This is a genomic window from Pseudomonas sp. SWRI50, assembly GCF_014269095.1.
GTDB classification, from domain to species: domain Bacteria; phylum Pseudomonadota; class Gammaproteobacteria; order Pseudomonadales; family Pseudomonadaceae; genus Aquipseudomonas; species Aquipseudomonas kermanshahensis.
In genome coordinates this window covers 1-45,776 of the sequence record NZ_JABWRW010000036.1, presented here as the reverse complement: position 1 = coordinate 45,776, position 45,776 = coordinate 1, and the positions used below count along the sequence as shown (strand labels likewise).

Sequence of the window (45,776 nt, the reverse complement as noted above, 5' to 3'; positions counted from 1 at the left end):
CCTGATGAATGGCCTCAATGTAAACGGCACGCTGCGAGCTCACCACGATGTTGGCCAGAAGCAAAAAGCTTCCTCGAATAGGCCTGATACATAGATGCAACCGGGTTCCTATGTTCAAAAGCAGCTAGACAGTGTGGGCGAGTCCATACATAGGAGCAGCCTTGTGCTGCGAAGAGGCCCGTGATTACTGCGAAGATCTGCGGTTCTTTCACCGGCCTCTTCGCAGCGCAAGGCTGCTCCTACAAGGGGCGCGCGTCTGACGCGAGGCGATGAGGCCAGTACCCGCAGCACAGATTTTGGCATTTGTTCATAACAACAAAAACAACCCAAGCCAGATACCCGAGGAGGCAGCATGGCCACCTATCACACCGGTGCGACGGACCCAGGCACGGATACATCACTGGGCATCCCCCGGCGCTATGCCTGGATCGTCTTTGCCCTGACCTTCGGCCTGTTGATCTCCGACTACATGTCGCGGCAGGTGCTCAACGCCGTGTTCCCCCTGTTGAAGCAGGAATGGCAGCTCAGCGACAGCCAGCTCGGCCTGCTCAGCGGCATCGTCGCCCTGATGGTCGGGCTGCTGACCTTTCCGCTGTCATTGCTCGCCGACCGCATCGGTCGCATCAAGAGCCTGACCTTCATGGCGGTGATGTGGAGCCTGGCCACGCTGGGCTGCGCAGTCGCCGAAAACTACCAGCAGATGTTCATCGCGCGCTTTCTGGTCGGTGTCGGCGAAGCTGCCTATGGCAGCGTCGGTATTGCCGTGGTGGTGGCGGTGTTCCCGCGTGAGATGCGTGCCACCTTGGCCGGGTCGTTCATGGCCGGTGGCATGTTCGGCTCTGTGCTGGGCATGGCCCTGGGCGGGGTGATGGCCCAGCACCTGGGTTGGCGCTGGGCGTTCGCCGGCATGGCGTTTTTCGGCCTGGCCCTGGCGCTGCTCTACCCGTTGATCGTACGCGAGGCGCGCATTGCCCCGAAAAATCAGGCAAGCGCCAGCGACAAGGCCGCCTTGAAGGCTTTGCGCCCGCTGCGCACGCTCTATTCAAGCCGCTCGGTGATCAGCGCCTATGTCGGCAGCGGCTTGCAGCTGTTCGTCGGCGGCACGGTGATCGTCTGGATCCCCAGCTACCTGAACCGCTACTACGCCATGAGCACCGACCGGGCCGGCGCCGTGGCAGCAATCATCGTGCTGTGCAGCGGCGTCGGCATCGTGCTGTGCGGCATGTTGTGCGACCGCATGGGGCGCGATCGCCCTGATCGCAAGATCAGCCTGGCCATCGCCTACTGCCTGGGCAGCTGTGTGCTGCTGTCGGTGGCCTTCGCCATGCCGGCGGGCCTGCCGCAACTGGTCCTGATCTGCCTGGGCATGATGATTGCCGCAGGCTCCAATGGCCCGTCCAGTGCCATGGTCGCCAACCTGACCCACTACACGGTGCATGGCACGGCATTCGCCACCCTGACCCTGAGCAACAACCTGCTCGGCCTGGCCACAGGCCCGTTGATCACCGGCAAGGTGTCCGACCTGATCGGCCTGCAAGCCGCCTTTCAACTGGTGCCGTTGATCAGCATCGCCGCCGCCGCGGTGTTTTTCTACGCCAAGCGCCACTACCACCCTGACATGGCGCGCCTGGCCTGTGGCAATAGCCCGCAAGCGCCTGTCGAGCCCGTACTGGAGGCCCGTACGTGAAGCATTCGCTGTCGATTGACGTGTATTTCGATTTCATCTGCCCGTGGTGCCTGATCGGCAAGCGGCAACTGCAAACCGCGCTGGCTCAGTTGCGCGAAGTCCGGCCGGAGGGCGAGGTCACCCTGGCCTGGCACGGCGTGCAGCTGTTGCCCGACCTGCCCGCAGCCGGCCAGCCGTTCGCCGACTTCGACCGCCGCCGCCTGGGCAGCGACGAGGCGGTGCGGCAACGCCAAGGGCAAGTGCAGGAGGCTGCGCGTGCCGTGGGCGAGCTGATCGACTTCAGCCGGATCGCGCGCATGCCCAATACTGCCGACGCCCATCGCCTGCTGCTGCATGCGGTCGAGCTGGGCAGCGAGCAACAGGTCGAGGCGCTGCTGGAGCGGCTGTTTGCCGCGTATTTCCGCGAGGGCGAAGACTTGGGCGATCGCGACACCCTGTTGCGCATCGCCGAACAGTGCGGCTTTACGCCTGCCGCGCTGGCCGGGAGCCTGAGCGCTGATGGCCGGCCATTCATCAGTGCCAGCGCCGACATCGCCAGCAGGGGCGTGCCGTGTTTCGTCTTCGACGATCACCTGCGCGTGTTCGGTGCCCAGCCGGTAGAGCAACTGCTCGACGCCATGCACCTGGCGCTGTCGCGTTCGGCGGGGGTGCAGGCGTGAACGGGCGTATCGAGGTACCGGCCCAGCGTGTGCCAGGCGTCGGCGAGCGTGTGCTGTTCGAACACGGGGGCAAAAGCCTGGCGCTGTTCAATGTCGACGGGCGTTTGCTGGCCATCGACGACAGCTGCCCGCACCAGGGTTCATCGTTGTGCGCCGGGCAACTGGACGGCGCCGTGATCCAGTGCCGCGCCCATGGCCTGCGCTTTGACCTTGCCAGTGGCTACCTGCTCAATTCCAAGGCACTCAAAGTGGCCAGCTACCCGGTGGAGGTGGAGGGCGACCAGGTCTTTATCGTCATCGCCGGCCAGGAGGTGGTGTCATGAGCACCCTTGCGCTTGCCCAGGTCAACCACCGCGCGCGGGAGTTGGCGCCGGGGCTTAGCGTCAGCCTGATTGCCGCTGGGGCGGCGAGCTTTCTGGCGGAGCATTATGGCGCGCCGGTCATGCTGTTCGCCCTGCTACTAGGCCTGGCGCTGAACTTTCTGGCCAGCGATGGCAAATGCAAAGCCGGCATCGAATTCACCGCACGCACGGTATTGCGCCTGGGCGTGGCATTGCTGGGCATGCGCATCACCCTGGAGCAGATGGCAGGTCTGGGCTGGAAGGCCGTCGCACTGGTGGTGATCCTGGTGGTGGTGACCATCGGCGTGTCGATGGTGGCGGCCAAGGCCCTGGGGTTCCAGCGCCTGTTCGGCATGCTCACCGGTGGCGCCACGGCGATCTGCGGCGCCTCGGCGGCGTTGGCGCTGGCCGCTGCGCTGCCCAGCCACCCGCAAAAAGAGCGGGCGACACTGTTCACCGTCATCGGTGTGTCGGCGTTGTCGACCCTGGCGATGATCCTCTACCCAATGATCGCCAACGCGCTCGGCCTGTCGCCACAGGCTGCCGGGGTCTTTCTTGGCGCGACGATCCATGACGTCGCCCAGGTAGTGGGGGCGGGCTACAGCATGTCGCCCGAAACCGGCGACACCGCCACGGTGGTCAAGCTGATGCGCGTCGCCATGTTGGTGCCGGTGATTGTTGTCGCGGCCATGATCTCGCGCCGCCAGGGTACCGACACCGCAGGCAAGCGCCCGCCATTGTTGCCCTGGTTCGCGGTGGGGTTTCTGGCGCTGGCCTGCATCAACAGCACCGGGTGGGTGCCGTTGGCCGTGCAGGGTGGGGGCAACGAGCTGTCGCGCTGGTGCCTGGTGGTGTCGATCAGTGCCCTGGGCATGAAGACTCAGCTCAAGGAGCTGGCCGCCGTGGGCATCAAGCCGATTTTGCTGATGGTTGGCGAGACGGTGTTCTTGGTGGCGCTGGTGCTGGTGCTGTTGCACGTGGGGCTCTAGGTTTTGTACGAAGCAGTGCTGTAGGTTTCAGCTCCGCTTTTCGGCTTCAGAAAGAGTCATAACAGTTGCTGGTCGACCTATGTCGATACACAACGCTTTCCCGATGAACAGTGGGGTGAGCGGCCGATTGCCCTGGTGGTCCGCGCGCCCGGTGACAGCCTTGACCAGCCGATGCTCGAGGCGCACCTCAAGCAGTTCGTCGACCGGGGCCAGATCAACAAGTGGGCGATCCCCCGGCAGGTGCACTTCGTCACTGACATCCCCAAGACCAGCATCGGCAAGATCAACAAGAAGCTGATTCGCGAGATGCACATGGTGTAAGGACCAGTCATGGCACCGGCTTCGCCGGTGATCGCTGGCAAGCCAGCTCCCACAGGTCCCTGCTAAACCCATAAGTTATGTGCTGTCCTATGGAAGCCGGCTAAACCAATGAAGTCTATTTTTGTGTAGGGATTGGACTGCCCCTCCATAACCTGCACAATTGCCGGCTTTTTTCGCGACAGGAAGCCGCCATGCAACGGATTGTGATTCTGGGAAATGCCGGCAGTGGTAAATCCACCCTTGCTCGTGCCGTGGGCAAGCGGCTCGGCGTGCCGGTGGTTCACCTGGATACCCTGTTCTGGGAGCCCGGCTGGGTCGAACCGGACGCCGAGCTGTTCCGCCAGCGGGTCGGCGAGGCGACAGCAGGAGACAGCTGGGTGTGTGAAGGCAACTACGCCCGGCGCACATTCGACCTGCGCCTGCCCCGTGCCGACCTGGTCATCTGGCTCGATACGCCCCGGCTTACCTGTTTCACCCGGGTGATCCTGCGCAGCGTCATGAACCGGCCCCGTCCAGACCTACCCGCCGGTTGCACAGAGAAACTCGACCGGGCGTTTCTGACCTTCCTGAACTTCGTGTGGAACTTCGATCGCGGCTACCGCCCAGGCATCGAGGCGCAGCGCCTGGCGAAAGGGCCGCAGGTGCCTGTCGTGCACGTGCGTGGCAGCCAACAGATTGCCGCATTTCTCGACAGCTTGCCGGCTGCCGGCAAGCTGGCGTCAGCCGGGCAGTAGCGTACGCAGCGCAGCGGTCACGGCGAGGGCGAACAGCATCACTGGCAAGATTGAAAACCGTGAAGCGGCATAAGCGGTAAGTGCCAGGGCGATGAGGTCTGCGGGATGGCCAGAAACGAAGGCGGGCGTGATCACGGCAACCAGCACGCAGCCAGGGGCGGCGTTCAGCACCCGGCTGAATGGCTTTGCCCACAGGTACGCGCTGACCAGGCCGGCCAGCGTGCCCGCCAGCACGTACCCGCCACCGGGAATCAGCAGGTAGAACAGCCCTGCAGTCACCAGGCTGAACAGCCAGGGCAGGGCGGCGTGCACCCCTTTCCACAGGCCCTTGAGCAGCACCAGCAAGACGGCGGCAAATGCCATGTCCAAGCCGTAGGGGTGCAGGTCACCCAGCAGCGGCCCGATCAGCGCGCCGAGCGTGATGAAGCTGACCCAGGCCACCCACTGACACCCCCTCGAAGTGGAGCCGGTGCGCGGGCTCGATTGGGGTGGCGATTCGGTGGTCGCGGCAGCGGGGCATTCGCGGTCTGGCGTTGCAGGGGGATCTTCAACTACGGATTCAAGGGCATTCATGGTCACCTCCAGTGGGGGAAAATTATTCCAATGAATCGCTGAAATAGGGTTGCGTAGTGGCTCTACTGGCGTGAGTATTTGGCATCTGCTGCCGAAATATTCCAATCAAAGGTTTTCAATGCCAATCAAGCTCGACGCCATCGATCGACGTATCCTGCGGGCGCTGCAACGCGACGGCCGCCTACAGAACCAGGAGCTGGCCAAACAGGTGGGGTTATCGCCCTCACCGTGCCTGCGGCGGGTGCGCCTGCTGGAAGAAGCCGGCGTTATCGAGCGCTATGTGGCGCTGGTGGACCCGGCCAAGGTAGCGCTGGGCCTGACCTTGTTTGTGCGGGTGTGGCTCAAGCGCCAGGACCAGGACACCACCGATGAGTTCGTCGAAGCAGTGCGGCTTTTGCCCGAAGTGGTGGAGTGCCACGTCATGGCGGGTGACTGCGACTTGCTGTTGCGGGTGGTAGCCGCGGACCTTGAGGCCTATCGCCGCTTCCAGATCGCTCACTTGACCAGCCTGAGTGTGGTGCAAAACGTCAAAACCGAAGTGCCCATGGAGAAAATCAAGCTCACCACCGAGTTGCCGGTGTAGGCGGCTTCGATTCGCAACGCGCCAGGCAATCTTGGCCTAGAGTTAGCGGCACGTGCGATGGCGCAATGCAATTATCGGACCTTAAAAGCCGCTTCCTGTCCTACATGAGCCACGAGTTCCGCACGCCGCTGGGCTCGATCCTGAGCATCACTAGCCTGTTGGCCGACGAAGTGGACGGGCCGCTGAGCAAGGAGCAGCAATTGCAGGTGGCCTTCGTCAGCAACGCCACGCGCGAACTCAGCGACATGGTCGACGACTTGCTCGACCTGGCCAAGATCGAAGCCGGTCGCATCACCATCTCGCCGGCCTGGTTCGACATGCTCGACCTGTTCGCTGCCTTGCGCGGGATGTTCCGCCCGATCGTCGACATGGGTTCGGTGGACCTCATCTTTGAGGAGCCACACGGGCTGCCGAAGATGTATACCGATGACAAGAAGCTGGCGCAGATCCTGCGCAATTTCATCTCCAACGCGCTGAAGTTCACCACCCGTGGCGAAGTGCGGGTGTCGGCGCACTTGCAGGGCAACGACCAGATCCGCTTCGCGGTCAGCGACACAGGCATCGGTATCGCACCTGAACTGCTGGGCGGGCTGTTCGAAGACTTCGCCCAAATCGACTCGCCGCTACAGAAACGCCTGCGCGGCACCGGCCTCGGCTTGTCACTGTGCAAGCGCTTCGCGGCCTTGCTGGGCGGTGAAGTAGGGGTGGACAGTGTGCCGGGCGAAGGGTCGTCGTTCTTTGTCATCATCCCGCTGGCGCTGGCCCAGGAGAGCGCTGATGAACCCTGACATTCGCCTGCTGATCGTCGACGACAACGTCGCCACGCGTTATGCGCTGCGTCGCCGCCTGGCCCTGCATGGCTACCAGGTGCTGGAGGCGGGCACCGGTGGTGAGGGGCTGGCCATGATCGGCAGCGAGCAGATCGACGGGCTGATCCTCGACGTCAACCTGCCGGACATGAGCGGTTTCGATATCGTCCGGTTGCTGCGCGCGGACCCTGAGACTGCATTGTTGCCGGTGATTCACGTGTCGGCGGCGTCGATCCAGACCGGTGACATCATTACCGGGCTCGACGCCGGTGCCGACGCTTACTTGGTGCATCCAGTGGACCCGGATGTGTTGGTGGCGACCCTGCGGACCTTGATGCGGGTGCGCGATACCGAGCGGGCGCTGCGCGCAAGCGAGGCCAACTTTCGGGAAATCTTCACCAATGTCTCAGCACCCATCGCCGTGCTCGATGCCGAGCTCAAGGTGCATGAATGCAACCATGCATTCGCCCAGCTGACCCAAGACAACCGTAACCCCAAGGCGCTGCAGGAGTGTTTTGTCGACGGTCAGCAAACCGCCATCGCCGCCTTGCGCCAGCACCTGGCCGCTGGCCAGCGCTGGCGTGGCACGCTGGGCATGAGCGTGCACGGCCAGCCACGGGACACCGAGTGGCAGCTTTCGCCCTACCGAGCGCCAGGGTTCTGCCTGGTGTTCGTCGAGGACGTCACCGAACACCGCCACCGCGAACGCTCGCACCTGGCACGCCTGGATGACGCCAACACCCAGCTGGCGCGAGAAATGGCCCAGCGGGCGCAGACCGAGGCGCAACTGCTGCAGTTACAAAAGATGGACGCTTTGGGCAGCCTGACAGGGGGGATCGCCCACGATTTCAACAACCTGCTGACCGGCATCATCACCAGCCTGGAGCTGATCCGCAAACGGGTGGCGCAGAACCGTCTGGAAAAGATCCCGAGTTACGCAGACGCCGCGCTCAGTTCAGCCATGAGCGCCGCTTCGCTGACCCACCGGCTGCTGGCATTTGCCCGTCAGCAGCCGCTGGACACCCGCCCGGTGGACATCAACGAGCGCGTGCGCTCGCTGGAAGAGCTGATCACCCGCACCATCGGCGAACGGATCGTGCTGGTATTAGAGCTTTCCAGCGAGCCGACCATCGCCCTGGTCGACCCGATCCAGCTAGAGAGTGCGGTGCTCAACCTGGTGATCAACGCCCGCGATGCCCTGGCCAAAGGCGGGCATATCTGGATCAACACCGCGGCGAGCTGGTCGCATGGCAACCCTTACCTGCAGGACGGCCCCTATGTGGCGGTGAGCGTGCGCGATGATGGCGGCGGCATCGAACCGGAGGTGCTGGAGCGGGTGTTCGACCCGTTCTTCACCACCAAGCCGGTAGGCCAAGGGACCGGGCTTGGGCTATCGACCATCTATGGCTTCGCCCGCCAGTCGGGTGGGCATGTGTCGATCTGCAGCGTGCTAGGGCAGGGGACCGAGGTGACGTTGATGTTGCCGGCCAGCAGCCACCAGGTCACCTGTGAGGCACAGGTGCCACAATTGGACCAGCGCGGCGCTGGCGAGCATGTGCTGGTGGTCGAAGACATGGCCTCTGTGCGCCTGTCGGTGGCAGAAGTGCTTGCTGACGCGGGTTATCGCTGCACCCTGGCCGAAACCATCGAGCAAGCGCTGGACCACCTGCGCGAAGATGCCGACATCGAGTTGTTGCTGACCGATGTCGGGCTGCCGGGCATGAGTGGCCGCGAACTGGCCGACATGGCGCGTACTTACCGCCCAGGGCTGCCGGTTTTGTTCATGACCGGTTATGCCGAGACCGCGCTGGATCGGCAGGCGTTTCTGGACACTGGGATGGACCTGTTGATCAAACCGTTCCAGATCGGTGATCTGCTCGACAAGGTGCGGCTTAACCTTGGCTAGCACAAGTCGAACAACTCGATGCGCGGTCATGACATAAAGGGAATTTAAAGTTGGCATGAAAATCTCATGCTTAACCGTTATGCGACCCATCCTGTCGACCTGTAAACAACTTCCCACGCCAAAAAGAGCATAAGGGGGCTTCATGAGTTGTCTGATTTGCGCTGGACATGCTGATTCCGTCGAATGCCCGCTCGGGTGGGAAGAGCGACGCTGCTCGCAATGCGGGTGTTACAGAATGTCTCAATCACTCATTCTAGTGATGATGGAGGAGGGTCAGATTTTCGATACCGAGCGCATGCGGGCGTGGCTTGCCGCCCGGCGAGAGGAGGTATCCATACCCTCTATCGAACACCATCAGGCCATCTTGGTGAGTTGAACAGATGAACTGCCATGTGTTCGGCGTGCATGAGCGGCGGGGTTAGACTGATTTCGTTGTTGCATCAGGGCAATGCGCGGTGTAAACCACAGTGCTGACGCACTGGCGAAAGCGCTTCAGCGTGCATCTTTATCTCGTTTCTGGAAATAGTCCCCATGCAGCATCAATCTCCCGACGAAACCATTCGCGCCGCGCTGCAGAAGTCGCATGCCAGGCTGCGGCGGCAGCACGAACTGGTCGTCGAGTACGGCGTCATGTCACTGAAGTCGTCTAACCTGGATGCGCTGCTGACGCTGGCGTGCGATGTCGTGGCCAAGGGCATGGAGACGCCATTTGCCAAAGTGCTCACGCCCATAGCGGACAGCGACGAGTTTTTGCTGTCCCATGGTGTGGGTTGGGATGAAGCTGACATCGGGCATGCCACGGTGGGCGGGGACATCGCCAGCCCCGCAGGCTATGCCATTTCCACCTACCGGCCGGTGCTGTCCAACCACCTGGGCCAGGAGCAACGCTTCAGAACCCCCTCACTGCTTAAAAAATACGGCATCGAGCGTGCGATCAACGTACCCATTCGCGGGCCATCCGCCCCGTTCGGCGTGCTCGAAGCCGACAGCAGCAATGGCGAAGACTTCATCGAAAGCGACCTGGTGTTCCTGGAGGGCATCTCCAACGTCATCTCCATGGCGGTCGAGCGGATTTCTGCAAGCTCGGAGATGCATTCGTCCGACCCTTATTCGGAGAGCGTGCTCAACGCCAGCCCCGATTGCGTGAAGATCCTGTCCGCGAGCGGCGACATAGAATTCATGAACGATGCCGGCATGTGCCTGATGCACATCGGCGACCTGGCCCAGGTTCGCGGTGTGGCGTGGTCGCAGCTCTGGCCTGACGAATCCCGAAACCTGGTGCTGGAAGCGATCAGTAAAGTCACAGGCGGCGAGTCGACCCGGTTCGAGGCTTTTTGCCCAACCCAGCAACAGGAGCCTAAGTGGTGGGACGTGACGGTTGCGCCGATTTTTGGCGAGCAAGGGGACTTTCAAAAGATGATCGCTGTTTCACGCGACATCACCGAGCGACGTCATCATGAAGCCCAGTTGCTGTCGTTGATCGACGCGCAGAACATCAAGCTGAGCAAAAGCGACCTGTACCTAGAAGAAATCCATCACCGGGTCAAAAACAGCCTGCACCTGGTCAACACGTTGCTGTTGCTGCAGGCAAACATGGCCCAGGATGAAGCGGTAAAGCTGCAGCTTGAGACGGCGGCGACTCGGGTTTTGACTATCGCCAGCGTGCATGAACGCCTTTATCAGAACGCCGAGGCCCAAGCCGTGCGGGCCTGTGACTACCTTGCGGCGTTATTGGGGGATTTGGGCAAAGCTTTGGCCGAGCGCAGAATCTTGCTCAACGCGGACACGTTCGTCTTGCCCTCCGAACGGATGGCGCCTCTGGGTTTGGTGATTTCCGAACTCATCACCAACGCCTTGAAGTATGGCAAAGGCACGGTGGAAGTCAGCGTGAGTGGCCAAGGGGATCATGCGCTGATCACCGTAACCGACGAAGGCGATGGTTTTCCGGAGTCTTACCCAAAACCAACGGGTACCGGCCTGGGTATGCGTTTGGTCAAAAGCTATTCGGGTTATGGCAACCAGGCGATCACAGTTGACCGTGCGCAAGCAAAAAGCACGATCCATGTGCGTTTCAAACTTTAGCCCCAGGGCAGTAGTGCAACCCCGGGGCCAAAGGCATCAGCGGTCTTCATCCCGTTGCTGAGTATCCCCGTGGTCGGCCTGGCCACCCATACGGCCCTTGTCGGCGGGGTCTTGGCGGTTGGCTTGGTCAGTGCCGGGCTGCCCACCTTGGCGCCCTGTGTCAGTTGAGCGATCCCAGTCCTTGTTCATCTTGTCTTCAGGTTTCTGTCCTGGTTGCTGGCCGCCTTTCTGTTTGTCGGGCATGTCGCCCCCGGCACCCTGGCCGCCTTTCTGACCGGCATCGCCGGCACCGGTATTGGCGTTGCCGCCTTGGTTTGCACCCCAGTCTTGATTGTTCGCCATGACTGTATACCTCTGTTCACACACAGGAAGGTCTGTGTTCAGTTGTGACTTCGAGGCAATCTTGGCTGGTGCATTTATTGTTGGGGATTCTGACAAAACGCCTGAACAACCGCCGGCCCGGTATTTATGGCTCCAATAATCCTAAGCTTTTTGGGTTTAACCTCATTCTTTGCATGAGCCAGCTTGAGTCTTTCCCATATGCAGACTAATACTAAAGAACTGCCGGAGAGGGCTGATCATGCACATGCGCTTCGTTGTGGTTCCCGCGGTACCTCGCCATAAAGAGATCTTTCCTCGGCGCATTGGTTTTCCCAGTGCCTTGGGGGAGGGCTATGACCTTTACGATACGCAAGAAAAGGTGCGTCTCAGCCTGAGCTTTTCGACGCGCGCCGAAGCCGAGTTTGAATGTGCGGCGCGTAATAGCTGCCAAGGTCCCCAGCAAGCAAATTTCGCCTGAACAAGGTGCTTGAGCAGATTGCCGACCCGTTGTCTACGCTATCTGCCAGGTAAGCGCCAATTCGGGGGGCATGCATGGCCCAGGCGGATGATGTGATCATTTGCGAGTACTGCGACGCCGTGTACCGGCGCACGCCATTGCACCGTCATCAAAGTGCCTGCTGCCAGCGCTGCGGCGGCGTGCTTTATCGCCACAACCCACTGAATGTGCAGCAGCGTCTGGCGTTGTGCATCACCGGCGGGGTACTGCTGGTCTTCGCCAACGCCTACCCGGTAATGACGATCAGCATGAGCGGCTTGAGCAATTCGGCCACCTTGTGGGATTCGGTGCAGATCCTCAGCCACGGCAGCATCACCTTCATCGCCCTGGTATTGGCGTTGGCGATCATCTTCGCCCCGGTGCTACAGATCGCCCTGTTGTGCTGGGTGCTAGGGTTTGCCCTAGGCAACCGCCGCGCGCCGGGGTTTGCCGCTTGCATGCGGGCGCTGGAGGGGTTGCGGCCCTGGAGCATGCTGGAGGTGTGCTTGCTGGGCGCCATGGTGGCGGTGATCAAGCTGGCAGGGTTACTTGAGGTGATCCCGGGGATTGGGCTGATCGCGCTGGCGGCGTTGAGCGTGTTGATGATCTTCATTGCCGGCCGCGATATTCGCGACTTGTGGGTGCAGGTATGAGCGCCCCGGCGCTGGCCGAGCAACTGCACCTGTGCCTGTGCCACGGCTGCGGCCAGGCCTGCGACCTGCGCCAAGGCCAGCACCAGTGCGACCGCTGTGGCGCGCCGCTGCACCGGCGCAAGGCCAACCCGATCGCCCGGGGCTGGGCATTTCTGTTTGCCGCGCTGATCTTCTACGTGCCGGCCAATGCGCTGCCTGTGATGCGCACCGAGATGCTCGGCCAGGGCAGCGACAGCACCATCGTTGGCGGGGTGCTGGAGTTCTGGGAGGCGGGCGCCTGGGACATCGCGCTGATCATCTTTATCGCCAGTATCGGTGTGCCGGGCATCAAGTTCGTGTCCCTTGGCCTGCTGCTGTTCACTGCCCAGCGCCGCAGCCAGTGGGCGCGTCGCCAACGTTCGCAACTGTTTCGCTTCGTCGAGCTGATCGGCTACTGGTCGATGCTCGACGTCATGGTAGTGGCGTTGGTAGCCGCGCTGGTGCAACTGCGCGGGCTGGGCACCATCGAGCCGCGGCCTGGCATCCTGTTCTTCGGCCTGGTGGTGGTACTGACCATGCTCTCGGCCATGAGCTTCGACCCACGCCTGATCTGGGACGACCAACCACACCACGGGGAGCACCACGATGGCGCTGGAGACTGAGAACCCTGCTGGGCCCGGCCAGGCGCAGGTACGCACACGCCGCTTCAGTGTCTCGCTGGTGTGGATCGTGCCGATTTTGGCACTGCTGGTGGGCGCCTCGCTGGTGGTGCGCAATTGGATGGAACAGGGGCCAGTGATCTCGATTTCCTTTCGCAGCGGCGAGGGGCTGGTGGCGCACAAGACCCAGGTGCGCTACCGCAGCGTGGTGATCGGCGAAGTCACCTCGGTGGAGCTGGCGGCGGACCACAAAAGCGTGGTGGCCAAGGTGGAGCTGTCGAAAGAGGCGGAGTCGTTTGCCACCGAAAGCGCCCGCTACTGGGTGGTGCGCCCGCGTATCGGCGCCGGTGGCATATCTGGGGTCGACACCTTGCTGTCGGGCAGTTTCATCGGCGCCGATGCCGGCGAGTCGAATAAGCCCGCGAAAACCTTCGTCGGCCTGGAATCACCGCCGGCCATCACCTATGGCGAGAAGGGCAAGCGCTTCGTGCTCAGCGCCAATGACCTCGGCTCGCTGGATATCGGCTCATCGATCTATTTTCGCCGGATCCAGGTGGGCGAGGTGGTGTCCTACGCGCTGCAGCCCGATGGCAGGGGCGTGGACATCGACGTTTTCGTGCAGGCCCCCTACGACGCCTTCGTCACCCTCGATACGCGGTTCTGGAACGCCAGCGGCATCGACATGCAGATTGGCGCCAACGGGCTGAAGGTCGAGACGCAGTCGTTGTCGTCGATCCTTATGGGCGGCTTGGCCTTCGGCACGCCCGAATATGCCGTTGCAGCCGAGCCCGCCGCCGACCAGCAGGCGTTCGAGCTGTTCGTCGACCGCGACGCGGCCCTCGCACCGCCAACGGGCAGCCCGCAGTACTTGCGCCTACGCTTCGACCAGTCGATGCGTGGGCTGACGGTGGGAGCGCCGGTGGAGTTCAAAGGGGTTGAATTTGGCAGGGTGACGTCGATCACGCTGGATTACGACCCTCAGAAACAGATATTCCCTGTGGTGGTCGATGCGGCGATCTACCCGAAACGCTTGGGGCCGGTGCACCAGAAAATGCTCAAGGTGTTCAACCATGCAGAAGGCGACGCCGCCGGTGCCCGGCGCCTGATAGGCACCTTCGTCGAACACGGCCTGCGTGCCCAGGCGCGCAGTGGCAACCTGATCACCGGGCAGATGTACATCTCGCTGGACTTCTATCCGGACGCCCCGAAAGTGGCCTTCGACATGAGCGCCGAGCCCATCGTCATCCCCACCGTGCCCGGCAGCCTGGAAAAACTCCAAGAGCAGTTGCAGGGTGTGGTCGAGCGTATTGGCAAGCTGCCGCTCGAAAGCATTGCCGGAAATCTGGACGGTACGCTGCGCGAACTGCGCAGCGCGGTCAAACGCGTCGATGGGCAAACCCTGCCTGGGCTGACGACCACACTGGATGAACTGCAGAAAACCCTGCGCACGGCCAATTCAGCGATCTCCGAGAACTCGCCGCAGCGGGAGAAACTCGGTGACACGCTGCAGGAGTTGGAGCGCATGTCCCGTTCGCTGAGGGACCTGGCGGATTACCTCGGCCGTCATCCCGAATCGCTCATTCGCGGCCGGCCAAAAGCGGCAGGCGCGGACGACGTGCAACCCTGACCACGCCCAAGGAGTGAGAGCCGATGCGCACGTTGCCTACCCTGTTGCTGGCCACGCTGGTGGTGCTGACCGCGGGCTGTCGCAGCGCGCCCAACAACTACCACACGTTGGTCGCTGCGCAGCCCAGCCACGCGGCGGGCGAGAAGATCCTGGTCGAGCGGGTCAGCATGCCGCCGCAGGTGGACCGCCCGCAGTTGGTGATCCGCCAGGGCACGAGCAGCCTGGTGATTCTCGAAACTGAGTGGTGGGGCGCCAACCTGGTCGATGAGTTCCGCAGTGCCTTGCAGGACCAGCTGGGCGGGCCGGTCGGCGGCACGCCCAGCACACTGCTGCGGGTGGATGTGCAGCGCTTCGACTCAGTCCCTGGCCAGTACGCACTGCTGGAGGCGGTGTGGCGGCTGAAGCGCCCCGGGCAGGACGAGATGACCTGCCGCACCTCCGTGCAGACCCCCGCGCAAAACAGCGTCGGCAGCTTGGTCGGCGCCCAGCAGGCCAACCTGCAGAAGCTCGCCAGCGCCGTGCGTGCCAGCGCGTCGGGTTGCCCTAGGTCTTAGGCTTTGTTGCGCAATTTCTAAAAATTGACGCACGTGGGAGCGGGCTTGCCCCGCGAACACCGGCGAAGCCGGTGCCATGCACCGCGTAGCCCCATTCGCGGGGCAAGCCCGCTCCCACAAAACGTTTCGTACAGAGCCTAAATAGGCGGCGTTCAGCGCAGCCGCAATACGCGGTCCAGTGACAGCGCGCCAGCGCCCTTGGCCACCAGCAACAGCAGCAGGCCCGCCCAAGACAGGTGGGTAGGCCAGGCGTCCGGGTAGACGAACACCTCGATCACCGTGGTCATGCCCAGCAGGGCCAGCGCCGAAAGCCGGGTAAACAGGCCAAGCACCAGCAGCAGCGGGAACAGGTGCTCGGCATAGGTCGCCAGGTGGGCCGCGAGCCAGGGTGAAACCAGTGGCAGCGCATACTCGCTCTGGAACAACTCATAGGTACTGGGCGTGATGCTCAGAAGGCCCTCCACCTTGGTCCGGCCAGACATGAAGAACACCGAGGCGATACCCAGGCGCGCGACCAGGCACAGCACGGTGTCGTTGAGCAGTAATTGCAGGCGTTCGGCTAGGCTGTTCCAGCGTTGGCGCAGGCTGATTGCCGGGGCAGTGGGGCGCAGGGTGTCCATGGCCATTCCTTCATGCGAATGAGAGTGGGCGAAAGACCCGGGCTTGCATCAGGCGGCCGAGCAGGTCGCTGAAGTCCAGGTCGGGCTGGCGTTGCTGGGCGCATTGCGACGCGGTTTCCAGCGTATGGCCTGCCGCGCAGGCATCGAGAAAGGCGCAACCCCCGGCTTCCAGCGGCTGATAGCTGACGCCGTCGAGGCCGCCGCAGAGCAGCACGCCTTCGGCCACCCACGGTTGCGCGCCCGACCACGGCAGGCCTTCACGGCTGCATCGCCACAGGCTGAGCACCGGGTGCGGATCGAACCACTGCCAGCGCACGCTCTGGCGTGGGGCCAGGTAGCTGTGCATCAAGTCGTTGGCGGTCATGCCAGCCAAGTCGGTGAGCGCCAGGCAAGGGTCTTCGGTAGCGCTGAACGCTTCACACCAGTAAAAATCCAGGCGTGCCACATCGGCCAGGTAGGGCAGCCCATGGCTAGCCTGCAACTGTTCCAGAAACGCCGCAAAGCCCGCACCGTAGTGGATCAGCCGGGCATCGTCCGGGGGAAACTGCTGGGCGTAGGCGGTCGCGGCCTCCAGCATCCAGTCGGCGCCGACCAAGGTCTCGACGCAGGGGAAGTTGGCCCGCAGCGCGTCGACGCAACCGGCCAGCACGGTATTGCGGTAGACCGCGAATGCCGTTTGCCCAGTCAGGCTTTGCAGCGCCGGGGCAGGGCGCTGGTAGAGCGCGTCGATGAAGGCGTCCTGGAACTGGCCGAGGGGCATGTTCATGGCAAGGCTCCCGCAGACGTGAGGGTGGTTTGGGCGATGCCGCGTTCGCCAAGCAAGTCATCGAACGCCGGCAGGTTGCCGTCGCGCTCGATCAGCGTCGGGCGTGGGCCGATACGCGCAATCAAGCGGCGAAACAGCGCCCATACAGGTTCGGCAATCGCGGCATCGTGCGAGTCGATCAGAAGCGCGCCCTGCGTGTCGTGGCTGTGCCCGGCCAGGTGCACTTCGCTGATGGCCTGGGCAGGGAAGCGGTCGAGATAGGCTGCGGCGTCGAAACCCAGGTTGTGTGCGCTGACATGCACGTTGTTGACGTCCAGCAGCAGGGTGCACCCAGTGCGGCGCACCAGCTCGTCGAGAAAATCGATCTCGTCCCAGTCATGCCCTTGCACCTGCAGGTAGTGGCTGGGGTTTTCCAGGGCGATTGACCGCCCCAGTGCCTCCTGGGTGCGCAGGATATTGTCGCTGATGCGCGTTAGCGCTTCGCGGCTGCGGGGAAACGGCAGCAGGTCGGGGTGGTACTGGCCGCGCCAGGTGGACCAGGCCAGGTGCTCGGACACCAGCGCCGGCTTTACCTGGTCGATCAGCGTGCGCAAGCGGCGCAGGTGGGCGGCATCCGGCTCGGCGTCCGCTGCCAGTGACAGTGCCACGCCATGCAGCGACAGCGGATGGCGCTCGGCCATGCGCTGCAGCCAGGCCAGGCGCGGGCCGCCGACCATGTAGTTTTCCGGATGGACCTCGTACCACAGGCCTTCGGCGTTGCACACCAGGGCCTGGGCATAGTGCTCGGCCTTGAGCCCTAGCCCAGCGCCCAGGGGTAAGTTCCGGTTCATGGTCGGCGGCCTCTGCTCAGGACTTGATCGGGGTCAGCGACCCCATGCCGTTGGGGGTCTTGATCGACGTGCAGGTACCGGCTGGGACGTTCTTCCAGTGCATGCCGTCGTAGTCCTTTTTCGCGCTGCCGGCGCAGGTGGTGCCAGCGCCGGCCTTGCAATCGTTTTTGCCGGCCATGGCGACGCCGTAGCATTTTTCCATGGCGGTACCCGTGCCGGCGGTGGTGCCGGCGAAGGCGACACTGGCCATTGAAGCGAGGGCCAGGGCGGCGGTGGCGAGGGCGAGGGTTTTCATGAGAGTGTCTCCAGAGGATGGGGCCAGGGTGTTGTACCGAAGGCTCATTGAGTAGTTCGCGGCGATCGCTGCCCGGGTTACAGGCCGACGAAATTTTTTTTCCAGTGGCTGTGGCTCATCTAAGGTTCGATAAAACAAACCTTCCGACGGTGTAACCCTGGCGCCCAATGCAACGAACTAACCCACAGGACCTCCTCGCCGCTCGCGAGACGCAGTTGCAGGGTTTGCTGCTGCGCGGGCTGGCGGGTGATGCGCAGGCCTACCGCGAATTTCTCGCGGCACTGGCGCTGCATGTGCGGGGTTTTCTCAAGCGGCGGCTGCAACAGCGACCGGCCGAGGTCGAAGACCTGTTGCAGGAAGTGTTGCTGGCCGTGCATAACGCGCGGCATACCTATCAGCCGCAACAGCCGCTGACGGCCTGGGTGCAGGCGATTGCCCGCTACAAGCTGGCGGATTACCTGCGCCGCTACGCGCATCACGATGCGCTGCACGACCTGCTGGACGACGACAGTGACCTATTCGCCGCCAGCGACGAAGCGCCCGCCCAGGCCAGCCGAGACCTGGGTAAACTGCTGGGGCAGCTGCCGGAGCGCCAGCGCTTGCCGATCGTCCACGTCAAGCTCAAGGGCCTGTCGGTGGAGGAGACCGCGCATATCACCGGGCTCTCCAGTTCGGCAGTCAAGGTAGGCATACACCGTGGGCTCAAGGCCTTGGCCAGGCTGATTCGAGGCAGTGAAGACGATGAAAACCGATGACCTGATTACCCTGCTGGCCGCTGGCGAAGGGCCGGTGGACCGCCATGCCCTGGCGCGGCGCCTGGCCCAGGCGTTGCTCGCGGGCCTGCTCGCCGCAGTACTGATGACAGTGGCCCTCTATGGCGTGCGCAGCGACCTTGCCGACGTGGCACGAACGCCGTTGTTCTGGGCCAAGCTGGCCTTGCCTGGCAGCCTCGCGCTGCTTGCGCTATGGCTTACGCAACGTTTGGCCCGGCCGGGTGTGAAGGGTGGGCTGGCCTGGGGGCTGTTGGGGCTGCCGTTGCTGCTGGTCTGGGTGGGTGCGGCGATCAGCCTGGCAGGCGCCCCGGTCGAGGCCCGTGCCGAGTTGATCTTCGGCCGTACCTGGCGTACCTGCGCGTTGAATATCTCGCTGCTGAGCGTGCCGGTGTTCATCGCCGTGCTCTGGGCATTGCGCGGCCTGGCCCCAACACGGTTGCGCCAGGCCGGTGGCGCCGCAGGGCTGCTAGCCGGTTCGACTGCAACCTTGGCGTATTGCCTGCACTGCCCGGAAATGCAGGTGCCGTTCTGGGGGGCTTGGTACCTGTTGGGCATGCTGGTCCCCACGTTGGTGGGGGCGTTGGCGGGGCCCCGGTTGTTGCGCTGGTGAGAACAGGCGAAAACGCTAAAACCCGCGCGAATGTGTTAACAAATCGGCGGTTCTTCGCGAAAACGATAACGGTCAAAACAATCAAAGAGACTATGTGATCCCCCTGTTGCGAGATTTAGTCGCGTGTCATCTGCAGGGAACGTACAGGCGTTGATGACCTGTCACTCAAATCAGAATGTAATCGCTCCGTTGCACAATGCCGTAATGCTCCCCCTCAACCAGGTGCACATAGCGCCCTTCCAGCAGGTCAATCGGTAAGCAATCGTCGACATCGAGCACCGCGTCGGTATGGGGCTTCAACCAACCCGCCGCCATACGCTGCTTACCCAGTTGCTTGGCTGCGGCTTTGTCCGGAGCAGCCACCAGTAAGTAGCGATGCGCTTCGCCAAACACCTGCCGCTCATAGCCCCCCAGGTTCAGGAAGAACAGGCGCAGGGCCCCTGGCTGGGGCGCAGCCTGGCTGAATTCGATGCGGTAACCCTCCACCCCATGCACTTCCAGCCAGGAGTCGATGTGCAACCCTTTGGGGCTGCCGAACCAGGCGTTGCGCAAGAGGGGGTAGGTTTGCTCCAGCGAGTCGGCCTGGGCAAATACCACATCGTGAACTTCAATGCTGGCGCGAGGATGGCGTCCGCCGAGCATGACAACGTAGAGCATGGATGAGCCTGCGATAACTGAAATCGTCCTATTGTGCTGTTTTTGCGCCGCAGGTGTGCAGCTGATTGCGATCTCACGCTCAATTCAGGCCACAGCCTGCCCCGCTCAAGACTTGCGCTGAACGCATTCTGCTGCCCTCCGGGGCCCGGCAGCAGGTCGATGCCCAATGCCACCGGACCGTGAGCGCGTGTCACTGCATCGCGCAGGGCGCACTTGTTCAATCGCCATCAGCGCAGGCAAGTCGAGGATCTCGACAAGCCGCCCGCGCATCGTAACAATACCCTGCGCGCGCAAGCGGGCGACCGACCGGCAGACGGTTTCCAGGCGCAAGCCCAGGTATGACGCCATGTCCTCGCGGGACATACGCAGCATGAAGCCATGGGCGGAATAGCCGCGATTGTAGAAGCGTCTGGACAACCCCAGCAGAAAACTCGCCAAGCGCTCTTCGGCCGTAAGGTTGCACAGCATCAGCACGCGCTCATGCTCGCGCACGATTTCTCGGCTCATCAGGCGATTGAGGCTTTGCTGAAGCATGGGGACGTCACGGGCCAAGGCTTGCAGGCGGCGATAGGGTACGGGGCAGACTTCGCTGTCTTCCAGAGCAACGGCGTCGCACACATGGTGTTCGGTGGCGATGGCATCAAGCCCCATCACCTCACCTGGCATCCAGAAGTTGATCACCACGCCTTGGCCTTCGGCATTGTTCAGGCTGGTCTTGAAACTGCCGCAGCGCACCGCATACAGCGTTGTCAGCGGGTCGTTGGCGTTGAACAGCGCCGCCCCCTTGCGGATGCGAAGGCGAGGGCCGATCAAAGCGCCCAGGCAATCGTGATCTTGCGCGGGTAGGCCGGTCGGCAAGCACAAACCGTTGACGCGGCACTCTTCGCACAGCGTCGAGAGGGGTTTGAGGTGGATGGGCGTTGCCCGTCGCATCGGCGCAGGTTGATCAAGTGCTTTGACATCGATTAGCCCTGACATGTCAAGCTTCCCTGGCGCATCGGCGCTCTGCGTTGTCGGGGCTGCCAAGCGGTTTATCCCCCTCAGTCAAGCCCGCACGAGGTTGCCAGCCAGCAATCATGTTCAGCGGGTGCGGTGCGTTCAGCCGGGTAGATAGCCGTTGCACGAACTCTTCAGCTTCACGCGGGCTAGTGAAACTCACCCGCCAGTCATCCATGTGAACCCACCAGCGATGCTGTTCGGGGATTTCCTCGACATAGACGTTCATTGGAACCTCCAGAGCCTGTCAGACAAAGGACTGCCTATCGATGCAAAGCGAAGGCTTCCTGCCTGCAACGGCGGACGTCAGGGGGTGATGGCCACCTTCATCACGCCGTCGCGCTGATGGGCGAATAACTCATAAGCGGCCTCGATGTCATCGAGACTAAAACGGTGGGTAACCAACAGGCTCGTGGCCCACGGTCAAGCCTTTGGCTACCGGGTATTCGCCGCGCAGGATATGCACGTCGGTGCCACACAGGGTGGTGGTGGTAATACGCACCAGCGCGTCCAGCGGGCCGATGTCCGGCACTGGTTTGTCCTCCAGTACGATACGATTCTTCTCGACAAAAACCGCTGCTCTCATGAGGGTCATCGCACGCCTCCGGGCAATACTGATGATTGTTGGCTAGGGGTAGCGTGCGCGCAAAAAGCCTCGAAGCATTGATCTGGGTCAAATGCCTAGCGTGCAGCGCTGGCCGTTGGTCAGGGCATTGAAGTTGATAAACATCAAGCCCGTTGCGTGACGTTGGCAGATGATCGAGTGGCCCATCCATAATGTAGAGGTGTGCCATGTCCAACCCGCAAAGACTTCTCTTCATCGCCTCGCCCTTGATGCGCCGGACACCGATCTACGACCGGGCTGCAGCGCTGGCTAAAGCCAAGGGGATGGCCTTGCACATTGTCGCTTTCGACTACCTCGAAGGCCTGGCCACCGCGGGCTTGGTCAATGAGCAGGCGCTGGCGGTCATGCGCGAGGGGTATGTGCAGCAACACCGTGAATGGCTCGAAACCCAAGCGGTGCCGATGCGCCGCAATGGCGTCACCGTGACCACCGAAGTGGTGTGGGTCCAGCACCCGCTAGACGAGATCCTGATACACCTGCGCGAACAGCCCTTTGCCATGCTGATCAAGGCGTTCGAGCATGAGCCTTGGTGGATGCGCGCGATGTTCACCTCACTGGACATCCAGTTGCTGCGCGAAACCCGGATCCCGCTGCACCTTGTGCACAAGGCCAGCAATGCCCTGCCGAGGCGGATATTGGCGGCAGTCGACCTGTCTCGGCCGGAGGACCAGTTCGAGGGGTTCAATGACCAGATCATCAGCGAAGCGCTAAAGCTCGCGCTGCAGTGCAATGCCAGGATCGACTTGCTGTATGCCTATGACCTCGGTTCAATGTACCTGGATGCCGGCGGCAGCCGGGAGCATTCATTCCTGTTCGATTCCAACCAGGCGCGCACGCTGCATGAAGCTCAGAGCGATGCCTTCCAGGTGCTCGCCGAGCGCAATGGTATCGCGGTTGAGCAACGACACCTGCGGGTTGGGGATCCGGCCAAGGTTTTGGGGCTGTTCATGCAGAACAACGACATCGATGTTCTGGTAATGGGCAGTTATCACCACCATGGTATCGGCTGGTTCATCGGCAGTACTGCCGAGCGGATGCTCTACCGGTTGACCAGCAGCGTGCTGGTGATTTCTCCGGAGCATTCGCAAGGTTGAATACAAGGCCCGAAAGGGCCTTGTTCTTTACGATTGCAGGTCCAGTTCGTGAAGAATCTCGCTGACATCGCCTGCCAAGTAGCGTGCCCCAAATCCTAACGCCTTGGACAGCCGGTGCATCGCGTAATTGTTCGCCAGGTCGCGGGAGATCATGCACTGAAAGCCATTGCGTCGGGCTGCCTCGATCAAGTGTTGCAACAGTGACTTGCCGAGGCCCTTGCGTTGCCAATCTTCACTGACCGCCAGCGCGCATTCGCAATTACGGCTGCCGGGGATGGCGGCATAACGGCTGACACCCACCTGACACAGGCGTCCATTAACATGGGCAAGTGCGACGTAAGCCATGCATTGGTGGTAGTCGACCTGCATCAACTGCTCATCGAGATTGGGCAAGCCAGCGCTGAGCCCGGCAATGAACCGGAAGCGTCGCGATTCATAAGCCAGGGTGTTCAGGAAGCGCTTGTCCCGCTCATGGTCCTCGTCGCGCAGGGGGCGGATCAGTACCGGCGTGCCGTCTGCCAGTTTTTCGACCCAGTGTTCGCTTGCGTCTGTGTAGGGGGGTGGCTGCATGTTCATAGTGCCTCCAGATCACGCCACCGCTGGCGTCTGAGAAGGTTGTAGCGTGAACGGCCCGCCAGGGTCTGACTTGGGTCAATTTTGCGCGCAGGTGACGAATTTCTGATCTGTATCAAACAGCGCAGGCCGTAACTTCCGATGCTCGCAACATCGCCACCACCGCGTCTATCGGGAGGTTTCCATGGGTCAGTATCGACAGTTACTGGTGTTGCTTCGCGAAATCGACCCGCATTCAGCTGCGTTGCGCAGGGCTCTGGCCCTTGCCCATGTCAGCAGTGCCAGCGTGCATGTGCTGGGCCTGTTCGAACCCACCGAGACGCATTTGCTGCGCGAAGAACGGCTGAACGAAGCCGATGTCCAGCGCCAATTCAGCCGCTACCGAGAGCAGCTCGAACAGCTGATGGCACGGCACGCCAACGGTGATCTTGCGCTGACGTTCGATAGCCTGAGCGCAGAGGATATTCGCAGTCAGGCCATCGACTACATTGCCGAGCTGCAACCCGACATGGTGATCAAGGACAGCGAGGCCACGCCGCCCTTGGCACGCCTGTTCGCTACGCCACTGGACTTCGCGCTGATGCGTGGTGTTAAAGGCATAGCGCACTTTGTGCCGACCGCAGCCCCGTCATTGCCCCGACGGATACTGGTCGCCGTGGACACCGCCTGGGACGACGAGACGGGTACCCAGGAGCTGTTCAATCGCGGGCTGATCCAGGCTGCGCAAGCGTTGGCACTGCAGTGTGACGGTCAACTGCACCTGTTGTGCGCCTACAACCTGGCGGGTGTCTTCACCTCGGATATGAACGTCACGCAAGCATGGATCGATGAAATGCGTACGGCATTGCAAGCCCCCTTCGACGCGCTGGCCGATGCCGAAGGCGTGCCCACCGATCGCCGTCACTTCATGGAGGGCGGGCCTGTCACGGTCCTTCGCGAGCAGGTGGCCGCACTCGACATCGACGTGGTGGTGATGGGGGTGGTGCAGCCCAAAGGGCTCGACAAACTGCTGGGCGACACCACTGAGCGCATCGTCGGTAAACCACCGTGCAGTGTCTTGACCGTTCATCCGCAGGTGATCGATACGTGGGAGCCGCAGCCATGCAACTGACGTTCCTGGGCGGCACCAGCACGGTTACTGGCAGCAAGTTCCTGCTGGCCCATGGCTCAACCCGCGTGTTGATCGATTGCGGGCTTTTTCAAGGCTACAAACAACTGCGTCTGCGCAACTGGGAACCGCTGCCCGTGGCCTTGCGCTCGCTGGATGCAGTGGTGCTGACCCACGCTCATCTGGACCATAGTGGTTACCTGCCTGTGTTGGTCCGTGAAGGCTTCCATGGCCCGATCTATGCTACCCCGGCCACCTGTGCCTTGGCCGAGATCCTCCTGCTCGACAGTGCTCGGTTGCAGGAAGAGCAGGCTGAACACGCCAATCGCCATGGATACTCCAAGCACTCGCCGGCGCGGCCCCTGTATACCGAGCAGGATGCAAAGCAGGTGCTGAAGCTGTTTCATCCGGTCACGCTGCACCAGCACCTGGACATTGCGCAAGGCGTGACGCTTCTGCTGCGTACGGCAGGGCATATCCTGGGCGCAGCGACCGTGCAACTGACAGTCAATGGGCAAACCTTGGTGTGCTCTGGCGACCTGGGGCGGCCACAGGATCCGATCATGCGCGCGCCCGAACTGATCAGGACCGCTGACGTACTGCTGGTAGAATCCACCTACGGAGACCGTGTCCACCCACGGGAATCGACTGAGCAATACCTGGCCAATGTCATCAACCAGACGCTCCTGCGCCACGGCATCACCTTGGTCCCGTCGTTCGCCGTGGGGCGTGCCCAGTTGTTGATGTATTACCTGTACACGCTCAAGCGCGAGGGGTTGATCCCCGACATCCCGGTCTATCTCAACAGCCCGATGGCCATGGATGCCACCGCCCTTTACCAGCAGTTCAGGAGCGAACACCGTTTGAGCCGCGACGAATGTGCCGCCGTATTCCGCGGCACGCGCTTCGTGCGCACGGTCGATGAGTCCCGGCGTTTGGACCAACTCCGCGAACCGGCCGTGATCATCGCCGCCAGCGGCATGGCGACCGGCGGTCGTGTGCTGCATCATCTCAAGGCGTTGGCACCCAATCCGCGCAACAGCGTCCTGTTTTCGGGCTTCCAGGCCGGCGGTACACGAGGCGCCGATATCGTCGCGGGCGCACGCACTGTGCGCTTGCAAGGCGAGGACATACCTATTCGGGCGCAGGTGTATGCCATGGACAACCTGTCGGCCCATGCCGACGCGGATGAAATCATGGAGTGGCTGCGCGGCTTCACCCGGCCACCACGGCAGACCTATGTGATTCACGGTGAGCCGCACGCAGCGGACACCTTGCGGCGCCGGATCAGCGTCGAGCTTGGCTGGCAGGTGGCCGTGCCCGAACACCAGGAAACCGTTGCCATAGACGCTGTGTGCTAACAAGCACGGGAGGCTTTCATGGACATGCAAGCCAGGGCCAGGCTCAGGGCCTGGATGAAGCGCCCTCGGGGCAGTTTTGGTTGGCTCGTGGCACTTGCCACGTGGGTCGTGGCGGCATCGGCCTACCAGGCGCTTGGCCCAACGTGGCGCCTGCCTATGCGCGATCCGAGCATGCTGCTGGCGTTGCTGCTGCTCAGCGCAGCCGCCGGATGGGCTGTACAGCGGGGCGTCAGGCGCACAGTCGGCAAGACCATCTTCAGCGACCAGGCCACAGGCTGGCAGGTCCGGCTCGCGTTCATCCGGTCGGTTGCCCAGGAATCGAACGTGCTACTTGGGATGTTACTTGTAATGGCGCTGCTGGGTGTTGCCACGCTGTGGTTGGCAGGTCGATCGGTGGAGCGGATCGTGAGTGGCTGCCAGGCCAATCTGCAGGCACAGGTCGATGTGCCCGAAACCGTGCCTTTGGCCGCACTGGTGGGCAAGCCGATCTGCGGTTGCTTGGCGCAAACCTTTCTTGATCGCAATGGAGTGGTCCGCCTGGCACTGTTCAACACCCCCCTGATGGAAGTCAGCTCGTTCAAGCAGTTGACCCCGGCCGATGAGCGACGCTGCCTTGAGCAAATGGACATGCTGCCTGATGAGGCCCCGCGCGGGCCGTCAACCCTTACGCCTCAAGAACCAGAGGGCGATTCTGTTCGATGATTGCTTGGCAACCGAGCCACGAGCTGCGGGCGTAAGCTATCGGGTGTTGTAGTGCTGCGTTTAATTCAGGACAGGGCAATGCGATGAATGACCTGCGCTGCATCGTCTGGGTCCCGGGTCGTGGTGCTGCCAGCTACCAAGGACAGTAACGGCGCACTCCATCGGTCCCCACCATGAATCCTCGCGAAGACCTGCCAGAAGTGGCTCGATGGCTCTGGACAGCGCCTCCAGAGGCCTGAAAAAGTCGCTACTTGGCCTTCCAGTATTTCTGCATCTCCAAAAACAGGAACGACGCGGTCCAGGTGATCAATACCAGGCCCGTGAGCGCCTGCAAGCCTGTCAGGTACTTGAGGTTGCCGCTGGGGGCGATGTCGCCGAAGCCGATGGTGGTATAGGTGGTGAACGAGAAGTACACGCAGTCCATGAATGTGCCGTCGAAGTTGCCGGTCAATGTTCCCCAGCCTTTGGCATTGGCCATCAGGTAATACGCCAGGGCAAAGCACCAGACTTCCAGCGCATGTGCCACCAGTGCTCCAAATACGCCGACGACGATCCGGAACCGGCTCCACAGCTTCAACCGGGGCAGCCAATCGTTCAGGCGCAGCAAGCATTCGTAGTGGATGACGACCACCAGCACCACTACCAGAGTATTGATCAATGTTACCCAGAGCATTGCTCTCCGTCCTCATAGTCGCGTCCTTCATGGGCAGCCAAGGTCCAGCCCAGCCGTTGCGCTAGGCCATTGGCATAGGCTTGGCTGCCAGGCAAGGCGAACAGCAGCGGATGGGGAATATTCATGACTTTCGCTCCACGCCCATTTCCAGCAGCAGGCCAGGGGCCGCTACCTTTTCTGTGGTTGAGTGTTGCACATGAACTGGCAGTGCTCCTGCCAGCCGTATCGGCCCCGCAGCGGGGGCCTCCTTGCGCGTGCTAGGGATCTTTTGTCAATTATTGGCTGACTTCAGATTCCTTTCAGATTGGCCCCTGATACTGCCCCCATCGGATCCTACGGGGGGCGTTTCATGACCCAGCCACACTGGAGCAACCTGCTCCCACTGCGCGTCGGCAGCCACGCCGACCACCATGCCCAATTGTCCCTGCACCTGGAGCCTGATGCAGGGCGTCGTGACCTTGAGCACTTCATTCACCAGTGTTTTCAGAGCGTGCATCACGCCGATGTGCACCATTACCTGCCTGAACTCCTGGCGTTGCATGACAGCCAAGGGCGGATGATTGCCGCCGCAGGCATGCGCCCGGCCAGCAGTGGTGCGCTGTTTCTCGAGCGATACCTGGACGAGCCATTGGAGGCTTCGGTTTCCCGCGTGGCCGGCTACCCGCTAGCGCGGGAGAGCATGGTCGAGGTGGGCAACCTGGCCTCGCTGAGCGCTGGCAGTGCACGCATCATGATCATTGCCGTGACCTGGCTGCTGGCCACGCGCGGTTTGCAATGGGTGGCATTCACGGGGGCGGCCACGCTGATCAACAGCTTCCAGCGCCTGGGGCTGATGCCTACGGTGCTGGCTGCGGCCGACCCTGAGCGGTTGGGCGAGCAGATGGACCATTGGGGAACCTATTACGACCAGCATCCGCAGGTGTTCGCCGGCAACATCGGGCTCGGTTTCGAGGCGCTGAGCAAGGCTGGCGTGTTTGAGCGCCTGGGTCTGCCATCGATCATCGAGGAGACCGGCCATGCCGCATGAGCTGCAGTACTTCCGTCAGTTGCTGTTCAAGTATGCAAGTGAACAGGAGCGGGCCGTAGCCGTGCAAGGTGTAGCAGGGCGCTTCACCTTCCGGCAACTGCTGGCTGAAGTCGAAGCACGGGCCCATACCTTGCGTGCGCAATCGGGAGGCCCCTTGGTATTGGCCCTGGATAACGGCCCCGAACTGCTGTTCTGGGACTTGGCGGCGTTGTTTGCCGAGCGCCCTTGCGTGATCGTCCCTGGGTTCTTCAGTACTGCACAATTCAGGCATTGTATCGGGCAAAGCGGCGCCAGCCATGTGCTGTGCGAGGCGCAGTGGATAGATACGCTCGCCGAGTTGGGGTTTGTCCAGCAGGACGCGTTTTGGGCCCGGCCTGTTGGTGGGGAGGTGGCGCTGCCCAGCGGTACCGCCAAGATCACCTACACCTCTGGCAGCACGGGCCAGCCCAAAGGCGTTTGCCTGGGTGCCGATGCCATGCTGCGCGTGGCCCGGGAACTTGAAGCCGCCAGCCGGCCGAGCGCCCCCCAGCGCTATCTGGCGGTGCTGCCGTTTGGCGTGCTGCTGGAAAACCTTGGTGTGTACGCCGCGCTGATCGCAGGGGCATGCGTGCAACTCTATCCCCAGGTGCAATTGGGCATGGGGGGCGCGAGCCAGGTCGACTTCAAGCGCTTGCTGAGTGCCATTGCGGTGAGTGGCGCCCAAAGCTTGATTCTGGTGCCGCAGCTGTTAATGGGGCTGATTACCGCCATTGAGCGCAGCGTCATGCAGGTGGGGCCGCTGCGCTTCGTCGCCGTCGGGGGCGCGCGGGTTTCGCCCAGCCTGCTGGCAAGGGCCGAAGCGATCGGCTTACCGGTGTTCGAGGGCTATGGCCTGTCCGAATGCGCTTCGGTGGTGGCGTTGAACCGCCCCGGCGCCCAGCGCCTCGGCAGTGTCGGCAAGCCACTGCCACATGTGCAGGTGCGCATCGCCGACGACGGTGAGGTGCTGGTGGCAGGTTCGCTCCTGCTCGGCTACCTGGGCGAAGCCCCTGTGTCCACGCCATGGTGGGCCACCGGTGACCTCGGCTATGTCGATCAGGACGGCTACCTGTACCTGAACGGGCGCAAGAAGCACCAGTTCATCACCAGTTTCGGGCGCAACGTCAACCCGGAGTGGGTGGAGGCCGAACTGACCCAAAGTGGCGTCATCGCCCAGGCGTTCGTGCACGGCGAGGGCATGCCGCGCAATGTGGCACTGCTCTGGCCACTGGATCCCAGTACCCCTGATGCCACGATCGAACAGGCCGTGCAGCACAGCAATGCGTCACTGCCTGACTACGCCCGGGTTCATGCCTGGCGACGCTTACCCAGCCCCCTCAGCTGCGCTGATGGCACCCTGACCGCCAATGGCCGCCCACGGCGCGAGGCCATTTTGCAGCATTACCAAGGCTTGTTATCCGACATCCCATTGTGAGGTTCGCCATGTCCTTTTTCGACACGCTGCAATTGCAAACCACCGACGAGCGCCAGGCACTGTTCAGTGTGCCGGTGATCCGTGAAGCCTTGGCCGGCCAGGTCAGCCTGGACAGCTACGTCGCCTTCCTGACCCAGGCGTACCACCATGTGCGTCACACCGTGCCACTGATGATGGCGTGCGGCGCACGCTTGCCATCACGCCTGGAGTGGCTGCGCGGCGCCGTGTGCGAGTACATCGAGGAGGAGTACGGCCACGAGCAGTGGATTCTCAACGATATCGATGCCTGTGGGGGTAACTGGGAAGCGGTGCGTGACGGCCGACCGGCAATGGCGATCGAATTGATGGTCGCCTACCTCTACGACCTGATCGCCCGCGGCAACCCGGTCGGGTTGTTTGGCATGGTCAACGTACTTGAAGGCACCAGCATTGCCTTGGCAACTCATGCCGCTGGCAGCATCCAGCGTACCCTGGCGCTGCCGGACAAGGCGTTCAGCTACCTCAGTTCTCACGGTGCGCTGGACCAGGACCATATGGTGACCTACAAGCGCCTGATGGACCGCCTGGACACTGCTGACGATCAGCAGGCGGTGGTCCACGCCGCCAGGGTGGTGTACCGCCTGTACACCGAGATGTTCCAGGGGTTGCCGCGTGGCAGCCAACTGGGCCAGCAAGAGGTGCACCATGCGCTTGTCTGAATCCGTGGTAGTGCTGACCGGCGCCAGCGGCGGCATTGGCCTGCAATTGGCCGAGCAGTTGTGCGCAGCCGGTGCCCGGGTACTGGCGGTGAGCCGGCAGATGGGCAAGCTCGCCAGCCTGATGAACCACTACCCTGACAGGCTGCGCTGGCAGTCGGCCGACTTGCGTACCCCTGACGGCCGTGAGCAGGTGCTCGCCCGTGCCCGGGACATGGGCGGTGTCAACGTGCTGATCAACGCTGCCGGCGTCAATCGCTTTGCCTTGCTCGACCAACTCGACGAGCAGGCCCTCGACGAACTGCTGGACATCAACATCAAGGCGGCCTTGCAGCTCACGCGTGTCTGCCTGCCACTACTGCGTGCGCAACCCAAGGCGCTGGTGGTCAATGTCGGCTCGACCTACGGTTCTATCGGCTACCCGGGTTATGCCACTTACTGCGCCAGCAAGTTTGCCCTGCGCGGGTTCTCCGAGGCGCTGCGCCGCGAACTGGCCGATACCTCGGTGAACGTGCTGTACGCGGCCCCCAGGGCGACGCGCACGGCGATGAACAGCAGTGCAGCCACGGCGCTCAACGAAGCGCTGAAGGTCGGCATGGACGACCCCGCCGACGTGGCCCGCGCCGTCCTGCAGGCGGTTCAGTCCGAACGCAGCGAGCTCTACCTCGGCTGGCCAGAAAAGCTCTTCGTGCGCATCAACGGCATGCTGCCCGGCGTGGTGGACCGCGCTCTGCGCAAGCAACTGCCGGTTATTCGTCGCTACATCGGTAGCCATTCCAAGGAGTCGCTCAAATGAAACGTCTGTTCGTTGTCGGGCTGCTGGCCTTCACACCCCTGACCTGGGCGCTGGACCCGGCGGGCACGCAGCAGTTGGCCGCGCTGCAGCAACGCTGGGCGCAGATCCAGTATCAGACGCCCAAGGACAAGCGCGCCGATGCCTTCGAAAAACTCTCGGCCGACGCCTCGGCCTTGGTCCACCAGCACCCAGGGTCGGCCGAACCCTTGATCTGGGACGGCATCATCAACAGCAGTTGGGCCGGGGCCATCGGCGGCCTCAGTGCGCTGGGCAAGGTCAAGGCCGCCAAGGCGAGCCTGGAGCAGGCGATTGAAATGGAGCCCACCGCCTTGGAAGGGTCCGCTTACACCAGCCTGGGGACCTTGTACGACCAGGTACCCGGCTGGCCCATCGGCTTCGGCGACAGTGACAAGGCTGATGCCTTGCTGCGCAAGGCGCTGCAGATCAACCCCAACGGTATCGACAGCAATTACTTCTGGGCCGATCATCTTTACCGGCAAAAACGCTATGCCGAAGCCACCGCGGCCCTTCAGAAAGCGCGGCAGGCCCCGCCTCGGCCAGGGCGTGAACTGGCCGACCAGGGCCGGCGTGGCGATATCGATGCTTTACTCAAAGCCATCAAGGACAAACAGGACTGAACATGCGGCTGCTGCTGGTTGAGGACGACACCGCACTGGGCGAGGGGATTTGCGACGGCTTGCGCCAAGAGGGCTACACCCTCGACTGGTTGCGCGATGGCGTGAGCGGGCTGCATGCCCTGCAGCACGAGGCATTTGACCTGGCCATCCTCGACCTGGGCCTGCCGCGCTTGGACGGCATCGAGTTGCTGCGCCGGCTCAGGGCGGGGGGCGACAGCCTGCCGGTGCTGGTGCTCACCGCCCGTGATGCCACCGAGGACCGCATCGTCGGGCTGGATGCTGGCGCCGACGACTACCTGGTCAAGCCGTTCGACCTCAACGAACTCAAGGCCCGCCTGCGCGCGCTGCTCAGGCGCAGCGCCGGGCGGGCCAAGGTGCTCATCGAGCACGCCGGAGTGACCCTTGACCCCAGCACTCAGCAGGTCCATTACAACGGCCTGCCCGTGGTCTTGACGCCCAAGGAGTACCGGTTGCTGCACGAGTTGCTGGCGCAGCCGGGCAAGGTGTTCACCCGTGAGCGCCTGACCCAGTTGCTGTACGGCTGGGACGAGGAACCGGAGAGCAATACCCTGGAGGTGAACATCTACCAACTGCGCAAAAAACTGTTCAACGGCCTGATCCGCACCGTTCGCGGCATCGGCTATCTGGTCGAGGGCAAGGTATGAGCTCACTGCGTCAACGCACGCTGTGGCGGGTGATGGTGCTGATGTTGCTCGGTACAGGGCTGCTGGCGCTGTACAACTACCATGACAGCCGGCGCGAGATCAACGAGGTCTACGATGCCCACCTGGCGCAGAATGCACGGCTGCTACAGGGGGTGATGAGCTTGCCGGTGCAGGAGGGCAACCGCGAGCAACTGTATCGCGCGTTCAACGAGGCACTGAGCAAGGCCGGGCGCCACCGGGTTGGGCACCCTTATGAAAGCAAACTGGCGTTCCAGGTCTGGGGGGACGGGGCAGGGCTGCTGGTGCACACGCCCAGTGCACCGACACTCGACCCACCGCCCACGGCGCCGGGTTTTTATGATTTTTCCAGTGAGGGCGAGCAATGGCGCGGTTTCGTTCTGCCAGTGCCGGAAAAGCACTGGATGATCTGGGTGGGCGAGCGCGATGATGTGCGCTTCGACCTGATCGACCGCATCGTGCGCCATACGTTGTTCCCGTTCCTGTTGGGCAGCCTGGGCTTGGCGTTGTTGGTCTGGGCCGCCATTGGCTGGGGCCTGCGCCCGTTGCAGAACATGGCCAATGTCATTCGCGCACGGCATGCCGACTCGCTCGAACCCCTGCAACTGGTGCCGCTGCCGTCGGAGCTGGAACCCATGCAGGCCGCCATCAACCGCCTGTTGGCGCACATCGAGGACCTGCTGCGCCGTGAACACCGGTTCATTGCCGATGCGGCCCATGAAATGCGCACGCCGCTGGCCATCCTGCGCCTGCATGCGCAGAACGCCCAGGCCGCCAATACCGATGCCGAGCGGCAGAAAGCCTTGGGCTACCTGATTGGCGGCGTCGACCGCCTGACCCGGGTGGTCAACCAGTTGCTGACCCTGGCCCGGGTCGAACCGCGCCTCGGTCAGCGTGCCACCACCGAAGTCGATCTGGGCGAGGTCGTCACCGATATCTTGGCAGAGCTCACCCCCTGGATACTGGACCGCGGCCTTGAGCCATCGCTGGAGATTGGCGAGGGTGATCTTCACCTGGCGATCGATGCCGGCGCGTTGGGTATCGCATTGCAGAACCTGGTCTCCAACGCGGTCGAGCACTCGCCACCCGGTGGGCGTATCACGGTTTCACTCAAGCGCTTGGGCAGTCGTTTCGAGCTGACTGTCGAAGACGATGGGCCGGGCATCGACAAGGCCAGCCTCACCCGTGTGTTCGAGCGTTTCTACAGCCGCAACAGCCCGAATGGGGCAGGGCTCGGGCTCTCGATCGTGGCCACCATCATCGAGCGGATGGGCGGGCAGGTACGCCTGGACAATCGCGCCAACGGCGGGTTGGCCGCAACGTTGTCACTGCCCCTGCGTTAAACGGGCGGTTCAGCCTGGGGTATTGATCCTTCGCTGATCATCAGGCGTACACCCTTGGTGTTGCCTCCTGGTCTAAGCCGGTCTCGGGCCTTAATCATCGCGCCACGCGCGCCGGCCCAAAGCAGCCTGCAACCCCCTCCAAGGCAGCGTACCGAGCGGTGTGCCTGCTTCTGATAATCGCCTCCAACACCGAGCCCACGTTTTTGGAGCGCGTCATGCACAACAACAATAAGAAACTATCGCCTCGTATCCTGACGGCTGTCATCGCCAGCCTTTCAACCCTGGGCCTGAGCGGCGTCGCCGAGGCCGAGATCATGCTGTACGACAAGGACCAGACCACGTTTTCCACCGACGGCTACATCAATGCCTTTTACGTCAACAGTGATGTCGACCGGGCGGGCGATCAATTCGACCGCCGCCAGTCACGGGTGAAGATGGGTTTTTTGCCCAACTACCTGGGCTTCAACATGGGTAAACAGGTGGATGACCTGAAGCTCGGGGCGCGTGCCTCGTTCTGGGTGACCATCAACGACAGCGAAACCAACGGCACCGACACCGCCATCGACGTGCGTCAGTTCTACGGCACCGTGGCCAACCCCGAGTGGGGCGAGGTGCTGATCGGCAAGGACTTCGGGTTGTTTGCGCGTTCCAACATTCTGCTGGACGAGCTGCTTGCCGGTTACGGCCAGGTCAGTGACAGCCTGGGGCTGGTGGACGGCGGCGGGGTATCGTTCGGCAACATCGGCAGCGGTTACCCGTACCCGTTTCCCACTTCGCAGATCACCTACCGCACACCGGTGATGGAGGGCCTGCGCGTGGCGGTGGGCATCATGGACCCGGTGGACACCAACGACAGTAGCCCGACCGGCAAGGCTTATCAGGAAAACCCCCGCACCGAGAGCGAGATCACCTACCAGTTCGACCTGGCCGGCGCCAAGATCTACAGCTGGATCAATGGCAGCTACCAGACCTCGGACAACACCGACTCGACGGTCAAGTCGATCACCTCCAAAGGTGTCGGCTATGGCGTGCAGGCGAAGATGGGCGGGCTGTCGCTCACCGGCTCCGGCTTCCAGGCCAAGGGTATCAACCCGTTCTTCACCAACAACGCCGGCGAGCCGACCCTGCGCAATGTCGACAGCGACGGCTACCTGCTGCAAGGGTCGTACAAAGTTGGCAAAAACCGCCTGGCGTTGTCCTACGGCAAGACCAAGGACGATGGCAACGGGGTGGTGGGCAGTGGCGCGGATTACGAGACGCGGGGTGTGGCGCTGTTTCATGACGTGAACGACAACCTCACGTTGGTGGCCGAGTACAACCAGTTTTCCATTGATGGGCATGACACCAGCGATCAGAACGAAGACACCGATACCCTTGCATTGGGGGCGGTGCTGACCTGGTAGCGTTTTGGAGGGCGAGGTGTTTGCCTCGGCATTTTCTGCGCCCATGAGATCGAGCGCCGCCCGCGCGGCGCTCGATCTGCGCCCCACCACCCCCCCCAAGGCAGGCCCCTACAACCAACCCATACTCCCATGGAACCGCCTACCCGCTACCCAAGTAGCATTCGCCCTCTGGGACGTCCTCCGTACACTCAACCTTCAGACAACCCGCGCCGGAGACCACGATGCAGCAGGCCCAGAACGACGGTGTGGTCAGCGCCATGTCCCAGGCAACCGATGCGCGGCTTGCAGCCCAGGACCTGGCGCGGCAGCTGCTGCACCCGCACCTGGGGTTCGTGCTGTTCTTCTGTTCTGCCGAATACGACCTGCAGGAGTTGGGCGAGGCCTTGGAACAAGGTTTCGGCGGCATTCGCCTGGTGGGCTGCACCAGTGCCGGCGAAATCACCCCGCTAGGCTACGGCCGTAACTGCGTGACGGCGCTGGGGTTCGATCATCGGCAGTTTTCCATCGCCACCGAACTGATCGATGAAATGGAACGCTTCAGCCTGATCGACGCCCAGCAGATGGTCGAACGGCTGGTCGGCACCTGCCGCAGCAATACCCTCGCGCCGATCAAAGGCCACAGCTTTGCCCTGACCCTGCTCGACGGCTTGTCCAGCCGTGAGGAGATGTTCCTTGGCGCCCTGAGCGCGGCATTGGGGGACATTCCGCATTTCGGCGGGTCGGCCGGCGACGACAACTACCTGACCCGTACCCATGTGTACTTCGGCGGGGCGTTCCACAGCGGCGCGGCGGTAGTGGTGCTGGTCAATACCTGGCTCGACTTTGAAGTGTTCACCACGCACCACATCCTGCCGCGTGATGAAAAGCTGGTGGTGACCGGCGCCGACAGCGCTCAGCGGCGGGTCTTCGAACTCAATGCCGAACCCGCTGCCGAGGAATACGCCCGGCACATCGGCGTGCCGGTGGCCGAGCTCGATCACCGGGTATTCGCTGCCCACCCGTTGGCGGTGCGAATTCACGATCAGTATTACGTCCGGGCAATCCAGCAGGTGCACCCGGACCTGAGCCTGAGTTTCTACTGTGCGGTGGAAAACGGCATCGTGCTCACGGCCATGACACCGGGCCCGCTGTTGCCAAAGCTGCACACCCTGTTCGACGGGCTGCACCAGCGCCTGGGCCCCTTGCTGCTGACCATTGGCTGCGACTGTTTCCTGCGGCGCCTGGAACTGGAAGCCCACGACGGCCTGGAGCAGGTCGGCGCGTTCTTGCGCGAGCAGCGGGTGATGGGCTTCAACACCTATGGAGAACAGTTCAATGGCATGCATATCAACCAGACCTTCACCGGGGTCGCCATTGCCCGCAACCGGCCACCCGTCAGCCGCTGAACTGCAGGCCGAGGTCGCTCGGCTGCAGCACGAGAACCGCAAGCTGCAGCGCATCAACACTGCGCTGATCGAACGCGTCGAGTCGGGCGTGACCCGCGGCAACGACCCCTACGCGGCATTCCAGCACTCGGTGGTGCTGGCTGAGCAGGTCCGCGAACGCACTGACGCCCTCAACCAGGCCATGGCCGAGCTCAAGGCCGGTAACCACCTGCTCAGTGAAGCGCGGTTGCGGGCCGAGACCGCCCACCAACACTTGATCGACGCCATCGAAAGCATCTCCGACGCCTTCGTGCTGTTCGACCAGAACCAGCGCATCGTGCTGTGCAACAGCCGTTTCAAGGCGTTCTGGGCCAACAGCCGGGTGCGGATCATCGCCGGCATGCGCTTGGCCGAGGTCAAGCAACTGATGACCGCCAGCGGGGTGTTCACCGAAGAGCCCCGCGGGCCGGCCGATGAGCACCTGCTGTACCGCCTGCAGAACGGGCGCTGGCTACAAGTCAGCGAACGGCCTACTTGCGAAGGCGGGCGGGTGTTCCTGTTCACCGACATCACCGAGGTCAAGCTCAGCGAGACCTTGCGCCGCGAGCAGGCGGTGGCGCAGAAATCGCAACTGATTCGCCTGATCACCGACCATGTTCCAGCGCTGATTGCTTACCTGAATGCCGACCTGGTCTACGAGTTCACCAACAAGGTGTACGAGGAGTGGTACTGCTGGCCCCGCGGCGTGATGTTGGGCCAAAGCCTGCGCGAGGCCCACAGCGAATCGCATTACCAACGCCTGGAGGCCTACGTGGCGCGCGCGTTGGCGGGCGAGAGCGTGACCTTCGAGTTTGCCGAAAACAACATCAACGGCCAGGAGCGCTACATGCTGCGCTCCTACGTCCCCAACCGCCTGGCCAATGGCGAAGTGGTGGGGATTTTCGTGTTGATCCGCGACATTACCGAGCGGCGCAAGAGCGCCGAGGCGCTGCACCAGGCTTACCAGAACCTTGAGCAACGGGTGCGCGAGCGCACCGCCGAGCTGACCAGCCTCAACGACCAGTTGCTGCGCGAGATCGATGAGCGCAGCCGGGCCGAATCACGGTTGCGCGAGGCCAAGCGCGAGGCCGAGCAGGCCAACCTGTCGAAAACCAAATTTCTCGCTGCGGTCAGCCATGACCTGCTGCAACCCCTGAACGCGGCGCGGCTGTTCACCAGCGCGTTGCTCGAACGCCGCGAGCCGCACCAGAGCGTTCAACTGGTGCGCAACGTCAGTAATTCCCTGGAAGACGTGGAAAACCTATTAGGCACCCTGGTGGATATTTCCAAGCTTGACGCCGGGGTGATCAAGGCCGATATCGCCCCCTTCGCCCTTAGCGAACTGATGGACAACCTGGCCGCCGAATACGCCCAGGTGGCGCGCAGCGAAGGGCTGGAACTGCACTTCGTGGGCTGTTCGGCCTTGGTGCACAGTGACATCCAACTGTTGGCGCGGATTCTGCGCAACCTGCTCAGCAATGCCATCCGCTACACCCGCAGCGGCCGCGTGGTGCTGGGCTGTCGGCGCCAGCGCCGGGGCCTGTGGATCGAAGTCTGGGACAGCGGGATCGGCATCGCCGAAGAGCGCCTGGACGAAATGTTCCAGGAGTTCAAACGGGGCGATGTACAGCGCCCGGACCAAGACCGTGGCTTGGGCCTGGGCCTGGCGATCGTGGAAAAGATCGCGGGCATCCTCGGCCATCGGATTCGGGTGCGTTCCTGGCTCGGCAAAGGCTCGGTGTTCGCCGTCGAAGTGCCGCTGAGCGCAACCGCGCCCAAGGCCCCGCCGAGCCTGGCCATCAGCGAGCCGATGCTCGAACGCCTGAGCGGTGCGCGGGTGTGGGTGCTGGATAACGATGCGGCGATTTGCGCCGGCATGCGCACCCTGCTGGAAGGGTGGGGTTGCCGGGTGGTCACTGCGCTGTCGGAGGAAGACCTGGCGCGGCAGGTGGACAACTACCACGCCGAAGCCGACCTGTTGATCGCCGACTACCACCTGGACAACGACTGCAATGGTGTCGATGCCGTGGCCAGGATCAGTGCCCGCCGCGCCGTGCCGATTCCGGCATTGATGATCACCGCCAACTACAGCAACGAACTTAAGCAACAGATCCGCGAGCGGGGCCACACCCTGATGCACAAGCCGGTGCGGCCAATGAAACTCAAGGCTGCGATGAGCCATTTGCTGGCCAACAGCCCCGTTCAGCCACTTTAACGGCGCAGGTAGTCGCCGAAGTCGATATCGCCAGCACTGAGGATGGCCTGCACCCGGTTGTGCACGTTGAGTTTGCGCAAGATCGCCGAAACGTGGGCCTTGACCGTGGTTTCAGCGATGTCCAGGGTGTAGGCGATCTGCTTGTTCGACTCGCCTTTGGTCATGCGCTCGAGCACCAGCAACTGCTTGCGGGTCAGGGCCTGGAGCATCTCGGGTGGGAAGCTTGGGGTATCGCTCTGGCGCCGGCTGGTGCTGCTTTTGTTGGCGCGAATGATGTCGGGTGGCAGGTAGACATTGCCGGTGAGGATCTGCTCGATTGCTTCGATCATCTGCGAACGTGGCGAGGACTTGGTGATGAAACCCACGGCGCCATAGGTGATGGCCTGCAGCACGATTTGTTTTTCCTGCTCGGCCGAGACAATCACCACCGGTGTGGTCGGTGCCTCGTTGCGCAGGGTGATCAGGCCATTGAGGCCGTGCATGCCGGGCATGTTCAGGTCGAGCAGGATCAGGTCGAGGTCGTCATGTTCCAGGGTCAGCGCCAGGGCGCTGTCCAGGTCGGCAGTCTCCATGACTTCGCTGCCTGGGAAGCCATCGCTGATGACGTTGTGGATGGCTTCGCGAAACAGTGGGTGATCGTCGGCAATCAGAATTTTGTACATGGCCTTTTCACCTCGTTTTTATTGGATGGGGCGCGCACGCGTTTACCGGTAGTGAGTTCAGGGAAAGGGCTCTGGCTGGGCCGGCTGCAATGGCAGGTTGGCAGCTTCCCAGGCGTCCAGGCCGTCGCGGTACCAATACAACGTCTTATAGCCCAGGGATGCTGCGCGTTTTACCGCGTTCCAGCTTAACCAGCAATCGGAGCGGCAGTAAAAGACCAGCGGTTGCTCCAGGCGGCCGGCGGTGGCTTTTTGCAGATGGTGCACGAAGTAGTCTTGCCAGGCGGGGCTCAGCTCGCCGTCGCCGGTGTTGGCCAACCAGTGGCTGCCGGGGAGGTTGGCGTGGGGTTCGTCTTCGATGAAACGGCCTTGCAGCCATTGCCGGCGGTACACATCGACCAGCACCGGCTTGGGGTGCTGGCCCAGCAGGTTTTGCAAGGTGGCGGTGTCGATGACCTGGGCGCCCTCGACCTGGTGCGGTGTCGGGCTGCGGTAGAGGGTGGTGCGATACCCCTCGGCAGAAAACAGCGGCGTGGTGCCGGCCTGGGCGACGCCCAGCAGCAGACTCAGCGAAAGGGCTGCCAGCAAAGCACGTGGCAGCCTGGGCAGGGCACGAGGCATGGGGTTTATCCTTTTTGTTATAGGCCCATTACATGCCAGCGGCGGTGCTTTGTGAATGCGACGATAGACAGTAAAGCCAGTACTAAAGTAGTAGGTGGTCAAGCGCTTGAGGAGCACCTTGTGGGAGCGGGCTTGCCCCGCGAACACCGGCGAAGCCGGTGCCATGCTCCGCGTGGCCTCATTCGCGGGGCAAGCCCGCTCCCACAATGACCCTTGTTCTCTGCGTGACAGCGCAAGCTGTCAGCGCGGCTTGCGCAGCGCTGCGTGCTGGGGGTTGAAGGTCAGTATCGCGAGCAGGGTGAACAGCACGGTCAGGCCCAGGCAAACCGCCAGCGCCAGCGGATTGAAGCGTTCGTACAGCGCGAAACGCACCAGTTCCACGGCGTGGGTGAAGGGGTTCAGGGCGCACAGCCAATACAGCCACTGGCTGGCCTCGCGCATCTTCCACAGCGGGTACAGCGCCGAGGACAGGAAAAATAACGGGAAGATCACGAAATTCATCACCCCGGCAAAGTTCTCCAACTGGCGAATCGCATTCGACAGCAACAGCCCCAGAGCGCTGAGCATCAAGGCCACCAGCAACAAGGCCGGCAGCGCCAGCAACAACCCCGCAGCCGGGGGTTGCACGCCATACAGCCAGGCAATGGCGAGAAACGCATAAACCTGTAGCAGGGAAATCAACGAGGTCGCCAGCAGTTTGCTGCCGAGCAGAAACGCCCGCGGCAAGGGGCTGGTCAGCAGCACGCGCATACTGCCCATCTCGCGGTCATAGACCATCGACAGCGAGCCCTGCATGCCGTTGAACAGCAGAATCATGCAGGCAAGGCCGGGGATGATGTACACCTCGTAGGGGATGTAGGTGTCGTAGGGCTCGATGATCGCTATGCCCAGGGCCGCACGAAACCCGGCGGCAAAGACCAGCAACCACAGCAGAGGGCGTACCAGGGCGCTGAGAAACCGCGTGCGCTGCAACACGAACCGCAGGCATTCGCGCAGCAGGATGCCGTTGAAACATTGCCAGTAGGCGTTCATCAGGCCTTCACTCCTGGGGTGGCGCCGGGCGCGCGGGTCAGGCGCGCGAAGGCGTTGTCGAGGTTGCCGCCGTGCGCTTGGGTCAGGGCATCGGCGGTGCCACTGGCCACCAGGCGCCCCTGGTGCAGGATCAGCAGGTCATCACTGGGCTGCACCTCATCCAGCAGGTGTGTGGTCCAGAGCACACTCAGCCCCTGCTCGCGGCACAGGTGCCGAAGGTGCTGGTTGAGCGCCAGGCGGCTGGCCGGGTCGAGGCCGACGCTGGCTTCGTCGAGCAACAGCAAGCGCGGTTGGTGGAGCAGGGCGCGGGCAATTTCCACCCGGCGCCGGTGCCCGATATTCAGCGCACGAACGGGCTCGCGCCGGCGCTCGTCGAGGCCCTGGCGGGCCAGTTCGGCCTCGACCCGCAGGTTGCCCTGGCGCCGCGACAGGCCATGCAACGAGGCGTGGTAGCGCAGGTTCTGTTCGACGCTCAGGTCCAGGTCCAGGGTGCTTTGCTGAAACACCACGCCCAGTTGTCGCAACGCCGGGCGCGCCGCGTTGCGCAACGAGCAGCCGCAGACGCGGATGTCGCCCTGTTGCACGTCGTAAAGCCGGGTGAGCAGTGCGATCAAGGTCGACTTGCCGGCGCCATTGGGGCCCAGCAACGCAGCAAAACGCCCAGGCGCCACACTGAACCCCACGTGCTTGAGCGCCTCGCGCTGGCCGTAGGCGAAACTCACGTCACTGACGTCGAGGGTATTCATGGCGTGACCACCACGCCCCAGGGGTAGCGCCCGACCTTTACCGATTTGAGCACCTTGAGGGTTTTGGTATCGATCACCGAGACGTCGCCGCTGACCCCGTTGGTGGCCAGCAATTGGCTTTGGTCTGGGGTGAACGCCAGCTGCCAAACGCGCCGCCCAACCAGCAGGTAGTCCAGCACTTCGTAAGTCTTGGCATCGATCACCGCCACATGGTTGGCCGGGCCTAGGGCGACGAACGCGTACTGGCCATCGGCGCTGAGCTTGATGCCCACCGGCTGGACTTTGTCCGGGTGCACGCCCTTGATCTGGAAGTTCAGGGTTTTCAGCACCTGGCGCGTGGCCACGTCGAGAATGGTCACCGTACCGCCGATTTCCGCCGAGGCCCAGAGCCGCGAGCCATCCTGGTTGAACTCGACGAAGCGCGGCCGTTGATCCACCAGGGTGCTGTCGGCCAGGGTCTGGGTGCTGGTGTCGATCCAGTGCAGCATGTTGGTGGTTTCGCTGGTATTGACCGCCCACTTGCCATCGGGGCTTACCGCCATGCCCTCGGGCTCGATGCCGACGTTGATCTGGCCGAGCACTTTGTCGGTTTCGGTGTCGATCACCGTTACCAGTGCGTCGTCTTCGTTGGACACATACAGCCAGCGGTCATTGGGGTGCAGGGCGAACTGCTCGGGGTCCTTGCCGGAGGGCAGCTCCTTGATGATCTTGCGGGTGGCCACGTCCATCACCTGCACGCGGTCCGAATCGCTGGCGCAGATGTACAGCCGCTTGTTGTCGTGGGACAGCAGCAGGCCACGTGGGCGCTGGCCCACGGGCAGGGTCTCGGTAACTTCCAGGCTTTGCAGGTCGATCAGGCTAAGGCTGTTGTCCTTCTCGTTCGAGACCCAGGCGGTGGCGGCGCTGGCGTGCCCGCTGGCAAGCGCCAGCGCGCCGGCCAGCAGGGTGGGGAAAAGCACAGGCCGGTAGCAAAGGGGGCGACGCATGGCGGAATCCTTTTTTTGTGATTATCGGTTTCAGGGGTAGCCGCAGGTCACTTCGGGCTTGTCGAAGCCCAGGCTGTCCATTTCGTTGAAAGGGTGCAGGAAGCCCTCCTGGGGCGAAGTGCTGACCAGCGCGCGTGGCTGAACCAGCGGGATGGGTTGGCGCAGCTCGCCGTTCCAAGGGCGGTAGCTGAGCTTGCGGCCCTTGAAGCCATCCAGCGGCAGCTGGTCGCTGAGCAGCAGTTGCTGCAGGGCGCGTGGCTCGGCCTGGCGCAGTTTGCTGACGGCGCTGGCGATGCTGCGCACGGCCATCCAGGCGGCGAAGTCGCGGTCGTTCATCCAGCGTCCGGCCTGGGCTTCGAAGCGTTTTTGCAACTGCGCCGCGCCGAAGGTTTCTACCGTCTTGTGCCAACCGGTGGGGGTCAGGCCCTGGGTGCCGGCCACGGGGCGGGGATACCAGGTCTGGTAGGGCAGGTATTCGCCGAAGTCACCGCGTTCGTCGGCCACCAGCACCACGTCGTACTCGGCGGTTTGGGTGAACAGGGGCATGTCGGCTTGGGCGCTGCGGCGCTGGTCGTTGTCGAAGCGCCAGGTTTTTTCCGCCACCAGCTGCACGCCGAAGCGCTTCACCGCCCGGCGCAGGGCCGCGGCGTAGGCCTGGTCGTCTTCGGTCTGGCCGACCACGAGCAACGCCCGTTGCCATTTGCGCAGTACCAGAAACTGCGCCAGGGCATCGGCCAGCATGGCGCGGCTGGGCAGGCTATGCAGCACATTGCCCTGGCACTGGCTGCTGCGCAGGCTGTCGTCGGGGCTGCCGGCGTTGAACAGCAGGCTGTCGGGCAGGGCGGCAGACAGTGCGCGCAGGCTGGCGGCCGGCGCGTTCACCACGAACAGCCGCAGGCCCTGGTCATGCTGGGCCTTGGCGGCTTGCAGCAGGGCCTCGGGGCTGTCTACGTGGGTGCTGGCAAGGGTGAACGCCTGCTTGAGAAAACGCCCCGTACTGTTGCTGTCGACAATCGCCAGCTCGGCACCCTGCAGCCCCGCGTCGGCGGGCTCGGGGATGATGTTGGACAGCAGCGGGCCGGGGTCGGGGCGATAGCCCAGGTAGCCGATGCGCACCTGCAATTGCGGCTCTGGCGGGGCGGCCGATGCGAAGGCCGAACACAGCGCCGTGGCCAGGGCCAGCAGGCAGGTCAGGGCAAGAGGGGCAGGCTGGCGCATAAACGCACTCCACGGCAGATGGCGCCAGCATAGGAAGCCGGCCGGGAGGGGGAAATATGCAGAAAGTAGCGCTCGGCCAGTACCAAGGTAGTAAATCACCGCTAAGGCCTTGGTTTTACGATGGCTCGCAGCCCTGGCCGCGTTCACCCGGAGGAAACTGCCCAATGCGCCTCATCAACCTGTCGGCCCAGTGGCAGATCAACCTGTGGGTCACGTTCTTTTTCGCCTTGGTCACCTTGGCCTGTGGCGGGTTGCTGCTGCACCAGGCGGTGGCCGATGTCGAGCGCGAATTGCAATCTGCCGAAGCTGTGGTGGCGTACCTCGCCGACACGGCCGAACGCGACCCGGCGAGCCTGCAACCGCGGCTGACTCAGCGCCTGCGCCACGTGCGGGTGCACTGGCTGGCGGCGGGCGAAACCGCGCAGATGCCGCGGGATGCCGGCCTGGATGCCTGGCTGGGGCGCCAGCTGTTCGGTGATCGCCGTCACAGCACCCGTTTGTTGGATTTGAGCGACGGGCGCCGGGTACTGATCGCCGTGGATGCGCGGGATGAAATCGACGAAGTCCGGGATTCCCTGCAGCAGTTGCTGGGCTTGTGTGGCCTGGCCTTGCTCGTGAGCCTGTTGACCATACGCTGGGCCGTGCGGCGCGGCATGAGCCTGCTGGATGAACTGCTGCGTGCATTGCGCCAGGTCTCGGGTGGGCAGTTGACCACTCGCCTGCGCGAATCCGGCCTGCCGGAGGCACGCCAGTTGGCGGCGCATTTCAACCGCATGACCGCGACCTTGGAGCAGACCCGGGCTGATAATGCCCAGCTGACCCAAACCCTGTTGGCGGTACAGGAACAGGAACGCACCCACCTGGCGCAGGCCCTGCACGATGACCTCGGGCAGTACCTGGCGGGTATCCGCGCCCAGGTCTGCCTGTTACGCATGGTGGCAGGCCAGCCGACGGTGGTGGAGCAGACCGCGCAAGCCCTGGAGCTTAACTGCGAACGCCTGCAGCAAGGCTTTCGTGCCTTGGTACACGACTTGTATCCGGTGGCGTTGCAACACGTGCCATTGGCCGAAGCCTTTGGTGTGCTGGTGAGCCAATGGCAGGCCAGCCAGGGCATCGATTGCCGTTTGCGGGTCGGTGAGCGCCTGCCGGTGCTGCCTGGCTCCAGCAGAACGCATTTGTATCGCCTGCTGCAGGAGGCGTTGACCAACGTTGCCCGGCATGCCGGCGCCAGCCAGGTGCGGGTGCGCCTGCAACGCAGTGCCAAGGGCTTGCGCCTGTTGGTGCGTGACAACGGCTGCGGCGCGAGCCAGCCCCAGCGGCCCGGCGTTGGCCTGCATTCGATGGCCGAGCGCGCGCGCAGCCTGGGCGGCGAATTACGCATCCTGAGTCGCCCGGGTGCCGGCTGGGCGTTGGCCCTGAACATTCCCATGGAGGCCTGATGAATATCGTATTGGTGGATGACCACGCCGTGGTGCGCCAGGGTTATGCCAGCCTGTTGCGGGCGGTGCTGCCGGCGATGGAAGTGCGCGAGGCCGCTAGTGGCGAAGAGGCGCTGGTGCGGGTTCAGGAGCAAGTGCCGAACCTGGTGATCATGGACTTCGGCCTGCCCGGCATCAGCGGCCTGGAGACCACCCGCCGGCTACGTCAGCGCCTGCCGCAGCTGCGGGTACTGTTTTTCAGCATGCATGATGAGCTGCCCCTGGTGCGCCAGGCTCTGGAGGCGGGGGCTTCGGGCTACCTGACCAAGAATTCGGCGCCCCAGGTGTTGATCGAGGCGGTACAACGGGTGTTGGCCGGGCATGCCTATATCGAGCAGCCTTTAGCTACACAGCTGGCCTGCACACCGCAACAAAACGCCAGCGACCCGCGCTTGCAGCGCATGACCCAGCGCGAGTTGGAGATTTTCGTGATGCTGGCCAAGGGCACCCCGGTGCGGGTGATTGCCGAACAGCTGTGCATCAGTGCCAAGACCGTTTCCAATCACCTGACTTTGCTCAAGAGCAAGTTGCAGGTGAGTTCCCACGCTGAGCTGGTGCACCTGGGGATCGATCTGGGGGTGGTGCGGGTGGCGGGGTGAGGTTTGGTGGGAGATTTTGTGACCTTGGGGTTCGGTTTGGAATTTTTGGCGCCTGTGAGATCGAGCGCCGCCCGCAGGTTGGCCTGGTGCATGTTCGCCCCGGAAAGCCTGGCGAACTGCAGGTA

Annotated in this window: 49 protein-coding genes and 4 pseudogenes; 33 read left to right on the top strand and 20 right to left on the bottom strand. The window is 62.9% G+C overall.

Features of this window, described 5'->3' with window-relative positions:
• Nucleotides 1–352: 352 nt before the first annotated feature.
• The 6 genes and pseudogenes from HU750_RS25625 to HU750_RS25600 all read left to right on the top strand — a co-directional run bounded on the left by HU750_RS25625 (nucleotide 353) and on the right by HU750_RS25600 (nucleotide 4,731).
• Complete coding sequence (locus HU750_RS25625) at nucleotides 353–1,687, top strand: MFS transporter (protein ID WP_186683102.1); 1,335 nt, start codon at nucleotides 353–355, stop codon at nucleotides 1,685–1,687.
• Entirely contained in the window at nucleotides 1,684–2,346 is a 663-nt protein-coding gene (locus HU750_RS25620) for a DsbA family protein (protein WP_186683099.1), read from the top strand. Before HU750_RS25625 ends, HU750_RS25620 begins: the two co-directional genes overlap by 4 nt.
• Entirely contained in the window at nucleotides 2,343–2,669 is a 327-nt protein-coding gene (locus HU750_RS25615) for a Rieske (2Fe-2S) protein (protein ID WP_085273820.1), read from the top strand. Before HU750_RS25620 ends, HU750_RS25615 begins: the two co-directional genes overlap by 4 nt.
• Nucleotides 2,666–3,676 carry a YeiH family protein gene (locus HU750_RS25610; RefSeq protein WP_186683097.1) on the top strand — a complete coding sequence of 337 codons (1,011 nt, stop codon included), beginning with the start codon at nucleotides 2,666–2,668 and terminating at the stop codon, nucleotides 3,674–3,676. The genes HU750_RS25615 and HU750_RS25610 overlap by 4 nt, the downstream gene beginning before the upstream one ends.
• Before the next feature lie 102 nt (nucleotides 3,677–3,778).
• A pseudogene (locus HU750_RS25605) lies at nucleotides 3,779–3,997 on the top strand (AMP-binding enzyme); the annotation flags it as partial.
• A 191-nt stretch (nucleotides 3,998–4,188) separates the two neighbouring features.
• Entirely contained in the window at nucleotides 4,189–4,731 is a 543-nt protein-coding gene (locus HU750_RS25600; protein ID WP_186683095.1) for a P-loop NTPase family protein, read from the top strand.
• Here HU750_RS25600 and HU750_RS27680 read toward each other — a convergent pair.
• Complete coding sequence (locus HU750_RS27680) at nucleotides 4,717–5,304, bottom strand: hypothetical protein (RefSeq protein WP_225935660.1); 588 nt, start codon at nucleotides 5,302–5,304, stop codon at nucleotides 4,717–4,719. The two genes, HU750_RS25600 and HU750_RS27680, sit on opposite strands and share 15 nt — an antisense overlap.
• Before the next feature lie 118 nt (nucleotides 5,305–5,422).
• On the opposite strand from HU750_RS27680, the gene HU750_RS25585 reads away from it, so the two are divergent.
• From HU750_RS25585 to HU750_RS25570, 4 genes and pseudogenes are all read left to right on the top strand, one after another.
• The gene (locus HU750_RS25585; RefSeq protein ID WP_081717555.1) at nucleotides 5,423–5,887 is read left to right on the top strand and encodes an Lrp/AsnC family transcriptional regulator; all 465 of its coding nucleotides are present in this window, start codon (nucleotides 5,423–5,425) and stop codon (nucleotides 5,885–5,887) included.
• Between the two features lie 68 nt (nucleotides 5,888–5,955).
• Nucleotides 5,956–6,675, top strand: a pseudogene (locus HU750_RS25580) (sensor histidine kinase); the annotation flags it as partial.
• Nucleotides 6,665–8,602, top strand: a complete 1,938-nt coding sequence (locus HU750_RS25575) for a PAS domain-containing hybrid sensor histidine kinase/response regulator (protein ID WP_186683093.1) — start codon at nucleotides 6,665–6,667, stop codon at nucleotides 8,600–8,602. The pseudogene HU750_RS25580 and the gene HU750_RS25575, both read left to right, overlap by 11 nt.
• Nucleotides 8,603–9,133: 531 nt before the next feature.
• Complete coding sequence (locus HU750_RS25570) at nucleotides 9,134–10,684, top strand: sensor histidine kinase (RefSeq protein ID WP_186683091.1); 1,551 nt, start codon at nucleotides 9,134–9,136, stop codon at nucleotides 10,682–10,684.
• 36 nt (nucleotides 10,685–10,720) lie between these two features.
• On the opposite strand, the gene HU750_RS25565 is transcribed toward HU750_RS25570, so the two are convergent.
• The gene (locus tag HU750_RS25565) at nucleotides 10,721–11,026 is read right to left on the bottom strand and encodes a hypothetical protein (RefSeq protein ID WP_186683089.1); all 306 of its coding nucleotides are present in this window, start codon (nucleotides 11,024–11,026) and stop codon (nucleotides 10,721–10,723) included.
• A gap of 232 nt (nucleotides 11,027–11,258) precedes the next feature.
• Between HU750_RS25565 and HU750_RS25560 the strand changes: the two genes are divergently transcribed.
• From HU750_RS25560 to HU750_RS25540, 5 genes are all read left to right on the top strand, one after another.
• On the top strand, nucleotides 11,259–11,483 hold the full coding sequence (locus HU750_RS25560; RefSeq protein ID WP_186683106.1) for a hypothetical protein: 225 nt from the start codon (nucleotides 11,259–11,261) through the stop codon (nucleotides 11,481–11,483).
• Nucleotides 11,484–11,557: 74 nt separating this feature from the next.
• Nucleotides 11,558–12,154 carry a paraquat-inducible protein A gene (locus HU750_RS25555; protein ID WP_186683087.1) on the top strand — a complete coding sequence of 199 codons (597 nt, stop codon included), beginning with the start codon at nucleotides 11,558–11,560 and terminating at the stop codon, nucleotides 12,152–12,154.
• On the top strand, nucleotides 12,151–12,795 hold the full coding sequence (locus HU750_RS25550) for a paraquat-inducible protein A (protein ID WP_186683085.1): 645 nt from the start codon (nucleotides 12,151–12,153) through the stop codon (nucleotides 12,793–12,795). The genes HU750_RS25555 and HU750_RS25550 overlap by 4 nt, the downstream gene beginning before the upstream one ends.
• Nucleotides 12,779–14,419, top strand: a complete 1,641-nt coding sequence (locus HU750_RS25545; RefSeq protein WP_186683083.1) for a PqiB family protein — start codon at nucleotides 12,779–12,781, stop codon at nucleotides 14,417–14,419. Before HU750_RS25550 ends, HU750_RS25545 begins: the two co-directional genes overlap by 17 nt.
• 23 nt (nucleotides 14,420–14,442) lie before the next feature.
• Entirely contained in the window at nucleotides 14,443–14,973 is a 531-nt protein-coding gene (locus HU750_RS25540) for a PqiC family protein (protein WP_099429619.1), read from the top strand.
• Nucleotides 14,974–15,125: 152 nt separating this feature from the next.
• On the opposite strand, the gene HU750_RS25535 is transcribed toward HU750_RS25540, so the two are convergent.
• From HU750_RS25535 to HU750_RS25520, 4 genes are read right to left on the bottom strand one after another with little or no spacing between them, the layout of a single operon-like run.
• Nucleotides 15,126–15,593: a DoxX family protein gene (locus HU750_RS25535; RefSeq protein ID WP_027596417.1), complete on the bottom strand. Its 468-nt coding sequence runs from the start codon at nucleotides 15,591–15,593 to the stop codon at nucleotides 15,126–15,128.
• Between the two features lie 10 nt (nucleotides 15,594–15,603).
• Nucleotides 15,604–16,359: an HvfC/BufC N-terminal domain-containing protein gene (locus tag HU750_RS25530; RefSeq protein ID WP_186683081.1), complete on the bottom strand. Its 756-nt coding sequence runs from the start codon at nucleotides 16,357–16,359 to the stop codon at nucleotides 15,604–15,606.
• The gene (gene bufB / locus HU750_RS25525) at nucleotides 16,356–17,189 is read right to left on the bottom strand and encodes an MNIO family bufferin maturase (RefSeq protein WP_186683079.1); all 834 of its coding nucleotides are present in this window, start codon (nucleotides 17,187–17,189) and stop codon (nucleotides 16,356–16,358) included. The genes HU750_RS25530 and bufB overlap by 4 nt, the downstream gene beginning before the upstream one ends.
• A gap of 16 nt (nucleotides 17,190–17,205) precedes the next feature.
• Complete coding sequence (locus HU750_RS25520; RefSeq protein WP_027596420.1) at nucleotides 17,206–17,484, bottom strand: BufA1 family periplasmic bufferin-type metallophore; 279 nt, start codon at nucleotides 17,482–17,484, stop codon at nucleotides 17,206–17,208.
• 167 nt (nucleotides 17,485–17,651) lie between these two features.
• On the opposite strand from HU750_RS25520, the gene HU750_RS25515 reads away from it, so the two are divergent.
• Both HU750_RS25515 and HU750_RS25510 read left to right on the top strand, forming a co-directional pair.
• On the top strand, nucleotides 17,652–18,239 hold the full coding sequence (locus HU750_RS25515) for a sigma-70 family RNA polymerase sigma factor (protein WP_186683077.1): 588 nt from the start codon (nucleotides 17,652–17,654) through the stop codon (nucleotides 18,237–18,239).
• Nucleotides 18,226–18,867, top strand: a complete 642-nt coding sequence (locus HU750_RS25510; RefSeq protein WP_186683075.1) for a DUF1109 domain-containing protein — start codon at nucleotides 18,226–18,228, stop codon at nucleotides 18,865–18,867. The genes HU750_RS25515 and HU750_RS25510 overlap by 14 nt, the downstream gene beginning before the upstream one ends.
• 165 nt (nucleotides 18,868–19,032) lie before the next feature.
• Here HU750_RS25510 and HU750_RS25505 read toward each other — a convergent pair whose 3' ends face one another.
• The 4 genes and pseudogenes from HU750_RS25505 to HU750_RS25490 all read right to left on the bottom strand — a co-directional run.
• Nucleotides 19,033–19,524 carry a DUF1543 domain-containing protein gene (locus HU750_RS25505; protein ID WP_186683073.1) on the bottom strand — a complete coding sequence of 164 codons (492 nt, stop codon included), beginning with the start codon at nucleotides 19,522–19,524 and terminating at the stop codon, nucleotides 19,033–19,035.
• Nucleotides 19,525–19,629: 105 nt separating this feature from the next.
• A complete protein-coding gene (locus HU750_RS25500) occupies nucleotides 19,630–20,502 on the bottom strand; it encodes a helix-turn-helix domain-containing protein (protein WP_186683071.1) in 873 nt (290 codons plus the stop codon).
• A 1-nt stretch (nucleotide 20,503) separates the two neighbouring features.
• On the bottom strand, nucleotides 20,504–20,749 hold the full coding sequence (locus tag HU750_RS25495) for a hypothetical protein (protein ID WP_186683069.1): 246 nt from the start codon (nucleotides 20,747–20,749) through the stop codon (nucleotides 20,504–20,506).
• A gap of 171 nt (nucleotides 20,750–20,920) precedes the next feature.
• Nucleotides 20,921–21,115 (bottom strand): annotated as a pseudogene (locus HU750_RS25490) (alcohol dehydrogenase catalytic domain-containing protein); the annotation flags it as partial.
• Between the two features lie 197 nt (nucleotides 21,116–21,312).
• Here HU750_RS25490 and HU750_RS25485 point away from each other — a divergent pair.
• Complete coding sequence (locus HU750_RS25485; RefSeq protein ID WP_186683067.1) at nucleotides 21,313–22,239, top strand: universal stress protein; 927 nt, start codon at nucleotides 21,313–21,315, stop codon at nucleotides 22,237–22,239.
• Between the two features lie 27 nt (nucleotides 22,240–22,266).
• On the opposite strand, the gene HU750_RS25480 is transcribed toward HU750_RS25485, so the two are convergent.
• On the bottom strand, nucleotides 22,267–22,809 hold the full coding sequence (locus HU750_RS25480; RefSeq protein WP_238348946.1) for a GNAT family N-acetyltransferase: 543 nt from the start codon (nucleotides 22,807–22,809) through the stop codon (nucleotides 22,267–22,269).
• Between the two features lie 187 nt (nucleotides 22,810–22,996).
• Between HU750_RS25480 and HU750_RS25475 the strand changes: the two genes are divergently transcribed.
• The 3 genes from HU750_RS25475 to HU750_RS25465 are packed head-to-tail and all read left to right on the top strand — an operon-like array spanning nucleotide 22,997 to nucleotide 25,983.
• A complete protein-coding gene (locus HU750_RS25475; RefSeq protein ID WP_186683063.1) occupies nucleotides 22,997–23,923 on the top strand; it encodes a universal stress protein in 927 nt (308 codons plus the stop codon).
• The gene (locus HU750_RS25470) at nucleotides 23,914–25,281 is read left to right on the top strand and encodes an MBL fold metallo-hydrolase RNA specificity domain-containing protein (protein ID WP_186683061.1); all 1,368 of its coding nucleotides are present in this window, start codon (nucleotides 23,914–23,916) and stop codon (nucleotides 25,279–25,281) included. The genes HU750_RS25475 and HU750_RS25470 overlap by 10 nt, the downstream gene beginning before the upstream one ends.
• 18 nt (nucleotides 25,282–25,299) lie before the next feature.
• Nucleotides 25,300–25,983 (top strand): hypothetical protein, encoded by a 684-nt coding sequence (locus HU750_RS25465; protein WP_225935657.1) that lies wholly within the window; start codon nucleotides 25,300–25,302, stop codon nucleotides 25,981–25,983.
• 247 nt (nucleotides 25,984–26,230) lie between these two features.
• On the opposite strand, the gene HU750_RS25460 is transcribed toward HU750_RS25465, so the two are convergent.
• Together HU750_RS25460 and HU750_RS25455 are read right to left on the bottom strand one after the other, a co-directional pair.
• Nucleotides 26,231–26,656, bottom strand: coding sequence for a potassium channel family protein (locus HU750_RS25460; RefSeq protein WP_186683059.1), 426 nt, complete (start codon nucleotides 26,654–26,656; stop codon nucleotides 26,231–26,233).
• Entirely contained in the window at nucleotides 26,644–26,781 is a 138-nt protein-coding gene (locus tag HU750_RS25455) for a hypothetical protein (RefSeq protein ID WP_514132430.1), read from the bottom strand. Before HU750_RS25455 ends, HU750_RS25460 begins: the two co-directional genes overlap by 13 nt.
• Before the next feature lie 224 nt (nucleotides 26,782–27,005).
• Here HU750_RS25455 and HU750_RS25450 point away from each other — a divergent pair, with 224 nt between their 5' ends.
• The 10 genes from HU750_RS25450 to HU750_RS25405 all read left to right on the top strand — a co-directional run bounded on the left by HU750_RS25450 (nucleotide 27,006) and on the right by HU750_RS25405 (nucleotide 38,312).
• A complete protein-coding gene (locus HU750_RS25450) occupies nucleotides 27,006–27,683 on the top strand; it encodes a thermostable hemolysin (protein WP_186683057.1) in 678 nt (225 codons plus the stop codon).
• Nucleotides 27,673–29,136, top strand: a complete 1,464-nt coding sequence (locus HU750_RS25445; RefSeq protein WP_186683055.1) for an AMP-binding protein — start codon at nucleotides 27,673–27,675, stop codon at nucleotides 29,134–29,136. The genes HU750_RS25450 and HU750_RS25445 overlap by 11 nt, the downstream gene beginning before the upstream one ends.
• An 8-nt stretch (nucleotides 29,137–29,144) precedes the next feature.
• Nucleotides 29,145–29,834 carry an iron-containing redox enzyme family protein gene (locus tag HU750_RS25440; protein WP_186683053.1) on the top strand — a complete coding sequence of 230 codons (690 nt, stop codon included), beginning with the start codon at nucleotides 29,145–29,147 and terminating at the stop codon, nucleotides 29,832–29,834.
• Nucleotides 29,821–30,627, top strand: a complete 807-nt coding sequence (locus HU750_RS25435) for an SDR family oxidoreductase (RefSeq protein WP_186683051.1) — start codon at nucleotides 29,821–29,823, stop codon at nucleotides 30,625–30,627. The genes HU750_RS25440 and HU750_RS25435 overlap by 14 nt, the downstream gene beginning before the upstream one ends.
• A complete protein-coding gene (locus HU750_RS25430) occupies nucleotides 30,624–31,265 on the top strand; it encodes a tetratricopeptide repeat protein (RefSeq protein ID WP_186683049.1) in 642 nt (213 codons plus the stop codon). The genes HU750_RS25435 and HU750_RS25430 overlap by 4 nt, the downstream gene beginning before the upstream one ends.
• Nucleotides 31,266–31,267: 2 nt before the next feature.
• Entirely contained in the window at nucleotides 31,268–31,930 is a 663-nt protein-coding gene (locus tag HU750_RS25425) for a response regulator (protein WP_186683047.1), read from the top strand.
• Nucleotides 31,927–33,291: a sensor histidine kinase gene (locus HU750_RS25420; protein ID WP_186683045.1), complete on the top strand. Its 1,365-nt coding sequence runs from the start codon at nucleotides 31,927–31,929 to the stop codon at nucleotides 33,289–33,291. Before HU750_RS25425 ends, HU750_RS25420 begins: the two co-directional genes overlap by 4 nt.
• Before the next feature lie 215 nt (nucleotides 33,292–33,506).
• A complete protein-coding gene (locus tag HU750_RS25415) occupies nucleotides 33,507–34,694 on the top strand; it encodes a porin (RefSeq protein WP_027596431.1) in 1,188 nt (395 codons plus the stop codon).
• Nucleotides 34,695–34,915: 221 nt separating this feature from the next.
• Complete coding sequence (gene nosP / locus HU750_RS25410; protein WP_027596432.1) at nucleotides 34,916–36,079, top strand: nitric oxide-sensing protein NosP; 1,164 nt, start codon at nucleotides 34,916–34,918, stop codon at nucleotides 36,077–36,079.
• Nucleotides 36,009–38,312 (top strand): hybrid sensor histidine kinase/response regulator, encoded by a 2,304-nt coding sequence (locus HU750_RS25405; protein WP_238348945.1) that lies wholly within the window; start codon nucleotides 36,009–36,011, stop codon nucleotides 38,310–38,312. The genes nosP and HU750_RS25405 overlap by 71 nt, the downstream gene beginning before the upstream one ends.
• Here HU750_RS25405 and HU750_RS25400 read toward each other — a convergent pair.
• The 6 genes from HU750_RS25400 to pedA1 form a co-directional block, all read right to left on the bottom strand.
• The gene (locus tag HU750_RS25400; protein WP_027596434.1) at nucleotides 38,309–38,974 is read right to left on the bottom strand and encodes a response regulator; all 666 of its coding nucleotides are present in this window, start codon (nucleotides 38,972–38,974) and stop codon (nucleotides 38,309–38,311) included. The two genes, HU750_RS25405 and HU750_RS25400, sit on opposite strands and share 4 nt — an antisense overlap.
• Before the next feature lie 57 nt (nucleotides 38,975–39,031).
• Entirely contained in the window at nucleotides 39,032–39,592 is a 561-nt protein-coding gene (locus HU750_RS25395) for a PQQ-dependent catabolism-associated CXXCW motif protein (protein WP_186683041.1), read from the bottom strand.
• Nucleotides 39,593–39,832: 240 nt separating this feature from the next.
• Nucleotides 39,833–40,624, bottom strand: coding sequence for a lanthanide ABC transporter permease protein PedC (pedC, locus tag HU750_RS25390; protein ID WP_027596436.1), 792 nt, complete (start codon nucleotides 40,622–40,624; stop codon nucleotides 39,833–39,835).
• Entirely contained in the window at nucleotides 40,624–41,370 is a 747-nt protein-coding gene (gene pedB, locus HU750_RS25385; protein WP_186683039.1) for a lanthanide ABC transporter ATP-binding protein PedB/LutE, read from the bottom strand. Before pedB ends, pedC begins: the two co-directional genes overlap by 1 nt.
• Nucleotides 41,367–42,356, bottom strand: a complete 990-nt coding sequence (locus HU750_RS25380; protein ID WP_186683037.1) for a YVTN family beta-propeller repeat protein — start codon at nucleotides 42,354–42,356, stop codon at nucleotides 41,367–41,369. The genes pedB and HU750_RS25380 overlap by 4 nt, the downstream gene beginning before the upstream one ends.
• 30 nt (nucleotides 42,357–42,386) lie before the next feature.
• Nucleotides 42,387–43,574, bottom strand: a complete 1,188-nt coding sequence (gene pedA1 / locus HU750_RS25375; protein WP_186683035.1) for a lanthanide ABC transporter ABC transporter substrate-binding protein PedA1 — start codon at nucleotides 43,572–43,574, stop codon at nucleotides 42,387–42,389.
• A 164-nt stretch (nucleotides 43,575–43,738) separates the two neighbouring features.
• Here pedA1 and HU750_RS25370 point away from each other — a divergent pair, with 164 nt between their 5' ends.
• On the top strand, nucleotides 43,739–45,013 hold the full coding sequence (locus tag HU750_RS25370) for a sensor histidine kinase (protein WP_186683033.1): 1,275 nt from the start codon (nucleotides 43,739–43,741) through the stop codon (nucleotides 45,011–45,013).
• Nucleotides 45,013–45,651, top strand: a complete 639-nt coding sequence (locus HU750_RS25365) for a response regulator (protein WP_099453851.1) — start codon at nucleotides 45,013–45,015, stop codon at nucleotides 45,649–45,651. The genes HU750_RS25370 and HU750_RS25365 overlap by 1 nt, the downstream gene beginning before the upstream one ends.
• A 23-nt stretch (nucleotides 45,652–45,674) precedes the next feature.
• Here HU750_RS25365 and HU750_RS27675 read toward each other — a convergent pair.
• Nucleotides 45,675–45,776: pseudogene (locus HU750_RS27675) on the bottom strand (pentapeptide repeat-containing protein); the annotation flags it as partial.

Excerpts from the sequence above, each read along its gene's own strand:
- HU750_RS25625 (WP_186683102.1), top strand. The coding sequence starts at position 353 with ATGGCCACCTATCACACCGGTGCGACGGACCCAGGCACGGATACATCA.
- HU750_RS25610 (WP_186683097.1), top strand. The coding sequence starts at position 2,666 with ATGAGCACCCTTGCGCTTGCCCAGGTCAACCACCGCGCGCGGGAGTTG.
- HU750_RS25600 (WP_186683095.1), top strand. The coding sequence starts at position 4,189 with ATGCAACGGATTGTGATTCTGGGAAATGCCGGCAGTGGTAAATCCACC.
- HU750_RS27680 (WP_225935660.1), bottom strand. The coding sequence starts at position 5,304 with ATGAATGCCCTTGAATCCGTAGTTGAAGATCCCCCTGCAACGCCAGAC.
- HU750_RS25585 (WP_081717555.1), top strand. The coding sequence starts at position 5,423 with ATGCCAATCAAGCTCGACGCCATCGATCGACGTATCCTGCGGGCGCTG.
- HU750_RS25575 (WP_186683093.1), top strand. The coding sequence starts at position 6,665 with ATGAACCCTGACATTCGCCTGCTGATCGTCGACGACAACGTCGCCACG.
- HU750_RS25570 (WP_186683091.1), top strand. The coding sequence starts at position 9,134 with ATGCAGCATCAATCTCCCGACGAAACCATTCGCGCCGCGCTGCAGAAG.
- HU750_RS25565 (WP_186683089.1), bottom strand. The coding sequence starts at position 11,026 with ATGGCGAACAATCAAGACTGGGGTGCAAACCAAGGCGGCAACGCCAAT.
- HU750_RS25555 (WP_186683087.1), top strand. The coding sequence starts at position 11,558 with ATGGCCCAGGCGGATGATGTGATCATTTGCGAGTACTGCGACGCCGTG.
- HU750_RS25550 (WP_186683085.1), top strand. The coding sequence starts at position 12,151 with ATGAGCGCCCCGGCGCTGGCCGAGCAACTGCACCTGTGCCTGTGCCAC.
- HU750_RS25545 (WP_186683083.1), top strand. The coding sequence starts at position 12,779 with ATGGCGCTGGAGACTGAGAACCCTGCTGGGCCCGGCCAGGCGCAGGTA.
- HU750_RS25540 (WP_099429619.1), top strand. The coding sequence starts at position 14,443 with ATGCGCACGTTGCCTACCCTGTTGCTGGCCACGCTGGTGGTGCTGACC.
- HU750_RS25535 (WP_027596417.1), bottom strand. The coding sequence starts at position 15,593 with ATGGACACCCTGCGCCCCACTGCCCCGGCAATCAGCCTGCGCCAACGC.
- HU750_RS25530 (WP_186683081.1), bottom strand. The coding sequence starts at position 16,359 with ATGAACATGCCCCTCGGCCAGTTCCAGGACGCCTTCATCGACGCGCTC.
- bufB (WP_186683079.1), bottom strand. The coding sequence starts at position 17,189 with ATGAACCGGAACTTACCCCTGGGCGCTGGGCTAGGGCTCAAGGCCGAG.
- HU750_RS25520 (WP_027596420.1), bottom strand. The coding sequence starts at position 17,484 with ATGAAAACCCTCGCCCTCGCCACCGCCGCCCTGGCCCTCGCTTCAATG.
- HU750_RS25515 (WP_186683077.1), top strand. The coding sequence starts at position 17,652 with ATGCAACGAACTAACCCACAGGACCTCCTCGCCGCTCGCGAGACGCAG.
- HU750_RS25510 (WP_186683075.1), top strand. The coding sequence starts at position 18,226 with ATGAAAACCGATGACCTGATTACCCTGCTGGCCGCTGGCGAAGGGCCG.
- HU750_RS25505 (WP_186683073.1), bottom strand. The coding sequence starts at position 19,524 with ATGCTCTACGTTGTCATGCTCGGCGGACGCCATCCTCGCGCCAGCATT.
- HU750_RS25500 (WP_186683071.1), bottom strand. The coding sequence starts at position 20,502 with ATGTCAGGGCTAATCGATGTCAAAGCACTTGATCAACCTGCGCCGATG.
- HU750_RS25495 (WP_186683069.1), bottom strand. The coding sequence starts at position 20,749 with ATGAACGTCTATGTCGAGGAAATCCCCGAACAGCATCGCTGGTGGGTT.
- HU750_RS25485 (WP_186683067.1), top strand. The coding sequence starts at position 21,313 with ATGTCCAACCCGCAAAGACTTCTCTTCATCGCCTCGCCCTTGATGCGC.
- HU750_RS25480 (WP_238348946.1), bottom strand. The coding sequence starts at position 22,809 with ATGCAGCCACCCCCCTACACAGACGCAAGCGAACACTGGGTCGAAAAA.
- HU750_RS25475 (WP_186683063.1), top strand. The coding sequence starts at position 22,997 with ATGGGTCAGTATCGACAGTTACTGGTGTTGCTTCGCGAAATCGACCCG.
- HU750_RS25470 (WP_186683061.1), top strand. The coding sequence starts at position 23,914 with ATGCAACTGACGTTCCTGGGCGGCACCAGCACGGTTACTGGCAGCAAG.
- HU750_RS25465 (WP_225935657.1), top strand. The coding sequence starts at position 25,300 with ATGGACATGCAAGCCAGGGCCAGGCTCAGGGCCTGGATGAAGCGCCCT.
- HU750_RS25460 (WP_186683059.1), bottom strand. The coding sequence starts at position 26,656 with ATGCTCTGGGTAACATTGATCAATACTCTGGTAGTGGTGCTGGTGGTC.
- HU750_RS25455 (WP_514132430.1), bottom strand. The coding sequence starts at position 26,781 with ATGAATATTCCCCATCCGCTGCTGTTCGCCTTGCCTGGCAGCCAAGCC.
- HU750_RS25450 (WP_186683057.1), top strand. The coding sequence starts at position 27,006 with ATGACCCAGCCACACTGGAGCAACCTGCTCCCACTGCGCGTCGGCAGC.
- HU750_RS25445 (WP_186683055.1), top strand. The coding sequence starts at position 27,673 with ATGCCGCATGAGCTGCAGTACTTCCGTCAGTTGCTGTTCAAGTATGCA.
- HU750_RS25440 (WP_186683053.1), top strand. The coding sequence starts at position 29,145 with ATGTCCTTTTTCGACACGCTGCAATTGCAAACCACCGACGAGCGCCAG.
- HU750_RS25435 (WP_186683051.1), top strand. The coding sequence starts at position 29,821 with ATGCGCTTGTCTGAATCCGTGGTAGTGCTGACCGGCGCCAGCGGCGGC.
- HU750_RS25430 (WP_186683049.1), top strand. The coding sequence starts at position 30,624 with ATGAAACGTCTGTTCGTTGTCGGGCTGCTGGCCTTCACACCCCTGACC.
- HU750_RS25425 (WP_186683047.1), top strand. The coding sequence starts at position 31,268 with ATGCGGCTGCTGCTGGTTGAGGACGACACCGCACTGGGCGAGGGGATT.
- HU750_RS25420 (WP_186683045.1), top strand. The coding sequence starts at position 31,927 with ATGAGCTCACTGCGTCAACGCACGCTGTGGCGGGTGATGGTGCTGATG.
- HU750_RS25415 (WP_027596431.1), top strand. The coding sequence starts at position 33,507 with ATGCACAACAACAATAAGAAACTATCGCCTCGTATCCTGACGGCTGTC.
- nosP (WP_027596432.1), top strand. The coding sequence starts at position 34,916 with ATGCAGCAGGCCCAGAACGACGGTGTGGTCAGCGCCATGTCCCAGGCA.
- HU750_RS25405 (WP_238348945.1), top strand. The coding sequence starts at position 36,009 with ATGGCATGCATATCAACCAGACCTTCACCGGGGTCGCCATTGCCCGCA.
- HU750_RS25400 (WP_027596434.1), bottom strand. The coding sequence starts at position 38,974 with ATGTACAAAATTCTGATTGCCGACGATCACCCACTGTTTCGCGAAGCC.
- HU750_RS25395 (WP_186683041.1), bottom strand. The coding sequence starts at position 39,592 with ATGCCTCGTGCCCTGCCCAGGCTGCCACGTGCTTTGCTGGCAGCCCTT.
- pedC (WP_027596436.1), bottom strand. The coding sequence starts at position 40,624 with ATGAACGCCTACTGGCAATGTTTCAACGGCATCCTGCTGCGCGAATGC.
- pedB (WP_186683039.1), bottom strand. The coding sequence starts at position 41,370 with ATGAATACCCTCGACGTCAGTGACGTGAGTTTCGCCTACGGCCAGCGC.
- HU750_RS25380 (WP_186683037.1), bottom strand. The coding sequence starts at position 42,356 with ATGCGTCGCCCCCTTTGCTACCGGCCTGTGCTTTTCCCCACCCTGCTG.
- pedA1 (WP_186683035.1), bottom strand. The coding sequence starts at position 43,574 with ATGCGCCAGCCTGCCCCTCTTGCCCTGACCTGCCTGCTGGCCCTGGCC.
- HU750_RS25370 (WP_186683033.1), top strand. The coding sequence starts at position 43,739 with ATGCGCCTCATCAACCTGTCGGCCCAGTGGCAGATCAACCTGTGGGTC.
- HU750_RS25365 (WP_099453851.1), top strand. The coding sequence starts at position 45,013 with ATGAATATCGTATTGGTGGATGACCACGCCGTGGTGCGCCAGGGTTAT.